The following is a 54,662-nucleotide window of genomic DNA, read 5'->3' on the forward strand; positions in this document are numbered from 1 at the left end:
CCAGGGCGGGTGCGGAGATCTGCCGGGCCAGCTCCTCCACGGTCGCGGCCTTCCGCAGGAACCCGCTCTCCAGCCACCGCTTCGGGAAGGGCTGCCCGGGGAAGAGGCCCGCGAAGATGTACCGGGCCCGTGAGCGGGCGTCGAGGACCAGCCAGGACGGCACCGTGGTCGCCTCCGGCCGGTCGGCGGCGTACATCCGGTCCGTGAAGGCGTGGTACGGCAGGGCCTCGTTGGCGTAGCGCTCCCCCGCCTCGTCGACGATGACCATCCCCGGGATGCCCCGGTCGGCGACCAGGAAGAACGGCTTCTCCCCCGGCGGGCACACCGACGGCGCGCCCCACACCCGGTCCAGCAGGTCGGTGGCCGCACCCAGCTCCTCGCCGAGCCGCAGGGCGTCGCCGGTCTGGCCGGGCGAGGCGTGCGTCCAGGCGGTGGAGGTGGGCTTGGGCAGGTGCTTCTCGCGCAGCTCCTGGTCGTGCGAGAAGCCGCCGGAGGCCAGCACCACCCCGCCCCGGGCCCGTACGGCGACCTCGCGCCCCGACTGCGCGACGCGTACGCCGGCCACCCGGCCGGCCCCGTCCGTGACCAGCCCGGTCAGCGGGGCGGACAGCCACAGCTCCCCGCCCAGCCGGTCCAGCGACAGCCGCAGCCGGGCGACCAGCGCCTCGCCGAGGGAGACCGGCCGCCGCCCGGTGGCCAGCGCGCCCAGCGCCCGCGCCCCCACCTTCAGGGCGGTCAGCCGGCCGGCCCGGGTGCGGGTGACCATGTTCAGGAAGCGGAAGTCGTACGAGGTCATGGTCAGCCCGTACGTGGGCAGCCCGGCCCGGCGCATGTGGCGGGCCGCCTCCCCCAGCCGCCGCAGGTCCACGACGCAGGGCTCGACGGAACGCCCCTGGGCCATGCCCCCCTGCGCCTCGGGGAAGTAGTCGGGGTAGCCGGGGGTGTACATGAAGCGGACGTCGGTGCGCTCGTGGAACTCCCGCAGCATGCGCGGCCCGTGGCTGAGGTAGGCCTCCTTGCGGGCCTCGGGGACCCGGTCGCCGACGGTGGCGTCGAGGTAGGCGCGCGCCTTGTCCCGGGTGTCGGCGATGCCGGCCCGGTCGAGGTGGAGGTTGCCGGGGACCCAGACCGCGCCGCCGGACAGCGCGGTGGAGCCGCCGTACAGTTCGGTCTTCTCCACGACCAGGGCGCTCAGCCCGCGCAGCCGGGCGGTGACGGCCGCGGCAAGCCCGGCGGCGCCGGAGCCGACGACGACCACGTCGTACTCGTACGCGTACTCGTGCTGGTCTGTCATCCGAAGGCTCCGGTGGCGTAGTGGCTGCGGAAGTACAGCAGGGGCGATCCGTCCGCGCGGGCGGCGAGCCCGAGCACGCGGGCGGTGACGAGATGGTGGTCGCCGGCCTCGTGGACGGACTCCGGGACGCAGTCGAGGGTGGCGAGCGCGCCGGGGATGCGGACGGCCCCGTCCGGACCGGCCTCCCAGTCCAGGCCGGCGAACTTGTCGTCGCCGGGGCGGCCGAGGGCCTCGCACACGGCCCGCTGCTCCTCGGCGAGGACGCTGACCCCGAACCGGCCGGCGGCCCGGATCCGGGGCCAGCTGGTGGAGGACCGGCCGACGCACAGCAGGACGAGCGGCGGGTCGAGGGAGAGGGAGGCGAAGGACTGGCAGGCCAGTCCGGCGGGGCGGCCGTCCCCGTCGAGGGCGGCGACGACGGTGATGCCGGAGGCGAAGGCGCCGAGGACCTCGCGGAAGGCGGCGGGCCCGGTCAGCCGTTCCACTGGTGGCCCCAGAAGCTGTCGGCCGTGATCTCCTTGGCGGTCCAGGAGGCGGGGTCGACGAGGAGTCCGTCCCAGCCGTACTCGACCTGGAAGCCGCCGGGGGCCTGAGCGTAGAAGGACACCATGTGGTCGTTGGAGTGCCGGCCGAGGGTGGAGGCGATGGGGATGCCGGCCGCGTTCATCCGGTCGAGGCAGTAGCCGACGTCGTCGAGGCGCTCCAGTTCGACCATGAAGTGGACGATGCCGGGGGGCAGCGCGCCGGGGTAGAGGCCGAGGCTGTGGTGGCGGCGGTTGGGGCTGAGGAAGTGCATCCGGTGGAAGTCGGGGCCGGGGGCGGCGGTGGGGACGGCGGCCGGGGGCAGCTTCATCGAGTCGCGCAGCTGGAAGCCGAGGAGGTTCTCGTAGAAGTCGAGGGTGGCGTCGGTCTCGGGGGCGGGGAGCACGACGTGGCCGAGGCCGAGGTCCTGTCCGGCGGCGGCGGTGACGAAGCGGTTGCCGTAGCGGGCGGGGAGCGGGGTGTGGTCCTGGGCCTGGCCCCAGTAGAGCTCCAGGGGGTTGCCGCTGGGGTCCTCGGTGTGGACCAGTCCTTGGACGCGGCGGTCGGCGAGGGTGTGCGCGTCGGCGGGCTTGGCGGGGAAGCCGGCGGCTTCGAGTGCGGCGGCGGCCTCTGCGAGGGCGCGGGCGCCGGGGAGTTCGAAGCCGGCGGCGAGGAGCCGGTTCTGCGGCCCGGAGACGAACTGGAAGCGGTGGGCGCGGTCGTCGATGCGGACGTTCAGCAGCCCGTCCCCGCCGCCCTGTGCCTCGGCCATGCCGAGGACGTCCAGGACGTAGGTGCGCCAGGCGGCGAGGTCGGCGGTCTGGATGCGGAGGTAGCCGAGTGCGCGGATGTCCATGCGGGGTCCCTGTCCGGTTCAGTGGAGGAAGAAGTCGGTGGCGAGGCGGTTGAACTCGTCGGCGGCCTCGGTCTGCGCCCAGTGGCCGCAGCGGGGGAAGACGTGCAGGCGGGCGTCGGGGATGGTCTTGAGGGCGAGGAGGGCCCCGTCGACGGGGTTGACCCGGTCCTCGCGGCCCCAGGTCAGCAGGACGGGGCAGGTGATGCGGTGGGCCTCGCGCCAGAGCATCGTCTCCTCGGGCCACTTCGCGAACGAGGCGGCCATGCGGGCGTTGCCGAGCCGGGCCTCGGGGTCGGTGGCCTGGGCGTAGCGCTCCTCGACGAGGGCGTCGGTGACGACGGCCGGGTCGTGGGCGAGGGTGGTGAGGAACGTACGCATCTGCGCGCGCGTGGGCTCGGGCGAGGCGGCGAACTCGGTCAGGCGGCGGATGCCTTCGGTGGGGTCGGGCGAGAACAGGTTGAGGGAGATCCCGCCGGGGCCCATGAGCAGCAGCTTCGCCACCCGGTCGGGATGGTCGAGGGCGATCCGGGCGGCGGTGCCGCCGCCGAGGGAGTTGCCGATGAAGTGGGCGCTCGCGATGCCGAGTTCGTCCATGAGGGCCACGACCGCGCGGGCGCTGTGGGCGAAGTAGTGGCGGTCGGGTTCGGGCTTGTCGGAGCGGCCGTAGCAGGGCTGGTCGACGAGCAGGGTGCGGAAGCGCTCGGCGAAGTGGGGCAGGTTGGCGCCGAAGTTGGACCAGCCGGAGGCTCCGGGGCCGCCGCCGTGCAGCATGATCACGGCGGGCGCGTCGGACGGTCCGGCCTCGTGGAGGTGGAGGGTGAGTCCGCCGGCCTTCACGAAGCGGGAGGTGTTCTCGTGGGTGAGGTCTTCCCGGGGACTCACAGCATCGTGTCCTGGATGTCGAGGCCGAGGGCGCCCTGGCCGAAGAGGACCAGGGCCCGTTCGGGGTCGTTGGCGGCGTGGCCGCGGCCGGTGTGGACGTCGCGCCAGGCCCGCTGGAGGGGGTTCGGGCCGGTGCGCATGGCGCTGCCGCCCGCGTTCTCCACGAGCAGGTCGACGGCGGCGACGCAGCGTTCGGTGGCGAGGACCTGGTCGCGGCGGGCCCGGGTGCGCAGCCGCACGGGCAGGGGTTCGCCGCGTTCGGCGAGGGCGTACAGCTCGTCGATGTTGCGCCGCAGCTGGAGCCAGGAGGCGTCGATGTCGCTGGCGGCGCGGGCGATGCGGACCTGTGCGAAGGGGTCCTCGGCGACCTGCTGTCCGTAGGAGACGCGGAAGCGTGCGCGGGTGGCGGCCACGTACTCCTCGTAGGCGCCTTCGGCGATGCCGACGACGGGGGTGGAGATGGTGGTGGTGAAGACGGCCGCGTAGGGGAGGCGGTAGACGGGTTCGGGGTTGGCGGCGTGGCCGGGGACCTGGAGGGCGGTGACCGGGCCGAAGCTGAGGGCGCGGTGCTCGGGGACGAAGACCTGGTCGAGGACGATGTCGTTGGAGCCGGAGCCGCGCAGGCCCACGGTGTCCCAGACCTCGTCGATGCGGTACTGGGAGCGGGGGACGAGGAAGGTCCGCATGTCGACGGGCCGGCCGTCGGCGTCGGTGACCAGTCCGCCGAGCAGGGCCCAGTCGGCGTGGTCGCAGCCGGAGGAGAAGTGCCAGCGGCCGCTGAGGGTGAAGCCGCCGGTGGCGGGGGTGACCTCGCCGGTGGGGGCGTAGGAGGAGCAGATGCGGGTGTCGCGGTCCTCGCCCCACACCTCCTGCTGGGCGCGGGGGTCGTAGAGGGCCACGTGCCAGGGGTGGACCCCGACGACGGAGGCGACCCATCCGGTGGAGCCGCAGGCCTTGGCCACCTCCTTGACGGCGGAGTAGAAGACGCCGGGGTGGGCGGCGCGGCCGCCGTGGGCGCGGGGCTGGAGGAGCCGGAAGAAGCCGGTGTCCGTCAGCTCCTTGATGCTCGCGTCGGGGACCTTGCGCTGGGCCTCCGCCTCGGCGGCGCGTTCGCGCAGGGCCGGGGCGAGGGCGCGGACTGCGTCGAGGACGTCTTCGTCGCTCATGGTGTCCCTTCTCTGGGTCGTCGGACGGGCCGACGGCTTCGGGGTGCGGTGAACGTACGCCTGCGGCCGCGGGGGGTGGAACGCGGTGTTCCCGCTGAGTGGGAAGGCCCGGCGAAGGCCCTTCGCGGCCTCCCCCGACGCCCCCTCGCCGTCCCCTGACCGCCGCCCACCCCTCCGACCAGACGATCAGGAGTATTACTGAATGAAATACATGCCTCCCGGTGCTTCCCTGCGCGCCGGGGCCCGTGGCAGGGTCGCCCCAACGCCTCACGCAGGGGGTTTCCTCGTGCTCGACCAGGTCATGGACACCGAGCTGACGCCGCTGTCGCTGCTGGAGAAGGCCGCGAAGGTGCTGGGCGCCTTCGAGGGCGCGCAGCCGCGGCTCTCGCTCACCGAGGTGGTGCGCCGGTCCGGGATCCCGCGCTCCTCCGCCCACCGGATCCTGGACCAGCTGGTACGGCTGCGCTGGCTGGACCGCGACGGCCGGGACTACCGGATGGGCATGCGGATGCTGGAGCTGGGCGCCCTCGCCTCCCACCACAACCGGCTGCGCCGGGCCGCCCTGCCGCTGCTGCACGAGCTGCACGAGCGGACCGGCCAGCTGGTGCACCTCTCGGTGCTGGACGGGGCCGAGGTGGTCTGCCTGGAGCGGATCGGCGGCTCGGACGCCACCGCCGTGCCCTCCAGGGTCGGCGGCCGGATGCCGGCGCACGCCACGGCCGCCGGGAAGGCGGTGCTCGCGTTCAGCGATCCGGGCACCGTCGAGCACGTCCTCGCCCAGGGGCTGCGCCCGCGCACGGCCCGCACCCTGGTCCGGCCGCAGGCCCTGCGCGCCGAGCTGGCGGCGACCCGCGAACGGGGCGTCGCCTACGACCGGGAGGAGGGCTTCCGGGGCGTCTCGTGCGTGGCCGCGCCGCTGCGGGGCTCCGGGCGGGCGATCGCCGCCGTCTCGGTCTCCTCCTGCCGGGGCGAACGCGAACTCGCCCGGCTCGCACCGGCCGTGCTGGCGTGCGCGCGGGCGGTGTGGCGGGAGCTGTACGGGCCCGGCCGCGCGGGCCGTTCGGCGTCCGCGCCGCCCCCTGACCTGGAGCCGGCGGTGTCGGAGCGGGCGATGGACAACATGATGGGCTGGCTGCGGTTCAGCGAGTGGATGTAGCGGGTAGTCATATGGCAGCGCACGAGAAGGGCTCCGGACCCGACCCCTCGCCAGGGGGCCGGACCCGGAGCCCTTCTGCCGTTCCCGCTACCCGTCGTAGGTGATCCGGACCCGGTCGGTCAGCGGCAGCGCCTGGCAGGCCAGGACGTACCCCCCGGCCAGGTCCTCGCCGTCCAGGACCTCGTTGCGGGCCATCTTCACCCCGCCCTCCAGCACCCGGCAGCAGCAGGCGGCGCACGCCCCCTCCCGGCAGGAGTACGGGGCTTCGAGCCCGGCGGCGAGCAGGGCGTCGAGCAGGACCGTCCCCCGGTCCCAGGCGACGGTACGGGTCAGCCCGTCGAGCCCCACCTCGGCCACCACGGCACCCGGCCCGCCCGCGGAAGGCACGGACGCGGGCTCCGCGAAGACGTCGGCGCCCAGGGAGAAGTAGCGCTCGCGGTGGATCCGGCCCCCGGGCGCCCCCGCCGCGCGCAGGGCGGCGTCGGCGGCGTCCATCAGCGGACCCGGCCCGCACAGCCACGCCTCGCGCCCGGCGTACGGGGCCAGCAGGCCCCCGAGCAGGTCCGCGGTCGGCAGCCCCTGGAGCTCCTCCAGCCAGTGCACGACGGTGAGCCGCCCGGGGTGCGCCGCGGCCAGTTCCCGCAGCGCGTCCCGGAAGACCACCGACCCGGGACCGCGGTTGGCGTACACCAGGGCCACCCGTCCCCCGCCGGCCGCCAGGGCCGACGTGGCCAGGGAGAACACCGGGGTGATCCCGCTCCCGCCGGCCACGAGCAGCAGGTCGGCGTCCAGGCCGCCGGGGCCGGGGGTGAAGGTGCCGGCGGGCGGCAGCACCTCCAGTTCGTCCCCCGGGCGGACGCGGTCGCAGAGCCAGGCCGAGCCGGAGCCGCCGGGGACCCGTTTGACGGTGATGCGCATCGGCTCGCCGGTGTGCGGGGAGCTGGCCAGGGAGTAGCAGCGGGCCGCTCCGCCGGGGATCCGGACGGTGAGGAACTGCCCGGGACGGTAGGGCAGTTCGGGCTCCAGGACGAGGGAGACGGCCTCCGGGGTCTCCTGGACGCGGTCCGTGACGCGGACCCGCAGCGCGCCGCGGGCTCCGCCCCGGGCTGCGGGCGCGCCGGCCGGCGCGGGGCCTTCGGGGTCAGGCACCGGCGGGCACCTCCAGTCGGCCTTCGCGGACGGCGGCTTCGATGCTCGCGCGCAGCGCCGCGCAGGAGCGGACGCGGGCGCTGGGCCGGCCGTCGGCCTCGGCGGCGATGCGCGGGCAGACGGCGGCGGCTTCGGCGGTCCACTGCACCTGGGTGTGGGCGGGGCTGAACTTCTCGCACAGCACCTCGTTGCCGCACTCCCCGCACGCGACGGGGCGCATCAGCCGGCCTCGGCGCGGCGGGCGGCGAGGTTGGCGGCGACCTCGGCCTTCCAGGCGGCGGTGGCGCGGGTGGTGTCGATCTCGAACTCGAAGCGGCGGACCATCTCGTCCCCGACGTCGGCGGCGTCGACGTAGAACTGCTCGTACCAGCGGCGGAGCTGGTAGACGGGGCCGTCCTCCTCGGTGAGGAGGGGGTTGTCGATGCGGGTCTTGTTCTTCCAGATCTCCACGTCCTGCTCGAAGCCGACGGCGAGCCCCTCGGCGGTGAGGCGGGCGGCGTCGGCGGCCTGTTCGCCGCTCATGCCGGGGAGCCGCTTCACGATCGCCCCGTACATGAGCACGAAGCTGTTCTCGTCGACCGGGTAGTGGCAGTTGATCAGGACGGATTCCATCTCCAGCCCGCCGCCGACGTCGCTCCACAGCCGGTCGATCATGTAGGAGGGGCCGTAGTAGGAGGCGTCGGAGCGCAGGCCGCCGCCGGTGGACAGGGTGCCGAGGTCGACGTCGCCGCGCGGGGTGGACTCCATGTACTGGGTGGCGACGTGTCCGTCGAAGACGTTCTTGAAGTAGTGCGGGAAGGCGTAGTGCACGTAGTAGAAGTGCGCCATGTCCACGACGTTGTCGACGATCTCGCGGCAGTTGGCGTTCTCGACGAGCAGGGAGTTCCAGCTCCAGTCGCTCCACTCGTCGCTGCCGAAGCCCTCGATGGCGGGGATGGTGACGTCGGCGGGCGGCGGGTTGCCCTCGGGGTCGTGCCAGACGTAGAGCTGGCCGTTGCGTTCCAGGGTGGTCCAGGCGCGGGTGCGGGCGCGGGGCGGGACGCGGCGGGCGTAGGGGACGTCGGCGCAGCGGCCGTCGCCGGACCAGCGCCAGTCGTGGAAGGGGCAGGCGACGGTGTCGCCCTTGACGGTGCCGTGGGCGAGGTTGCCGCCCATGTGGGGGCAGAAGGCGTTCAGGACGTGCAGTGCGCCGTCGTCCGCGCCCTGGAAGACGACGAGGCGGGTGCCGAAGGCCCGTACCTCGTGCGGGGTGCCGTCGCGGAAGGCGGCGGCGAGGCCGAGGCAGTGCCAGCCGCGGGCGAAGCGGGCGGGGACGGCGGCGGCGCGGATGACGCGGGGGCCCTCGTCGTCCGCGGCGCCGGTCGCGGGGGTGGAGGCGGGGGTGGGGGTGGGCGAGGTCATGGGCTGGCGCCCTCCACTTCTTCGGGGTGAGCGGTCGGGACGGAGCTGGGGCCGCCGGGCGGCTCAGCGCTCGGCGGCGAGTTCGAGGGCGATGTCGATCAGCTGGTCCTCCTGGCCGCCGACCAGGCGGCGTTCGCCCGCGCGCAGCAGGATCTCGGCGCCGGGGACCCCGTAGCGCTCCGCCTGGACCCAGGCGTGCTTGAGGAAGCTGGAGTAGACCCCGGCGTGGCCCATGAGCAGGGACATTCGGTCGAGGCGGCACTCCTCGTCCATGACGGGGCGGACCACGTCCTCGGCCGCGTCGATGATCTTCAGGACGTCGATGCCGGTGCGGATGCCCATCTTCTGGCAGACGGCGGCGAAGGCCTCGACGGGCGTGTTGCCGGCGCCCGCGCCGAGGCGGCGGGTGGATCCGTCGATCTGGAGGGCGCCGGCGCGCACGGCGGCGACGGAGTTGCCGACGCCGAGGCCGAGGTTCTCGTGGCCGTGGAAGCCGACCTGCGCGTCGTCGCCGAGTTCGGCGACGAGGGCGGCGACGCGGTCGGTGACCTCGTCCATGACGAGCGCTCCGGCGGAGTCGACGACGTACACGCACTGGCAGCCGGCGTCGGCCATGACGCGGGCCTGGCGGGCGAGGGCCTCGGGGGTGGTGGAGTGGGCCATCATCAGGAAGCCGACGGTCTCCAGGCCCATGTCGCGGGCGAGGCCGAAGTGCTGGACGGAGATGTCGGCCTCGGTGCAGTGGGTGGCGATCCGGCAGATGCTTCCGCCGTTCGCGTGGGCGGCGCGGATGTCGTCCTTGACGCCCAGTCCGGGGAGCATCAGGAAGGCGATCTTCGCGTGGCGGGCGGTCTCGGCGGCGGCCCTGATCAGCTCCTGCTCGGGCGTCTTCGAGAAGCCGTAGGTGAAGGAGGAGCCGCCGAGGCCGTCGCCGTGGGCGACCTCGATGACGGGGACGCCGGCGTCGTCGAGGGCGGCCACGACCGCGCGTACGTCCTGGGTGGTGAACCGGTGGCGCTTGGCGTGGGAGCCGTCGCGCAGGGAGGAGTCGGTGACGCGGACGTCGAGCGCGGCGGAGTACGTCTTCACAGCGGGAGGCCCTTCGCGATCTCCTCGCCGGCCTTCGTGGCGGCGGCGGTCATGATGTCGAGGTTTCCGGCGTAGGGGGGCAGGTAGTCTCCGGCGCCCTCCACCTCCAGGAAGACCGCGACCCGGGCGTTGCCCCCGCTGAGCGGGGAGGGGTCGTCGAACTGCGGCTCGGCGCGCAGCCGGTAGCCGGGGACGTAGGAGGCCACGTCCTCGGCGACCGCCTTCACGGAGGCCGTGATCGCCTCGCGGTCGGCGTCGGCCGGGATGGCGCAGAAGACGGTGTCGCGCATGACGACGGGGGGCTCGGCGGGGTTGAGGATGATGATCGCCTTGCCGCGGGCGGCGCCGCCGATCTCCTCGATGCCGCGGGCGGTGGTGCGGGTGAACTCGTCGATGTTGGCGCGGGTGCCGGGGCCGGCCGAGACGGAGGCGACCGAGGCGACGATCTCGGCGTAGGCGACGGGCACCACGCGCGAGACGGCGTACACCATGGGGATGGTGGCCTGGCCGCCGCAGGTGATCATGTTGACGTTGTCGGCGTCGAGGTGGGCCGTGAGGTTGGCGGCCGGGACGACGGCGGGGCCGACGGCGGCGGGGGTCAGGTCGACGGCCTTGATGCCGAGTTCGGCGTAGCGGGGGGCGTTGGCCCGGTGCACGTACGCGGAGGTGGCCTCGAAGACCAGGTCGGGCAGCTCGTCCTGGGCGAGGAGCCGGTCGACGCCCTCGTGGGAGGCTTCGATCCCGGCCCGGCGGGCGCGGGCGAGGCCCTCGCTGGCGGGGTCGACGCCGATCATCCAGCGGGGTTCGACGTACGGGGAGCGGAGCAGTTTGTAGAGCAGGTCGGTCCCGATGTTGCCGGAGCCGACGATGGCGGCGGTCGCTTTCTTCATGCGCACCTCAGCGGTCAGCGGAAGGAGAGGGAGACCGGGCCGAGCCCGGTGAAGGTGGCGGTGTAGGTCCGTCCGGCGTGGACGTCGACGGCGCGGGTGCAGGATCCGGGGAGGATCAGGTGGCCCTTGCGCAGGGGGACGCCGAAGCGGGCGACGGTGCGGGCCAGCCAGGCCACCGCGGTGGCGGGGTCGCCGAGCACGGCGTCGGAGCGGCCGGCGGCGAGGGTTTCGCCGCCGCTTTCGAGGCGGGCCTCGATGGCCTTCAGGTCCAGTTCGCGCGGGTCGCGGCCCTCGCCGATGGCGTAGCCGGCGGAGGAGGCGTTGTCGGCGATGGTGTCCGCGATGGTGATCCGCCAGTCCGCGATGCGGCTGTCGATGAGCTCCAGGGCGGGCACGACGCGTTCGGTGGCGGCCAGGACGTCGGCCTCGGTGCAGCCCTCGCCGGGCAGGTCGGCGCCGAGGACGAAGCCGACCTCGACCTCGATGCGGGGCGCGCAGTACGCGGCGGCCCGGACGGGGGTGCCGGGGTGCAGCTCCATGGTGTCGAGGAGGTGGCCGTAGTCCGGTTCGGCGACGCCCATCATGGCCTGCATGACGGGCGACGACAGGCCGACCTTGTGGCCGGTGACGGTGGCGCCGTCGGCGCAGCGGCGGCGGACGTTGAGGAGCTGGATCTCGTACGCGTCCTGCGTGCCGATCCCCTCGAACAGCTCGGCCAGCGGCCGTACGGGGGTCCGTGCCAGCTCCGCCGCGCGCAGCAGCCCGGCGGCCTCGTGCCTGAGCCGGTCGTTCGGCATGGGGGTCCTCCCGGCTGCGGTGGTGTGTGGTGCCGCAGACGGTAGGCGCGGGGCGGTGGCGGGCGGGAGGCGGTGTTCCCGCTGAGCGGGAAGCCGAGCGGGAAAGGGCGGCGGGGGGGGGGCCCCCCCGCGCCCCCCCCCCCCCCGGGCGGGGGGCCGGGGGGAGGGGGGCCCCCCCCCCCGCCCCGCCCCCGGGGGGGGGTGTGGGTGGGTGGGCAGGGGGGGGGGGGGGGGGGGGGGGGGGGTCCCCGGGGCGGGGCAGGCGGCGGGGGACGGGGGGGGGGGCGGGCCCCCCGGGGCCCCCCCCCCGCCGCTCTGCCGTTCGCTAGGACTTCCTGGGACCGCCCGGGCAGACCTGCCAGGCGAGGTGGTAGAGGGTGCTGACGCTGGCGTCGGTGGAGTCCATGGCCATGAAGCTGGTGGCCTGGGGGCTGGAGGTGCCGGCGTTCACGCGAAGTTCGGTGTTGATGTTGAAGTTGCGCTTCTCGCCGCACGGGGCCCAGACGAGGTCGGCGTACTCCGTCTTGTCGCTCGTCTGCCAGTTGTCGTTGAGGGGGCCGCTGAACTGGTGGGTCCGCTGGGCCGTCTGCGGCATGCCCTGGAAGTAGTAGTTCGCCCTTTCCTGGCCGGAGGCTCCGGGCTGGAGGAACGCGAACCCGCGGTAGTCGGCCTGCACGATGGCGTAGGTGAAGCCGGAGGGCACGTGGACGCGGAGGTTGAGCTGGCAGTTCTTGCGGAAGGCGGTGGGCGGGGCTCCGGGTCCGACTTGGGCCATGTACTCGCTGTAGGTGACGGTGAAGGCGGTGTTGTCGGGGGCGACGGCCACCTGGGCGGTGCCCTCGCGGCAGCCGGAGCCGTTGACGGTGGCGAGTTCGATGACGATCTTGTCGGGCGGGACGGTGATCGGACCGCCCGCCACGGCGGGGGTGGACGCGGTGACCAGGGCGGCGGCCGCGGCGCCGATGAGCAGGGTGCGGGTCCGGTGGCGGGACAGGGCGTGGGACATCGTTGTCACTCCTGACCTTCGGGTCGTGTTCACGCGCTCGCGCGCCGGCGTCAGGCGGTGGGACATTCCTTCCACTCGAAGTGGTAGACGGTGCTGACGCTGCCGTCGGTGGAGTCCATGCTCATGAAGCTCAGCGCCTGCGGGCTCGACGTGCCGCCGTAGACGCGCAGTTCGGTGTTGACGTTGAGGTTGCGCTCCTCGCCGCAGGGGGCCCAGACCAGGTCGGCGTACTCGGTCTGGTCGCTGGCCTGCCAGTTGTCGCTGAAGGGGCCGTTGAACTGGTGGGTGGTGCGGGCCGTCTGGGCGTTGCCCTGGAAGTAGTAGTTCGCGCGCTCCTGGGCGTAGGCCCCGCGCTGGAGGTGGGCGAAGCCGCGGTAGTCGGCGCGGGCGATGGCGTACGTGAACCCCTGGGGGACGTGGATCCGCAGGGCCAGCTGGCAGTTCTTGCGGAAGTCGGTGCCGCTGGAGCCGGCGCCGGTCTGCGCGAGGTAGTTGCTGTAGGTGACGGTGAAGGCGGTGTTGTCGGAGGCGGCGGCGACGGTGGCGGTCCCCTGGGGGCAGCCGGAGCCGTTGACGCCGACGACGTCGACGGTGATGCGGCCGGGCGGCGGGATGTACGGGGGGTCGGCGGGGGCGTGCGCCTGTGCGGGTACGGCGGCCACGGCCGACAGCACGGCGATGGCGGCGCCGACGGCGATTCTGCGGAGCGGCATGCGGGTCCCCTTCGGTCGGGAATTCGGCGTGGACATGCCATCACGCTGCCGCTGGGGCGGGGAGGGCGTGATACGGCCAACGCCGTTCCGGGGTGCCCCCGGAGCCGCTCCCTGGCCGGAACCGGCGGAACCCCCGCGTCCGCCACCCCGCCCATCAGGCGGTGCCCGCCGCCCCTGATCCACCCCACCCCCCACGATGGCCGGTTCCCCCGGGCGGGGGCAGCCGCTGCGCGGGGCGGTCCCCTACCCGCCCTTCGCCCGTTCCCTGGGGGCTCCGCCCCAGACCCCGCGCCTCAAACGCCGGCGAGGCTGATTTCAGCCCCGCCGGCGTTTGAGGCGCGGGCGCGGTAGCGCCGTACGGGTCCGGGCGAAGCCCGGGGAACGGTGGAAGGGCGGGTAGGGGACCCCGCTCCGCGCAGCGGCACACCACCCGCACCCAACCCACCGGCACCCGCCCGCCCGGGGCGCCCCGCCCCCGGCGGGCCGGGACTACCGGGCCCCGTACACCGGCTGCGCCGGCTCCGCCTCCGCGAGGAGCTTCGTCACCGCCACCCCCGCCCCCGACGGAGTCCACCGCGCGCCCCGGTCGGCGGTGGGGCCGGGCCGCCAGCCCTCCATCACCGTGATCCGGCCGCCCTCCACCTCGAAGACCCGTCCCGTGACGCCCGCCGAGTCCTCGGAGCCCAGCCACACCACCAGCGGGGACACGTTCTCCGGGGCCATCGCGTCGAAGTCCCCGGTCTCCGGCTCGGCCATCGACTCGGCGAAGGTCTGCTCGGTCATCCGGGTCCGCGCCGCCGGGGCGATCGCGTTGACCTGGACCCCGTACCGCTCCATCTCGGCCGCCGCCACCAGCGTCAGGCCGAGGATCCCCGCCTTGGCGGCGCTGTAGTTGCCCTGGCCTACGGAGCCCAGCAGCCCCGCCCCCGAGGAGGTGTTGACCACCCGGGCGGCCCGGGCGCGCCCGGCCTTCGCCTCGGCCCGCCACCACCCGGCGGCCGCCCGCAGCGGCAGGAAGTGCCCCTTGAGGTGCACCCGCATCACCGCGTCCCAGTCGGCCTCCCCCAGGTTGACCAGCATCCGGTCCCGCAGGAACCCGGCGTTGTTGACCAGGGTGTCCAGGCCGCCGAAGGTGGAGACCGCGCAGTCCACCAGCGAGGCCGCACCCCCCTCGGAGGCTATGTCCCCGCCGTGCGCCACCGCCTCCCCGCCCCGGGCCCTGATCTCCTCGACGACCAGCTGCGCCGGGCTGTCGGGCCCCGGGCGGCCGTCGAGGCCCACTCCGAGGTCGTTGACGACCACCCGCGCGCCCTCCGCCGCGAAGGCGAGGGCGTGGGCCCGGCCCAGCCCCCGTCCCGCGCCCGTCACGATCACCACGCGTCCGTCCGCAATGCCCATGTCCGCCTCAGCTCTCCTTGTTGACCGTTGCCGCGTCCAGGAACGCGGGGCGCTCCCCGCCCCCGTGCACCAGCAGGCTCGCGCCGCTGACGTAGCCCGCCCGGCCGGAGGCCAGGAAGACCGCCGCCTCCCCCACGTCCGAGGGCTCGGCCAGCCGTCCCAGCGGCACGGTGGCGCCGACCGCCGCGACGCCCGCCTCGTCCCCGTAGTGCAGGTGCGCCAGCTCGGTCCGCACCATGCCCAGCACGAGCGAGTTGACGCGTACTTCGGGCGCCCATTCCACGGCCATCGAGCGGGCCAGGTTCTCCAGGCCCGCCTTGGCCGCGCCGTAGGCCGCCGTGCCCGGCGAGGGGCGGGTGCCGCTGACGCTGCCGACCATCACGACCGAGCCGCGGCTCTCGCGCAGCCACGGGTACGCGGCGAGCGAGGCCGTCATCGGCGCCACCAGGTTGAGTTCGACGACCCTCGCGTGACGTTCGGCGGCGCCCTCCCCGAGCAGCCGGTACGGGGTTCCGCCCGCGTTGTTCACCAGGCAGTCGAGCCGCCCGTGGCGGGCGGCGACGGCGTCGAAGAACTCCCCCACCGCGACCGGGTCGCGCAGGTCCACGGCGGTGAAGGCGGCCTGCCGTCCGCCCGCCGCCACCGGCTCGTCCGGTGGCCGCCGGGCGCAGACGACCACCTCCGCCCCGGCCGCGAGGAAGGAGCGCGCGATCCCGGCGCCCACCCCCCGGGTTCCGCCGGTGACGACGGCGACCCTCCCATTGAGCTCCATCGGCTGCTACCTTCCTCACCTAACAAATGTTTGGTGGAAAGGTAGCTGATCCGCTCATGGGTGTCTCCACCTCCGGCCCGGCCAAGGGCATCGCACTCGTCACAGCCGACTTCCCGCCCGTCAACGCCCTCCCCGTCCAGGGCTGGTACGACCTCGCCGACGCACTGCGCGCCGCCGGCCGGGACCCCGAGGTCCGCTGCGTGGTCCTGGCCGCCGAGGGCCGGGGCTTCAACGCCGGGGTCGACATCAAGGAAATGCAGCGCGACACCGGCCACGGCGCCCTGATCGGCGCCAACCGCGGCTGCTACGAGGCCTTCGCCGCCGTCTACGAGTGCGAGGTGCCGGTGGTCGCCGCCGTGAACGGGTTCTGCCTGGGCGGCGGCATCGGGCTCGTCGGCAACGCCGACGCCATCGTGGCGTCCGACGACGCCGTCTTCGGGCTCCCCGAGCTCGACCGGGGCGCCCTCGGGGCCGCCACCCACCTGGCCCGGCTCGTCCCGCAGCACCTGATGCGCGCCCTGTACTACACCTCGCGCACCGCCACCGCGGCCGAACTCCACGCGCACGGCTCCGTCTGGAAGGTGGTCCCGCCCGAACGGCTGCGGGAGGCCGCCCTGGAGCTGGCGGCCGAGATCGCCAAGAAGGACGGCTACCTGATCCGCCTGGCCAAGGCGGCCATCAACGGCATCGACCCCGTGGACGTGCGCCGCAGCTACCGCTTCGAACAGGGCTTCACCTTCGAGGCCAACCTCAGCGGGGTCGCCGACCGCGTCCGCGACACCTTCGGCAAGGGCTCCGCTCACGGAGAGGGATGGGAGGAATCCGCATGACGGACAAGACGATGACCCCCGAAGAGGTGGTCGGGCAGCTGAGCAGCGGGATGACCGTCGGCATCGGCGGCTGGGGTTCCCGGCGCAAGCCCATGGCCCTGGTGCGGGCACTGCTCCGCTCGGAGATCACCGATCTCACCGTGGTCGCGTACGGCGGCCCCGACGTCGGGCTGCTGGCCGCCGCGGGACGGATCCGCAGGCTCGTGGCCCCCTTCGCCACCCTCGATTCCATCGCTCTGGAGCCGAACTTCCGGGCCGCCCGCGAGAGCGGGGCCATCGCCCTCACCGAGTACGACGAGGCCATGTTCATGTGGGGGCTGCACGCCGCCGCGAACCGGCTCCCCTTCATGCCCGTCCGGGCCGGCATCGGCTCCGACGTGATGCGGGTCAACCCCGGGCTGCGCACCGTCACCTCCCCCTACGCCGACGGCGAGGAGTTCGTCGCCGTCCCCGCCCTGCGCCTGGACGCGGCCCTGGTCCACCTCAACCGCGCCGACCGGCTCGGCAACGGCCAGTACCTGGGCCCGGACCCCTACTTCGACGACCTCTTCTGCGAGGCCGCCGACGCCGCGTACCTCTCCTGCGAGCAGCTCGTGGAGACCGCCGAGCTGGCCAAGTCCGGCCCCCCGCAGTCCCTCCTCGTCAGCCGGCACTCCGTCACCGGCGTGGTGGAGACCCCCAACGGCGCGCACTTCACCTCCTGCGCCCCCGACTACGGCCGCGACGAGGCCTTCCAGAAGCTGTACGCCGCCACCCCCTGGCCCGAGTTCGCCGCCCGCTTCCTGGCCGGCGGGAGCGAGCACGACTACCAGACCGCCGTCCGGACCTGGCACGAGGAGCAGCAGTGACCGCCGAGACCGCCGCCACCCGGCAGGAGTACTGCGTGATCGCCTGCGCCGAGGCCTGGCGCGACAACGGAGAGGTGCTCGCCAGCCCGATGGGGCTGATCCCCTCCTTCGGGGCCCGGCTCGCCAAGCGCACCTTCTCCCCCGACCTGCTGCTCACCGACGGCGAGGCCCTGCTGGTCGGCCTGGACGGCACGCCCGAGGGCTGGCTGCCGTACCGGCGCCATCTGACGATGGTCACCGGCGGGCGGCGGCACGTGATGATGGGCGCCAGCCAGATCGACCGCCACGGCAACCAGAACATCTCCTGCATCGGCGACTGGGAGCGGCCCTCCCGCCAGCTCCTCGGGGTGCGCGGCGCTCCCGTCAACACCCTGAACAACCCGGTGAGCTACTGGGTCCCCCGGCACTCCCCCCGGGTGTTCGTCGAACGCGTCGACATGGTCAGCGGGGTGGGGTACGACCGCGCGGCGGCGGCCGGGGTGACCCGCTTCCACCGGCTGCCGCGGGTGGTCAGCGACCTCGGGGTCTTCGACTTCACCGGCCCGGACCACTCGATGCGCCTCGCCTCCCTGCACCCGGGCGTCACGGTCGAGCAGGTCCGCGCGGCGACCGGGTTCGAGCTGGCGGTCGCGGACGGGGTCCCGTACACGCGGGAGCCGACCGCCGTGGAACTGCGGCTGATCCGCGAGGTGATCGACCCCAGGGGTCTGCGCGACCGGGAAGTCCGGGTCTGAGGTACGGCGGGACGACGGCGGAGGAGCGGAGTCGGCGATGGAGACGGCATTCACCAAGCTGGTCGGGGTCCGGTACCCGATCGTGCAGACGGGCATGGGCTGGGTGGCCGGGCCGCGGCTGGTCTCGGCCGCGGCGAACGCGGGGGCGCTGGGCATCCTGGCCTCGGCGACCATGACCGTGGAGCAACTGCGGGCGGCGGTGCAGGAGGTCAGGTCCCGTACGGACGCGCCGTTCGGGGTGAACCTGCGGGCGGACGCCGGGGACGCGGCCGAGCGGGTGCGGCTGATCATCGACGAGGGCGTGCGGGTGGCCTCGTTCGCGCTCGCCCCGTCCCGGGAGCTGATCGCCCGGCTGAAGGACGCCGGGGTGGTCGTGGTTCCCTCCATCGGGGCGCGCCGGCACGCCGAGAAGGTCGCGGCCTGGGGCGCGGACGCGGTGGTCGTGCAGGGCGGCGAGGGCGGCGGGCACACCGGTGACGTGGCCACGACGGTGCTGCTGCCGCAGGTGGTCGACGCGGTGGACATCCCGGTGATCGCGGCGGGCGGCTTCAGCGACGGCCGCGGTCTGGTCGCCGCCCTGGCGTACGGGGCGGCGGGCATCGCGATGGGCACCCGTTTCCTGCTGACCTCCGATTCCACCGTCCCGGACGCGGTGAAGGCCGAGTACCTGAGGGCCACGGTCAAGGACGTCACCGTCACCACCGCCGTCGACGGGCTGCCGCACCGGATGCTGCGCAGCGAGCTGGTCGCGTCCCTGGAGCGGTCGGGCCGCGCCGGGGCGCTGGCGCGGGCGGTCCGGCACGCGGCCGGCTTCCGGAAGCTGTCGGGGCTGTCCTGGGCGCAGATGGTGCGCGACGGCCTGGCGATGAAACACGGCAAGGACCTGTCCTGGAGCCAGGTCCTGCTGGCGGCGAACACCCCGATGCTCCTGAAGGCGTCCATGGTCGAGGGCCGTACGGACCTCGGCGTCATGGCATCGGGCCAGGTCGCGGGGGTGATCGAGGATCTGCCGTCCTGTGCGGAACTCGTCTCCCGGGTCATGGCCGAAGCACGACAGGCAATGGAAGCACTGCACTCGCTCCACACCCTGCCACCACCAGGGTGATCCCCCTTCTCCGTTACAGGAGTCGCACGATGAGCCGTGCCCGAATCCGCCTGGCGACCGCGGCGGCCGCCGCCGCCCTCGCCATCGGGACCCTGCCCGCCGTCTCCGCGTACGCGGCGCCGGCCGGCACCGCCGCGTCCGCCAGGCAGCCGCACCATGGGCAGTACTCTGCCGAAACGATCCGCCAGATCCCCCTGCAAGGTGCCGTCAACGTCCGCGACATCGGCGGCTACCGCACCTACACCGGCGGTCGGGTCCGCCAGGGGCTGGTGTACCGCTCCGACGCACTGAGCAAGCTGACCCCGGCGGACATCACCACCGTCTCGGGTCTCGGCCTCACGAAGGTCGTCGACTTCCGCGTCCCGATGGAGCTCCAGTACGACGGCGCCGACCGGCTGCCCGCAGGTCTCACCGCCACCGCCCGCCCGGTCGACGACCTGGGCCTGTACGGCACCCTGGTCGGCGCGATCGCCACCGGCGACCCCGTCAGGCAGGAGCAGATGCTCGGCGGCGGGCGCGCCGAGGCGTACATGCGGGACGTCTACCGCAACTTCGTGACCAGCGCCGGGAACCGGGCGCAGCTGGCGACGACCCTGCGGGAGATAGCGGACGGGAAGCAGGGCCCGCTGCTGTACCACTGCACGTCCGGCAAGGACCGTACGGGCTGGCTGAGTTACGTCCTGCTGCGTTCGCTGGCCGTGCCGCAGGACACGGCCGAGCGGGACTACCTGGCCTCGAACACGTTCCGGGCGACGTACGACGCCCAGGTCCGGGCGGGCCTCAAGCAGTCGGGGCGGATGCAGAACCCGGACCTGCTGATCCCGCTCCAGGAGGTCCGCCAGGACTACCTGGACGCGGCGACGGCGCAGCTGGAGGCCGACTACGGCAGCTTCTACGGCTACCTCACGGCCGGGCTGGGCCTGGACCTGCGGACGCTGGTGAAGCTGCAGGACAAGCTGGTCCGCTGACCGGTCCGGGCCGGGCGGGCCCGGGAACGACGGACGCCGGGCGGTGCGCTGTGCGCGCCGCCCGGCGTCCCGTCGTCCGTGCTCGTGCCGCGGGGGTCAGACCGCCCGGCGGCGGCCCTGGCCGCCCGTGCCGACGCGGCTGCGCGCGGAGGCCGCGGCGGCACCGCCGCCGGAGGCCGCGCCGCCGGAGCGCCGGCCCTGGGCGGGGGCCCCGCCGTTGCCCTGGCCGCCGCCCTGGCCGCGCCGGGCCTGGCCCGCGCCCGCGGCGGGGGCCTGACCGGAGGCGGAGCCGCCGGAGCGCCGGCCGCGACCGCCGGCCGCGGGGGCGGAGCCGGTCGCGGAGCCGCCGCGGGAGCCGCCCGAGCGGCGGCGCGAGGAGCCGGAGCCCGAGCCGGTGCGCGGCTTGGGCTGCGGGGCCTGCGGGACCTCCAGCACGACGGGGACGCCGGAGGGCTCGCGGGCGCCGGTGAGCCGGGACAGCTCCTCGTCGGAGGACTTGACCTGCGCGGTGCGCGGGGTGATCCCGGCGTCCGACATCAGGCGGGTCATGTCGCGCTTCTGGTCGGGCAGGACCAGGGTGACCACGCTGCCGGACTCGCCGGCGCGGGCGGTGCGGCCGCCGCGGTGCAGGTAGTCCTTGTGGTCGGTCGGCGGGTCCACGTTGACGACGAGGTCGAGGTCGTCGATGTGGATGCCGCGCGCGGCCACGTTGGTGGCGATCAGCGCGGTGACCTCGCCGGTCTTGAACCAGTCCAGGGTGCGGTTGCGCTGCGGCTGGGAGCGGCCGCCGTGCAGGCCGGAGGCGCGGACGCCGTCGGCGAGGAGCCGCTTGACCATGCGGTCGACGCCCCGCTTGGTGTCCACGAACATGATGACCCGGCCGTCGCGAGCGGCTATGCGGGTCGCCACGGCCTTCTTGTCGGTCTCGTCCATGACGTACAGGACGTGGTGCTCCATGGTGCTGACCGCGCCGGCGGACGGGTCGACCGAGAAGGCGACCGGGTCGGTCAGGAACATCTTGACGAGCTTGTCGATGTTCTTGTCGAGGGTCGCCGAGAACAGCATCGTCTGGCCCTCCGGCGCGACCTGCTTCAGCAGCGCGGTGACCTGCGGCATGAAGCCCATGTCGGTCATCTGGTCGGCCTCGTCGAGGACGGTGATCGAGACCTGCGAGAGGTCCGCGTCACCGCGGTCGATCAGGTCCTTCAGACGGCCGGGGGTGGCGACGAGCACCTCGGCGCCGCGGCGCAGCGCGCCCGCCTGCCGGTTGATCGACATACCGCCGACGACGGTCGCGATGCGCAGGTTGACGGAGGTGGCGTAGGGGCTCAGGGAGTCGGTGACCTGCTGGGCCAGCTCGCGGGTCGGTACGAGGACCATCGCGAGCGGCGCCGTGGGCTGGGCGCGGCGGCCGGCGGTGCGGGCGAGCAGGGCCAGGCCGAAGGCGAGGGTCTTGCCGGAGCCGGTGCGGCCGCGGCCGAGCAGGTCGCGGCCGGCGAGCGAGTTCGGCAGGGTGGCGGCCTGGATGGGGAACGGCTCGGTCACGCCCTGGGCGGCGAGGGTCTTCAGCAGCGCCTCGGGCATGTCCATGTCCTCGAACGCGGGGACCGGCGGGAGCGCCGGGGCCTGCGGTTCGGGCATGGTGAATTCCTGGGGCCGGGGGGCGGGGGCGGACTTCTGCCGTCCCGCGCCAGCCTTCGGACGTCCCTGGGCCGCACCTCGACCCCGGGTGGGGCGGCGGCTGGGGCGTGCGGAGCTGGAGCTGGTCATGCGAGAAAGCCCTCCTGAAACCGGCACCGTCCTAGAACCGGCAGGTGCAAACAAAGGTCGAGACAGCAGACAAGCCGGGGCCCGCACCTCGCGGCGCGGACCCCGGCATGCTGAAGAAATTAGGCGGGGAGGATGTTCTCCGCCTGGGGGCCCTTCTGGCCCTGGGTGACGTCGAAGGTCACGCGCTGACCCTCGGTCAGCTCACGGAAGCCAGAGGTGGCGATGTTCGAGTAGTGGGCGAAGACGTCCGGGCCGCCACCGTCCTGCTCGATGAAGCCGAAGCCCTTTTCCGAGTTGAACCACTTCACGGTACCGTTAGCCATTTGAATCTCCTGAATAGGCGGCAAGGGCCCCATCCGGGAGATTCCGGGAAAAACAATAAAAGCGCCTGCGGAGCATTCCCGTCAGGCGCACATAATGTTCATGGGTACCACAACTGCAACGCCTCTAAGCTAGCACATCCCGGGCCGGCGCCGCTGCGACCTTCGCCACGCGGCCGCAGCACCGCCTTCCGGGCCGCGGCTACAGCCGCTCGATGATCGTCACGTTGGCCTGCCCGCCGCCCTCGCACATCGTCTGGAGGCCGTAGCGACCGCCGGTGCGCTCCAGCTCGTGCAGCAGGGTGGTCATCAGCTTCACGCCCGTCGCGCCCAGCGGGTGGCCCAGGGCGATGGCGCCGCCGTTGACGTTGACCCGGTCCGGGTCGGCGCCGGTCTCCTTCAGCCAGGCCAGGACCACCGGCGCGAAGGCCTCGTTGATCTCGACCAGGTCGATCTCGTCCAGGGTCAGCCCGGTCTTCTTCAGTGCGTACGCGGTCGCCGGGATCGGGGCCGACAGCATCCGGATGGGGTCCTCGCCGCGGACCGAGAGGTGGTGGATGCGGGCCCGGGGGGTCAGGCCGTGTTCGGCGACCGCCCGCTCGGAGGCGATCAGCAGGGCCGCCGCCCCGTCCGACACCTGGGAGGAGACGGCCGCGGTGATGGTGCCGCCCTCGACGACCGGCTTCAGGCCGGCCATCTTCTCCAGGGTGGTGTCCCGGCGCGGACCCTCGTCCACCCGGACCTCCCCGTAGGCGACGGTCTCCCGCTCGAAGCGGCCCTCGTCGATGGCGCGCAGCGCCCGCTGGTGGGAGCGCAGGGCGAACTCCTCCATGTCACGGCGCGAGATCCCCCACTTCCCGGCGATGAGCTGCGCCCCGTGGAACTGGTTGACCGGCGCGTCCCCGTACCGGGCCCGCCAGCCGTGCGATCCCGCGTAGGGGCCCTCGGTGAAGCCGAGCGGTTCGGCGGCCTGCCGGGAGGCGAAGGCGATGGGGATCATCGACATGTTCTGGGTGCCGCCCGCGACCACCAGGTCCTGGGTCCCGGACAGCACGCCCTGCGCCGCGAAGTGCACGGCCTGCTGCGAGGACCCGCACTGCCGGTCGACGGTGACGCCGGGGACCTCCTCGGGCAGGCCGGCGGCCAGCCAGGCCGTCCGGGCGATGTCGCCCGCCTGCGGCCCGACGGTGTCCAGGCAGCCGAACACCACGTCCTCCACCGCGGCCGGGTCCACCCCGGACCGCTCGACCAGCGCCTTCAGGACGTGCGCGCCCAGGTCGGCGGGGTGCACGGCGGACAGGCCGCCGCCGCGCCGCCCCACGGGGGTGCGTACGGCGTCGACTATGTAGGCCTCGGGCATGGCGGGCTCCTCAACGGGGTCAGGGGCGTACGGCGATCCCGTCCAGCACCATCGACAGGTACTGGCGGGCGATCTCCTCGGGGCTGTGCTGGCCGCCCGGCCGGTACCAGGACGCCGCGACCCACACCGTGTCGCGGACGAAGCGGTAGGTGAGGCGGATGTCGAGGTCGGCGCGGAAGACCTGGGCGGCGACGCCCCGCTCCAGCGTCCCCAGCCACGCCTTCTCGAACTTGACCTGCGAGTCGGAGAGGTAGTGGAAGCGGGGCTGCGCGGAGAGGGTGCGGGCCTCCTTCTGGTAGATGGCGACGGCGGCGCGGTGCCGGTCGATCTCCCGGAAGGACTCGGTGACGAGGGCCTCGATGGTCTCCCTGGGGCCGAGGCCGGCGGCGAGGACGGTGTCGTACCCCGCCCACAGCTCGTTCAGGAAGGCCGAGAGGATCTCGTCGAGCATCGATTCCTTGGAATCGAAGTGGTAGTAGAGGCTGCCGGCGAGCATCCCGGCGGCGTCGGCGATCTTGCGGACGGTGGTGGCGTTGTAACCCTGGGCGGCGAAGACCTCGGCGGCGGTGTCGAGGAGTTCCCTGCGGCGCTCCGGCGAGGCGGTCACCTGTGTCTTCTTCGGCTTGTTCGTTGGCACGGGCCCATTCTGGGCCTAGGCGTGCTGGCTGCTGACCGACACCGTCTCGCCCGTCATGTACGACGAGTAGCCGCTGGCCAGGAAGACGATGACGTTGGCGATCTCCCAGGGTTCGGCGTACCGGCCGAAGGCCTCGCGGGCCGTCAGTTCGCGCAGCAGCTCCTCGCTGGTCACCTTCACCAGGTGCGGGTGCATGGCCAGGCTGGGGGCGACCGCGTTGACGCGTACGCCGAGCTCCGCGGCCTCCAGGGCCGCGCAGCGGGTCAGGGCCATCACCCCGGCCTTGGCGGCGGCGTAGTGGGCCTGTCCGGTCTGGGCGCGCCAGCCGATGACGGAGGCGTTGTTGACGAGGACCCCGCCGCGGCCGGAGTCCCGGAAGGAGCGCAGGGCGGCGCGGGTGCAGCGGAAGGTGCCGTTCAGGGTGACGTCGAGGACCCGGCCCCACTGGTCGTCGGTCATGTCGACGAGGTGCGCGGTACCGCCGAGGCCGGCGTTGTTGACGACGACGTCGAGGCCGCCGTGGAGTTCCCCGGCATGTGCGAACAGGGCCCGGACCTGCTCCTCCGCGGTGACGTCGCAGGGCAGGGAGGCGACGCGGGCGGGCCCGAACTCGGCGGCGAGCGCGTCCTCGGTCTCCTTGAGCCGCCGGGCGTGGGCGTCGCTGATCAGGACGGTGGCGCCCTCCTCCAGGAAGCGGCGGGCGGTGGCTCCGCCGATGCCGGCCCCGGCGGCGGCGGTGATGACGGCGGTGCGGTCCTTCAGCAGCCCGTGGGCGGGGACGTACGCGGGGGCGTTCATGCCCGTACCTCCTTGGGAAGGCCGAGGATCCGCTCGGCGACGATGTTGCGCTGGATCTCGTCGGAGCCCGCGTAGAGGGTGTCCGCGCGGGAGAAGAGGAAGAGCCGCTGCCAGTCGTCGAGTTCGTACGGGTCCCCGTGCGCGCCGGCCGCGGTGAGCGAGGCGGCGCCGCACACGTCCATGGCGAGTTCGCCGAGGTCGCGGTGCCAGCGGGCCCAGTACAGCTTGGCCGTGGAGGGCGCGGTGCCGGGGCGCAGGGCGGTGGCGCGCATGGCCTGGAGGCCGGTCCAGGCGCGGGCGAGCCGGTCGGCGATCAGCGGGTCGGCGAGGGCGCCGTTGGCGCGGGCGAGTGCGGCGAGGGCTTCGAGTTCGCGGCGGAAGCCGACCTGCTGGCCGAGGGTGGAGACGCCGCGTTCGTAGCCGAGGGTGGCCATGGCGACGGCCCAGCCGTCGCCGGGGGCGCCGACGACGTGGGCGGCGTCGGTGCGGGCGCCGTCGAAGAACACCTCGTTGAACTCGGAGGTGCCGGTGAGCTGGGTGATGGGGCGGACCTCGACGCCGGGCTGGTCCATGGGGACGAGGAGGTAGGACAGGCCTTCGTGGCGGCGGGAGCCGGGGGCGGTGCGGGCGAGGACGAAGCACCACTGGGCCTCGTGGGCGAGGGAGGTCCAGATCTTCTGGCCGTCGACCACCCACGCGCCGTCGCGGAGGGCGGCGCGGGTGCGGACGCCCGCGAGGTCGGATCCGGCGTCGGGCTCGCTGTAGCCCTGGCACCACAGCTCCTCCACAGCCCGGATGGGCGGCAGGAAGCGGCGTTTGTGCTCCTCGGTGCCGTGGGCGATGAGGGTGGGACCGAGGAGCTGCTCGCCGATGTGGTTGACCCGGGCCGGGGCGTCGGCGAGGGCGTACTCCTCGTGGAAGGCGATCTGCTCGGCGGTGCTCGCGCCGCGGCCGCCGTACTCGACGGGCCAGCCGACGCAGGTCCAGCCGTGTTCCGCCATGTGCCGCTCCCAGGCGAGGCGGCCGGCGAAGGCCTCGTGCTCCCGGCCCGGTCCGCCGCGCCCCCGCAGGGCCGCGTACTCGCCGGTGAGGTGGGTGCGGAGCCAGCCGCGGACCTCGGTGCGGAACTCCTCGACGCTGCTCATGGCCGTACGTTAACCTACCAAACACTTGTTAGGGAAGGATGTGCCGATGCCCGCCTCCGACGCCTCCGCCGAGGACTCCCCCGCCGACTCCCCCGTCCTGTACGAGGTGCGCGGCCCGGTCGCGTACGTGACCATGAACCGCCCCCGCTACCGCAACGCCCAGAACAGCGCGATGACGTACGCCCTGGACGACGCCTTCTACCGGGCCGCCGACGACCCCGCCGTCAAGGTGGTCGTCCTGGCCGGGGCCGGCGAGCACTTCTCCGCCGGCCACGACATCGGCACCCCGGACCGCGACGCCCACCTGCCCTTCGAACGGCGCGCCGGACTGTGGTGGGACCACACCGCCCGGCCCGGCGCCGAGTCCCGCTTCGCCCGGGAGTCGGAGGTGTACCTGGGCATGTGCCGGCGCTGGCGCGAACTGCCCAAGCCGGTGATCGCCTCCGTCCAGGGGGCCTGCGTGGCGGGCGGGCTGATGCTGGCCTGGGTCTGCGACCTGATCGTGGCCGGCGAGGACGCCTTCTTCGCGGACCCCGTGGTGCGGATGGGCATCCCCGGCGTCGAGTACTTCGCCCACCCCTGGGCCATGCCCCCGCGCATCGCCCGGGAGTTCCTCTACACCGGCGACCGGATGCCGGCCCGCCGGGCGTACGAGGTGGGCATGGTCAACCGGGTCGTGCCGCGGGCCGACCTCGCGGACGAGACCGGCCGGCTGGCCCGGCGGATCGCCGAGATGCCCTCCTTCGGCCTGGCGCTGACCAAGCGGGCCCTCAACCAGGCCGAGGACCTCCAGGGCCTGCACACCGGCATGGACTCCGTCTTCGGACTCCACCACCTGGCCCACGCCCACAACGCCGAGACCGCGGCGGATTCCCTCGGCGGCATGAACGTGGCCGCCATGAAGGAGGCGAGCACCTCGTGAACCTCGACCACTCCCCCGGCGTGGAGTCCTTCCGCGCCGAGGCCCGCGCCTGGCTCCGCTCCCGCGTCCCGGCCCGCCCCCTGCCCTCCCTGGAGACCGAGGAGGGCTTCGCCGCACACCGCGCGTGGGAGGCGCAGCTGCACGCGGACCGCTGGTCGGCGGTGTCCTGGCCCGAGGAGTACGGGGGCCGGGGCGCGGACATCGAGCGGTGGCTCGTCTTCGAGGAGGAGTACTGGGCGGCGGGCGCCCCCGGCCGCGTCTCCCAGAACGGCATCAGCCTCCTCGCCCCCACCCTCTTCGACCACGCCACCCCCGAGCAGCGGGCCCGCGTCCTGCCGCCCATGGCGAGCGGCGAGGTGATCTGGGCGCAGGCCTGGTCGGAACCGGAGTCCGGCTCCGACCTGGCCTCGCTCACCTCCCGGGCGGTGCGCACGGACGGCGGCTGGCTGCTGCACGGGCAGAAGACCTGGTCCTCCCGGGCCGCCTTCGCCGACCGCGCCTTCGGCATCTTCCGCACCGACCCCGGAGCCCCGAAGCCCCACCAGGGCCTGACCTACCTGATGTTCGACCTGCGCGCCCCCGGGGTGACGGTACGGCCCATCGGCCGCCTCGACGGCAAGCCCGCCTTCGCGGAGCTCTTCCTGGACGGGGTGTTCGTCCCCGACGAGGACGTCATCGGCGAGCCCGGCCAGGGCTGGCGGATCGCGATGTCGACCACCGGCAACGAGCGGGGCCTGACCCTGCGCTCCCCCGGCCGGTTCCTCGCCGCCGCCGACCGGCTGGCCCGGCTGTGGCGGGAGCAGGGCGACCCGGCCGACACCGCGCTGCGCGACCGGGTCGCGGACGCCCTGGTCGGGGCCCGCGCCTACGAGCTGTTCACGTGGACCGGCGCCTCCCGGTTCGCCGCGGGCGGCCGGATCGGCGCCGAGTCCAGCCTGAACAAGGTGTTCTGGTCCCAGTACGACATCGCCCTGCACGAGACGGCCCTGGACCTGCTGGGCCCGGACGCGGAGCTCGCCGACGGCCAGTGGGCCGAGCCGTGGCTCTTCTCCCTCGCCGGGCCGATCTACGCGGGCACGAACGAGATCCAGCGCGACATCATCGCCGAGCGGCTGCTCGGCCTCCCGAAGGGCCGCCGCTGATGCGCTTCCTGCCGACCGAGGAACAGTCCGACTACGCCCGTACGCTGCGCTCCCTGCTCGGCGCGGCCGCGGTGCCGGCGACCGTACGGGCCTGGGCGGCCGGGGACCACGGGCCCGGCCTGGCCCTGTGGTCCCGGCTCGCCGGCACCGGCCTGTTCGCCCTGGCCGTGCCGGAGGCCCACGACGGCGCGGGCCCGCTGCCGGTGGAGCTGGCACTCGGCTACACCGAACTGGGGCGGGCCGGGGTGCCCGGCCCGGTGGTGGAGACGGCGGCGGCCGCGGTGCTCCTGGCCGAGCTGGGCGACGAGACGCTCGCGAAGCGCTTCCTGCCGGGGCTCGCCTCGGGCAGCGCCCCGGTGACGGTCACGCTGCCGGGCGGTTCCCCGTACGCCCTGGACGCGGACGCGGCCGCGCACCGCTTCACGGTGACGGACACCGGCGAGCTGCGGCTGGCCGACGGCCCCGGCGACCCGCTGGCGTCCACCGACCCGGCGAGGCGGCTGTACCGGCCGGCGGAGGCCGGGGAGCTGCTGGCGGCGGGCCCGGCGGTGACGGCGGCGGCGGGCACGGCCCTGCGCTGGGCGCGGCTGCTGACGGCGGCGCAGTGCCTCGGCGTGGGCGAGGCCCTGCTGGCGCGGACGGTGGAGTACGCGAAGCAGCGCACCCAGTTCGGCACGCCGATCGGCGGCTTCCAGGCGGTCAAGCACCGGCTGGCGGACACCCTGCTGGCGCTGGAGTTCGCCCGGCCGCTGCTGTGGGCGGCGGCCCTGTCCCTGTCCCGCCGGGACGTGGCGGCGGCGAAACTGACCGCCGGCGAGGCGGCGTACGCGGCCGCGCTCACCGCCCTCCAGCTGCACGGAGCGGTCGGCTACACGGAGGAACTGGACCTGTCCCTCTGGCTGCGCAAGGCCCGCCCGCTGCGCGACGCGTGGGGCGGACCCTCGCAGTGCCGGGCGGAGGTGGTGGGCTAGGCCGTCTCTTCCGGATCTGGCCTGACCCGCGCCGCCCGGCACCGCACCTCGCCGCGTTGGCGGAGCACCCGAGTACGTCCAGTACAAGGGCGCCCCGCCAACGCACCGATGCACGGCACCGGACGACGCGGGCTTAACCGGCAAGATCCGAAAGAGACGACCTAGAAGACGGCCACCCGGAGGGTGACGACGTAGTCCTCCTCGACGGTCCCGTCCGGGAACAGGTCCAGCAGGCGGGCCCGCTCGGCGTCGATGAACTCCCGGGTGCGGGTCTCCCCGAGGACGAGGAACGCGGAGTGGGTGGCGTGGTTGGCGAGGTGCGCCTCCAGCGGGAGCCGGCGCGACCAGCGGACCTCGCGGGTGACGTGATCGAGCCCCTCGACGGACTCCCGGGTGGGCAGCCCGACCACCCCGAAGAACTCCCGCAGCCGGCGGTCCTGCTCGGCGATCCACGGCACCCGGACGTCCATGTCGTTCCACCACAGGGCGAGCGCCCCGCCGGGACGCAGCACGCGGCGGGCCTCCGGCACGGAGCGGGCGGGGTCGGTCCAGTGCCAGGCCTGGGCGTACGTGAGGAGGTCGAGGCTCCCGGAAGCGAGCGGCAGCGCGTTGCCGTCGCCGCGCACGACGGGGATCGCGGGGTGCGCGCGCCGGAACTCGGCGGCCATCCCGTCGCCGGGCTCCACCGCGACGACGCGGGCCCCGCGGGCGTGCAGCAGCGCGCTGGCGATCCCGGTCCCGGCCCCGGCGTCGGCCACCCGCGCCCCGCGCAGGGGCCGCCCGGCGAGCGCTTCGACCGCGTCGAACAGGGCGTCGGGGTAGCCGGGGCGGTGGGCGTTGTACGCGGCCGCGGCGGCGTCGAAGGAACGGGCACGAGTGGTCGTCATCCCGCCATTTTTCCGAACCCCGGACCGGAAGACGAAGGGGTTCCCACCGGACCCCCTTCCCCGGCTCCCGCTGCGCGGGGCTGGTCCCCTACCCGCCCTTCCACCGTTCCCAGGGGCTCCGCCCCCAGACCCCGGTCCTCAAACGCCGGACGGGCTGTCCATAGCCCCGCCGGCGTTTGAGGCGCTGGGGGCACCTCCCAGCGGTAGCTGGGGGAGGGTCCGGGGGCGGAGCCCCCAGGAAGGGGTCCGGGCGCAGCCCGGGGAACGGGCGAAGGGTGGGGCGGGGAGTAGCCCGCGCAGCGGCCCCGGGTCCCCCCGGCCAGGGGACCGGTCAGCGGAACTCCCGCACCACCTCGATGCGCCCCACGATGTGCGCGTTGAACTCGGGCAGCTCCTCGGCCGGGACCCACAGCTCCAGGATCGTCTCGCCACCCGCCTGCTGGACCGGGTAGCGCTCCAGGAAGGCCGAGTCGACCTCGAAGCGGGTCACGAAGCCGGCGCCGTCGTGCTTGACGTTCCAGTCGCGGGCGATGCGCACCGCGTAGTCCTCGTTGAGCACCGGGTAGAAGATCGGCTGCTCGGGCAGGCGCGGCGGCCAGGCCCGCCAGTCGAGGGCGCGCACCAGTTCGAGCTCGACGGGGCCGGTGGGACGCCAGAGGGTGGTAGTCGTGGACATGGCCGTGAACCTAGACGAGCGGCCGTCCGGACGGAAACGAGTTCGGGCGGCTCCCGGTGAACCGGAAACCGCCCGAAGGAGGTGCGCCGCCAGGGACTCGAACCCCGGACCCGCTGATTAAGAGTCAGCTGCTCTAACCAACTGAGCTAGCGGCGCCTCGGAAGGAAAAATACCCGGTCAGCGGGGCTCCTCCAAATCGGCCCGCCTCAGTCGCGGCGCCGGCGCAGCGACAGCCCCGTCAGCATGGCCGTCTGGAGCAGGAGCAGCCCCGCCGTGCCCGCGCCCTGCCAGAGCGGCTCGGGCGGGCGGGGGCCGAGCGCCCAGGCCGGACCGTCGGGGTCGACGGTCACCGCCAGCCGCGCGCCGGGCTGGAGGTCCAGCGCCACGGGCCCGGCCAGATCCCGGCCCGCCCCGGTGCGCAGCCGCAGCGACGGGGTCTGCGTGGAGCCGTCCTGCGTCATCGTCCGCGACACGACCAGGGCGGTCTCCGTCCGGCCCCGCTCGTGGAGGGCGTGCCGGTCCCAGGTGACCCCGGCGAGCACCGCGATCCCGACGGCGGCGAACGCGACGACGGTACGGGCCGCGAACTCCGCCTCGGTGCCGTGCGTGACGACCGCCCCGATGACGAAGACCCCCAGCAGCACCGGCACCCAGGCCCCTTCTGGCCCGCGCAGCAACAGGAGCGCCCCGAACTCGGCTGCCAGGAGCAGGCAGTTGCGCAGCACCGCCCCGGACACCCGCCGCACCAGATCAGCCATGGACACATCATGCCGGGGATGTCCCGGCGCGGATATCCCGGTGCGGACCCCGCCGGGCGCCGCCTAGGATCCTCCTCAAGCGGGGTCGTAGCACAGAGGTAGTGCGCCTACACGTCATGGAGGAGGACGCCGGTTCGAATCCGGCCGCCCCGCCCTTCACTTCTCCCCTCCCGTCGCCGGGCCGTAGGATCGGCCGCAAGGGCGGGGTCGTGGTACAGAGGTCGTTGCACCCCTTGCTCAGGGGAAGACGCCGGTTCGAATCCGGCCGCCCCGCCCCCTCCGCGTCAGCCGGCCGGCTCCGTCGCCGCCAGCCAGGCCGCCGCTCCCGCCAGCGCCGACCGTGCGGCCGGCAGGGGCAGGCCCAGGAAGCCGTGGAAGACCCCCGGACTGAGCCGTACCTCGCAGTCCACCCCCGCCCGTGCCAGGCGGCGGGCGTACGCCAGCCCCTCGTCCCGCAGCAGGTCGCAGTCCGCGAGGAGGATCAGCGTGCGCGGCAGGCCGGCCAGCTCGGGCGCCCGCAGCGGGGAGACGTGCGGGTGGGCGGGGTCGCCGCCGTACTGGTCCCAGTACCAGGCCATGTGCGCGGCGGTGTGGAAGTACCCCCGGCCGTACGCCGCCACCGACTCGGAGCCCATCGAGGCGTCCAGCGGCGGGTACGCCAGCAGCTGCCCGGCGACCAGGCCGGGGGCCCGCAGGGCGGTGACCGCCGCCAGGTTGCCCCCGCTGGAGTCCCCGGCGACCACCACGCGGCGCGGGTCGCAGCCCAGCCGGACCGCCTCGGCCCGCGCCCACAGCAGCACGGCCAGCGCGTCGTCGGCCGCCGCCGGCCAGGGGTGTTCCGGGGCGAGCCGGTAGTCAGCGGAGACGACCACCGCCCCGGAGGCCGAGGCCAGGGTGCGGCAGAGGGCGTCGTGGGTGTCCGGGCCGCACATCACCCAGCCGCCGCCGTGGAGGTACACGGCCAGCGGCCGCCCCGCCGCCCCGGGCGCGGGGTCGTACACCCGCACCGGCACCCCGCCCGCGGCGGTGTCGTACACCGAGGCCACCTCGGGCCCCGCCGGCCGGGCCGGGGCCCCCGCGGCCACGGCGGCCCGCAGGGCGGCCGCGTCCCCGGGGCCGGGGAAGCCGGCGGCCATCGCGTCGCACAGCCGCCGGGCGGCCTCCGACAGTCCGTCCCGTTCGTCCCGTGTCATCGCGCCGTCATCCCCCCGTCGACCGTGAACTCCGCGCCGGTGATGTACGAGGAGGCGTCCGAGCAGAGGAAGAGGACCAGTTCCCCGACCTCCTCGGGCCGGCCCATCCGCCCCAGCGGCAGGTGCGACCAGTCCCGGCCCGCGACGGCGTCGGCCACCATCGGGGTGTCGACGGCCCCGGGGTGCACCGAGTTGACCCGGATCCCGTCCGCGGCCAGGTCCAGTGCCGCGCACCGGGTCAGCCCGCGCAGCCCGGACTTGGCGGATCCGTAGGCCGCGTGGCCGGGGATGCCGACCAGTCCGGCGGTGGAGGAGACGTTGACGACGGAGCCGCCCCCGCCCGCGCGCAGGACCGGGGCCAGGGCCCGGATCCCGAGGAAGGGGCCGATCAGGTTGACCCGCAGCAGTTCCCCGAAGCCCTCCTCGCTCTGTTCCTCGATGTGCGCGGTGCGCCACAGGGCGGCGTTGTTGACCAGTGCGGAGACCGTTCCGAAGGCGGCCACCGCCTCCCGCACCACCCCGGCCCAGCTGTCGGCGTCGGCCACGTCGTGGCGTACGTACAGGCCCTGGTCGCCGAGTCCGGCGGCGACCGCCCGGCCCTCCTCCTCGCGGAGGTCGGTGACGACGACGCGCGCCCCGGCCTCGGCGCACAGCCGGGCCTCGGCGGCGCCCTGGCCGCGGGCCGCGCCGGTGATGACGACGACCTTCCCCTCCAGCGACACCATCTCAGGCCTCCAGTGCGCGGAAGTGCGGGATGACCTTCTCGCCCCACTGCCGGATGGTCTCCAGGCAGGCCTCCTGCGGGACGGTGCCCATCTGGATCAGGCACATCACCTCGTCGACGCCGATCTCGCGCAGCTGCTCGACGTACGCGATGGCCGTCTCGGCGCTGCCGTAGGCGTGGTCCGCATTGTAGGTGCCGGTGTCGACGGGGCGGGCGGGGATCTGCGCCTCGTGCAGCTTGGCGACGAGGTCGGCGCGGCCCCGTTCGAGGGCGGCGGTGTGGTCCTCGGCGGATGCGTCCTCGGCGTAGCCGGTCGGTTCGGGGCCGTTGCCGTACCAGTGGGCGATGGACTCGGCGAAGAAGCGCTGGCCCCGGGTGCCGAGCCGCAGGGCGCGTTCGGGGTCGTCGAGGACGATGGTGGGGCAGAGGGCGGAGAGGTGGTCGTTGACGGCGGTGGAGACGAGGCGTTCACCGGTGCGGGTGGCGATGGCCTCGTCGTAGACCTTGCGCATGGCGCGGACGTCGTCGGCGCCGGCGAAGCCCATCACGAGGGCTCCGATGCCGAGTTCGGCGGCGAGCTTGAGGGTGTCGTGCTTGGAGCAGGCCATGAACAGCGGCGGGTGCGGGTCCTGCACGGGTCGGGGCAGGATCGCGCCGGGGCCGATGTCGAGGGAGCCGTGCCATTCGAAGACGGGCTCCTTCCAGGCGGAGGAGAAGATCCGCAGGGCCTCCTCCATCTGCGGGTAGGTGTCCTCGGGGCGTACCCCGTACATGGACATCTCCTGGCGGGTGGCGCCGCGTCCGGCGCCGATGTCGACGCGGCCGCCGCTGAGCACGTCGAGCATGGCGGCGCGTTCGGCGACGCGGACGGGGTGCTGGTAGCCGAAGGGCATGGTGACCACGCCGTGGCCGATGCGGATGGTGCTGGTGCGGGCGGCGACCCAGGTCAGGAAGATCTCGGAGGCGCTCATGTGGGCGTACTGGGTCAGGGAGTGGTGTTCCACGGCCCAGATCCGGTCGAAGCCCATCTCCTCGGCGAGGACGGCCTGTTCGACGCAGTCGTGGATGACCTGGCGTTCGCGTTCGGGGGTGGGGTCGACGAGCTGGGCCTCGAAGATCATCGAGAACTTCACGGAGGGTCCCTCCAACCGGAGTTATTTCTAATAGGAATACTTCTAGCAGGCATACCCCGCAGGGGGAAGGGCGCTGCGGGACCGGTCGTAGACTGCGCTGCGTGGCAGACGAGACGGCAGAGACGGCAGACGAGACGTCGGCGGGGACGAGCCCGCGCACCCTCCCCGCGACCAGCTGGGCGGTCCTCGGGCTGCTCTCCTTCGGCGAGGAACTCTCCGGCTACGACCTGAAGAAGTGGTCGGACTGGTCGCTGCGCTTCTTCTACTGGAGCCCGTCCTTCAGCCAGATCTACAGCGAGCTGAAGCGGCTGGAGAAGGCCGGCTACGCCTCCTCGCGGATGGTGGCCCAGGACACCGGCACCCGCGACAAGCGCGTGTACCGGATCACCACCGCGGGCATGGCCGCCGTACGGGCCTGGGCGCGCGAGGCGCCGGTCGACCCGCCGGTGCTCAAGCACGGACCGATGCTGCGGCTGTGGCTGGGCCACCTGCTGGAGCCGGAGCAGATGCGCGAAGTGCTGCACCGGCACCAGGAGTTCGCGGAGGACATGCGCCGGCGCGCGGAGGCCGACGTCGAGGGCGCCAAGGACGAGGCGGCCTGGGCGTACCCCACCCTGACCCTCAGGTGGGCCGAGCGGTACTACGCCTCCGAGCGCGACCTCGCGGCCGCCATGCTGGAGGACATCGACGCCCTGGAGGCGGCGCGCGCCGCAGCCGGGTCCGCCGAGGACGCCGCCGGGAAGTCCTCCGAGGGGTCCGACAGCCGCCCGTAGGAGCGCCGGAAGTACAGCAGCGGCGCCCCGTCGCGGTGCGCCGCGAGGGCGGTGACGCGGCCGAGGACGACGGCGTGGTCGCCGCCGTCCAGCACGTCCTCCAGTACGCACTCCACGGTGGCGAGGGCCCCTTCGAGCAGCGGCGCGCCGCCCGCGCCCGGGGTCCAGGCCACTCCGGCGAACTTGTCCCCGCCGGTGACGGCGAAGCGGCGGCACAGCTCTTCCTGGTCCGCCGCCAGGACGTTGACGGCGAAGGCCCCGGCGGCTCTGATCCGCGGCCAGGTCTTCGAGGTGCGGGCGGGGCAGAAGCAGACCAGCGGCGGGTCGAGCGAGACGGACGAGAAGGACTGCACGGCCATTCCGGCGGGACGGCCGTCGCTCCCGCGCGCCGTGACGACGGCGACGCCGGTGCAGAAGCCGGCCAGGACCGCCTTCATGTCCGCGGGGGTGGGGGTGGTGAGGGTCGACACGGGGACCTCCCGGGGCAGGGCTGTCGCTCCTGCCTGCACAGTTCGGAGTTATTCCTACTAGGTATATGCCTAACCGAAACACCTGTGATTGGATACCGCCCACGCTCGCTCGTCAAGTGCTCACGTCACGACAAGCAGGGAGGGTCCGTTGCCACCACCACCGCCCACCACCCTCGCCGGGCTCCCCGGGTACGCCGCCGCCGCGTACGGGGACCTGGAAGCCCTCACCGACGGCGAGGTCCGCTGGACCTTCGCCCGGCTCGCCGAGGAGGTGTCCGCCGCCGGCCGCGCCGCCGTCGCCCACGGCATCCGCCCCGGCGACCGGGTCGCCGTCTGGGCCCCCAACAGCCGCCAGTGGATCGCCGCCGCCCTCGGCGCCGTCGGCGTCGGCGCCGTCCTCGTCCCGGTCAACACCCGCTACAAGCCCGCCGAGGCCGCCGATGTCATCCGGCGCAGCGGCGCCCGCGTCCTGTTCACCGAACGCGGCTTCCTCGGCACCGACTACGCCCGCGACCTGCACGCCTCCGGCGAGGACCTCGGCGCCCTCGCCTCCACCGTCGTCCTGCGCGGCGGCGACGGCCCCGGGTCCTGGGAGGCGTACCTCGCCGCCGGGCGGGCCGTCCCCGAGGCCGAACGGGCCGCCCGCGCCGCCCGGGTGCGCCCCGAGGACGTCTGCGACGTCCTCTACACCTCCGGCACCACCGGCCGCTCCAAGGGGGTCACCGCCACCCACGGCCAGACCCTGCGGCTCTACACCTCCTGGTCCGAGCTGGTCACCCTGCGCCCCGGCGACCGGTACCTGCTGGTCAACCCCTTCTTCCACACCTTCGGCTACAAGGCCGGCGTGCTCGCCTGCCTGCTGCGCGGGGTCACGATGCTCCCCGAGGCCCGCTACGACACCGACCGCATCCTCGCCCGCATGGCCGCCGAGCGGGTCACCTGCCTGATGGGCCCGCCGACCGTCTTCCACGGCCTGGTCCACCACCCCCGGCGCACCGCCCACGACCTCTCCGCGCTGCGGCTGGCCGGCACCGGCGCGGCGCACGTCCCCACCTCCCTGGTCGAGGAGATCCGGACCGAACTGGGCGCCCCCGACGTGTTCACCGCGTACGGACTGACCGAGTCCGGCGGGGTCGTCTCCGTCTGCCCCACCGACGCCGACGCCGACACCATCGCCCGCACCGTCGGCCCGCCCGTCCCCGGCACCGAGGTGCGCGTCGCCGGCCCGCTCGGGCAGCCGCTGCCCGCCGGGGAACCCGGCGAGATCCAGGTCCGCGGCTACCACGTCACCCCCGGCTACCTCGACGACCCGGCCGCCACCGCCGAAGCCGTACTGCCCGGCGGCTGGCTGCGCACCGGCGACATCGGGGTGCTCGACGGGCGCGGCTACCTCTCCGTCACCGACCGGCTGAAGGACATGTACGTGGTCGGCGGCTTCAACGCCTACCCCGCCGAAGTGGAGAACGTCCTGCTCACCCACCCCTGCGTCGTCGACGCCGCCGTGGTCGGCGCCCCCGACGAACGGCTCGGCGAGGTCGGCGCGGCCTACCTCGTCACCACCGCCCCCGTCACCGCCGAGGAGCTGACCGCCTGGGCCCGGGAGCGGCTGGCCAACTTCAAGGTGCCCCGGCGGTTCACCGTCCTCGACGCGCTCCCGCGCAACGCGAGCGGCAAGCTGCTGAAGGACGGGCTGCGCCGCGCGGCCCGGGAGGAGTCGGCATGACCGCACCGCGGACCGCACCGCCGGCCCCCCTCGCCCCCACCCCCGAACAGGAGGAACTCCGCGACGCCGTACGGGCGGTCCTCACCCGGCACCCCGGTCACGAGGCCTGGGCCCCGCTCACGGCGCAGGTGGGCGCGGCCGCGCTCGCGGTGCCGGAGGAGTACGGCGGGCTGGGCTGCGGGCCCGCCGAGACGGGGATCGTCATGGCGGAGCTGGGCCGCGCGCTGAGCCCCGTACCGTACCTGGGCTCGGCGGTGCTGACGGTGCACGCGCTGCTCGCGTCCGGGCACCGGGCGGCGTGCGCCGAGCACCTGCCGGGACTGGCCGACGGGAGCGTGGTCGGCGCCCTGGCCTGGGCGGAGGCCGGGCCCGGCGGGCGCGGCAGCTGGGAGCCGGGCGACCTGGAGACCCGGGCCGAGGCCTCCGCGGACACCGGCTGGCTGCTCACGGGCACCAAGCGGTACGTCCTGGCCGGCCCGGCGGAGCCCGCCCTGCTGCTGGCCTTCGCCCGGACCGGGGACGGCCGGCCCGGCCTCTTCGAACTCACCGCCCCGCCCGCGGCCTTCACCGTACGGGCCACCATGGACCCCTCCCGCCCCCTCGCCGAGCTGACCCTGGACCGCACCCCGGCCCGGCTGCTGTCCGCCGACGGGGCCGGGGTCCTCGCCCGCGTCCGGGACCTGGCCTGCACCGCCCTGGCCGCCGAGCAGGCGGGAGCGGCGGGGCGGGCCCTGGAGGCGACGGTCCGCTACGCGAAGGACCGCACCCAGTTCGGCCGGCCCATCGGCTCCTTCCAGGCCGTCAAGCACCGGCTCGCCGACGTGCACACGGCCGTCGAGGCGGCCCGGGGGCTCGCCCTCGCGGCGGCCGCCGCCGGTGCCCCGCCGGACCTGGCGGCGGCCGCGGCCGCCGCGGGCGCGGAGGCGTACGCGTACGCCGCGGGCGAGATGATCCAGCTCCACGGCGGCATCGGCGTCACCTGGGAGCACGAGGCCCACACCTTCTTCAAACGGGCCCACGGATCGGCCCTGCTCCTCGGCGGGCCCGCGGCCCACCGCCGGCGCCTGGCCGCGCACCTGGGCTGGCTGCCCGCTTCCTGACGCACCGACGTACCCTCGGCTGCATGACGGGCAGCGCGATCAACCTCCGCAAGGTCGAGGAAGCGGCCCCGGCGCTCGTGAACCTGTACAAGAGCGCCGGGACCTCCCTCCGCAAGCACGGCCTGGAGGGCGGGCGCGCCGCCGTGTACCTGGTCCTGGACTACTCGGGGTCCATGCGGCCCTACTACGACGACGGCAGCGTCCAGGCCTTCGCCGACCGGATCCTCGGCCTGTCGGCGCACCTGGACACGGACGGCCGGGTCCCGGTGGTGTTCTTCTCCACCGAGGTCGACGCCGTCGAAGAGGTCACCCTGGCGGGTCACGAGGGGCGGGTCACCGCGATCGCGGCCCGTCTCGGCCACATGGGCAAGACCTCCTACCACCTGGCGATGGACGCGGTCATCGACCACTACCTCGACTCCGGCTCCGCCGATCCGGCCCTGGTCGTCTTCCAGACGGACGGCGGCCCGGTCAACAAGCTCGCCGCCGAGAAGTACCTGTGCAAGGCGGCCCGCCTCCCCCTCTTCTGGCAGTTCGTCGGCTTCGGCAACACGCGCAGCACCCAGTTCGACTTCCTGCGCCGCCTGGACGAACTGCCCGTGCCCGGCAAGCGGGTCGTGGACAACGCGGGCTACTTCCACGCCGGCCCCGAACCGCGCACGGTCCCCGACTCCGAGCTGTACGACCGGCTCGTCGCCGAGTTCCCCGGCTGGCTGGCGGCGGCGCGCGCGGCGGGCATCGTGCGCGCCTGACGGCCCGTCGGCGGTGCTTACATAGCGCCATGACGACGAACAACTGGGCAGCGTTCGAGAAGGCGGAACCGGAGTTCGCGGCGGCCGTACGGGCCCGCTTCGCCCGCTACCCGCACCACGTCCTGGCCACCCTGCGCAAGGACGGCTCGCCCCGGGTCGCCGGGCTCAACGTCGACTTCCGCGGCGGGGAACTGTGGCTCGGCATGATGGCGGGCTCGATGAAGGCCCGCGACCTCCAGCGCGACCCCCGCTTCGCCCTGCACACCAACCCGGGCGAGGGCATGGCGATGCCCGACGGGGACGTGCGGATCTCCGGGCGCGCGGTGGAGGTCGTGGACCCGCCCGAGCTGCACCGGTACGCCGAGGAGACCGACTCCCCGCACCCCTTCCACCTCTTCCACGCCGACCTGACCGAGGTCGTCCGCACCACGGTCGACGGCGACGAACTGGTCATCCGCACCTGGACCCCGGCCCACGGCACCCACACCCTGCGCCGCGGCAACGACGACGAACCGCCGCGCGAGGAACCGGCTAGCTGACGCGGCGGACCACGCCGGGGTCCACGTCCACCCAGCTGCGGTCGATGTTCACCGTCACCCCGCCGTACGAGGCGTCGTGGTCGCCGCGGAACTGGTGGACCCGGCGGGGGCCCGTCCACAGCGCCTTGCGCCGGGACAGGCCCATGTCGGCGTCGGTGACGGAGGCCCCGCCGTTCCACTGCGCCGTCCACAGCACGTCCGGCATGGCGTGCGGGGCCTGGTGGTGGTGGGCGCTGAGCGCCTTCACACCGGAACTGGCGGCCACGTAGGCCGCCGAGCGGTAGCCCAGCTCGTGCAGCCGTACCGTCCAGGCCGTGAGGTAGGCGACGACGGGGGCGTCCCAGGTGGCGCGGTCGTTGTAGTTCTCCACGTCGTTGTAGAGGAGGGTGCCCCCGCCGAGGCCCAGCGCCCGGGCCGCCCCGACAGCGCCCTCGGCGGCCTCCTTGCCCTGCTCGTTCGCCCGGGAGGGGTCGGTGGACAGGCCCGTGGTGGCGTGGTGCCAGGGCTGCGGTCCGACCCAGATCGGCATCAGGTGCCAGCCCGCGGCGGCCTGCCTGCGGATCCAGCCGGCCGTCAGCTGCGGCTGGGCGCAGGCACGGGCCCGGCCGCCGATGTAGACGCCGACCGCGCCGAACGGGGAGGCGGTGCGCCAGGCGTCCATGGTGCGCTGGGGAGGGGCGGTGCAGGTGTCGAACCCCTCGCCGGTCAGGGCCCGCTGGGCGAGGACGGCCGGCACGGGAGCGGCGGGAACGGACACCGGCTCCGCGGCAACGGCCCGCCGGCCGCCGACCGCCCCCGCCAGCAGCCCCCGTACGGCCCCGGGCCCGGCCCCGTACGACAGCGTGGCCATCACCCGCGGCCCGTGCAGGGCGTACCGCACCTCGCCGCTGCCGCCCTCGGCGGGCGGCACCGCGGACCCGCCGTCCACCGCGACGGTGGGGACGTCGGCGCGCGGCGGGGCCCCGTCGAGGGGCTCCAGGTGCAGGGTGTCGGCGCGGGTGGCGACGGCCCGGCGGCCGGAGCAGTCGGCCTGGGTGCCGGCGTGCCCGAGGTACAGGGTGGGCCGGTCCAGGCGCAGGCACGCCCCGGGCTCCCGCTCCAGGTCGACGACCCGCCACCCGTCGGGCAGGACCAGCCGCAGCCCCCGGTACTCGACGGCCGCCGTGTCACCGGCGGCGGCAGCGGCGGGCGCGAGCGGCAGCAACAGGGCGGCGCCCAGCAGGCAGCGCATCAGCATTCGAGAGGCCATGCCGCCCACCGATACCAGCAGGGACGTCGCCAACGGCGGCGGCCGGTCGTGTCGTTGAGCCGTCCGGCGTAGGAGGCGTCCTGCGCCCGGGGGGCGCTCCCGGGCCTCTTCCGGGCCGGGCACGACCGGGCGGTCCGGCGCACACCCCCACGGTGCACCGTCCCGCCCGGCCGTCCCCGCCCCACCCCGTCCCCGTCCCGCCCCGGACCGGAGCGGCCCGGTCAGCAGTCCCTCGCCCCGGCCGGGGGCTTGAACACCGCGCCGAGGACACCGTCGCGCCGCACGTCGACCAGCGACCAGTCCAGCACGGAGTCCTTCGGCGGCAACGGCAGGTCGTGCGGGAGGTCGCCCACGGCGAGGTCCCGGCCCACGTAGACGACGGACAGGACTCCGGCGCACCGCGCGGTCGCCGGCGGCTCGCTCCCGTCGGCCTTGCCCTCCGCCGGCCCGACGGCGAGGGTGCGCGTACGGATCGGCCCGTAGGTGAAGGAGTAGCCCGCCGAATCGGCCGAGCGGGCCATGTCCACCCGGAAGTGGCCGAGTTTCACCGTCACCGCCTCGCAGGGCGGCTGGGTGTCCTTCAGCCGGAAGTACACGCCGTCGTCCACGATGAACAGGGACGGCACGTCCTTGCTGTCACTGGCCTTGAGCCCCTTGAGATAGGTGCCCAGGGCCGTCGTGTCCAGACCCGCCGTGGCCGTGCACGCGGCCGTCCGGGCGGGTTCGCTCGGCGTGGCCGGCGAGGCCGGCGGCGGAACGGGGCTCGACGAGGAGGGCGAGGACGACGGGGCCGACGACGCGGGCCGGGGCCCTCCGGCCCCGATGTCCGCGCCCCCACCGCCGCAGCCCGCGAGGGCGAGCAGCGGCAGGGCCAGCAGCGGAGCGGTGAACGCGCGTAAGGAACGCATCGGGCCTCCAGGAGGACGCGTCGGGATCCCTTCCGATGCTGGCAGCGCGGCGGCGGCAGCGGCATCCGTAGAACCGCGTACGTATCCGCCGCGCCCGGACCGGGTATCCGTGATGCGGGGAGGAACCATGGTGGAAAGGACTCCACTGGTCGGGCGGGGGGCCGAGCTCGACCGGCTGGACGGGGTGGTCGCCGCGGTGCTCGCGCGGGCGGGCGGCGGGCCCGGCGGCGGGGACGGGCCGCCCGGCGTGGTGGACCTGACGGGTCCTGCGGGCATGGGCAAGAGCCGGCTGCTCACCGAGGTCTGCCGCCGGGCCCGCGCCCGGGGGCTGACGGTCCTGCGCGGACGTGCCACCGAGTTCGAACGGCACATCCCCTTCCGGCTGTTCACCGACGCGTTCGCCGACCTGGACCCGCGGCTGCTGCGGGCGCCGCTGCCCGACCCGGCGACGGCGCCCGTGCTGCACGGACCGGCGGCGGGCACGGACCCCGGCGGGCGCACGAACCCGTACGAGGGGCCGGACGCCCCGGCGGACCGGTTCGCCGTGCACCGGGCGACGGCCGGGCTGCTCACTGACCTGGCGGGGCGGGGCCGGGGACTGCTGATCGCCCTCGACGACCTGCACTGGGCCGACCCCGCCTCCCTGGAACTCCTCGACCACCTCGTGCGCCACCCCCCACCCGGCGCGGTCGGCCTCGTCGTGGCCCGCCGCGACCGCCAGACCGCGCCGTCGCCCGCCGCCGCGCTCGCCCGCGGGGTGGACACCGGAGCCGTGCTGCGCGTGGAACTCGGTCCCCTCGACCGGCGCACCTGTGTGGAGCACCTGGCACCCGGACTGCCGCCCGGCCGCGCGGAACGGCTGTACGCCTCCAGCGGCGGCAATCCCCTCTACTTCCTCGCCCTCCTCCAGGGCCAGGGCGCCGACCCGGCCGTCCCCGCGGGCGGCCTGAGCGCACTGCTGCTGGACGAGCTGACCCCGCTCACCGGCACGCAGCGCCGTACCGCCGAGGCCGCCGCGGTCCTCGGCGACCAGGCCACGGCCCCGCTGCTGGCCCTCACCGCCGGGCTGCCGGACGCCGGCCGGCTCGACGCGGACCTGGGCGCCCTGTCGGACCGCGACCTGCTGCGGCCCGGCCCGGCCGGGGGCTGGTCGCTGCGCCACCCCGTGCTGCGGACCGTCGTCTACCAGCACACCGACCACCGGCGGCGTACGGCCATGCACCGGCGGGCGGCCGCCGCCCAGGCCGGGACGGGCGTGTCCGCCGCCGTACGCGCCCACCACGTGGAGCGGGCGCTCACCGGCTGGGACCCCCGGGCCGCGGCGGTCCTGCTCGAAGCGGCCGACGAGGCCCGGACCACCGCACCGGCGAGCTGCGCGCACTGGCTGGGCGTGGTCCTCGGCGTGCTGCCGCACTCCCCGGAGTACGCGGCCCGGCGCGGGGAGCTGCTGCTGCGGCGGGCACGGGCGCTGAGCCTGTGCGGCAGGCTGAACGCCAGCCGGGACCTGCTCCACGGGCTGATCACGCGCCTCGACGGCGCCCGCGAGGACGACGGGCTGCGCGCGAGCGCCGTCACCCTGTGCGCGTCGGTGGAGCGCCACCTGGGCCGGTACGGCACGGCGGTCGCGCTGCTGCGGGGCGAGCTGGCCCGGCGGCCCGCGCCGGGGCCCGAGGACGCACTGGCGCTCGGACTGGAGCTGGGGTCGTCCGCGCCGCACGCCCTGTCGTACCCCGAGGTGCGGGAGGACGTGCTGCGGGCCTACGGGGCGGCGCTGCGGCTGGGCAACGCCCCGGCGGCGGCCGGGGCGCTGACGACGGCCGCCCTCGGGGAGGCGTACGGCGGGGATCCGGCGAAGGGCCGCCGGCTGGCCGACCGGGCGGCCGCCCGGCTCGACGCCCTGACCGATGCCGAACTGGCCGACCTGTGCGAGCCGCTGGCGCGGATCGCGTGGACCGAGTTCTATCTGGACCGCTATCCGGAGGCGGAGCGGCACGCCGACCGGGGGCTGGCCCTCGTCCGCCGCGTGGGCCCGCTGCACCTGCTGCCGCACCTGCTGGTGTGCAAGTCCGTCGTCCACATGAACTCCTGCCGGCTGGAGTCGGCGCTGGAGCTGTGCGAGGAGGCCGAGGGGATCGCCCGGGGCGTCGGCAGTGACGAGCTCCTCGGGCTCGTCCTGGGCAACAAGGCGCAGATCCTGATCGCGGCCATGCCGCCGGGGGACCCCCTGCCGCTGTCCGTGGCCGAGGAGGCGGTGGAGCTGGCGGGCTCGCGCAGCAACTGGTGGACCTCGCTGGCCTGGTGCGTGCTGAGCTACGCGGCCCTGTACGCCGGGGACCCGCGCAGGGCCCGTTCCGCGATGCTGCGGGCGGGACGCGGTCCGGAGCTGCCGGGCCTCCAGCCGTCGCTGCGGCCGCTGTTCCTGGAGGCCCTGGTCAATGCGGCCGTGGGGACGGGCGATCCGGCGGAGGCGGAGTCCTGGGCGGCGATGGCAGCGGCCGACGCGGAGCGGCTCGGGCTGCCGAACCAGCTGGCGTCGGCGCTGCGCAGCGAGGGCGCGGTGCTGGCGGCGCGGGGCGAGCCGGGACCGGCGGCGGAGCGGTACGCGCGGGCCGCGCGGGAGGCCGCGCGCGGCGGTGCCACGCTGTGGGAGGCGCAGGCCCTCGTGGTCGGCTCGGCCCTGACCGGCCGGGCGGGTGACCCGGGCACGGCGGCGGACCGCTGGCAGCGCGGGCGGCGCCTGGCCGAGGCGGGCGGCTCCCGCCTCCTCACGGGCCTGGCCGACCTCTTCCCGCCGGACCCCGCCCGTCCTCCCCTCCCCCACCTCACCCCCCGCGAACGCGAGATCGCGGAGCTGGTGGCGGAGGGCCTGACCACCCCGGCCATCGCGGCCCGCCTGTACCTGAGCCCCCGGACGGTGGACACCCACCTGTCCCACATCTACCGCAAGACGGGCATCACCACCCGCGCCGCCCTCGCCGCCCTGACAGCCCGGGGCACCCCCTGACCGGACCGCGGTCGGCGGGGTGGTCAGCGCGTACTACGCGACGGGCATCGCCCTCGGCTCGGACGACCCCGCCCGGACCGGCCCCCGAACGCCACCGCGCCCGCCACCCCTGGTCGGGGACGTGGCGGGCGCGGGTCGGTGTTCCGTACGCCCTTGTACGGACCGCATGAGGGGTCCCGCCGTTCGCGCGGCGGGGGCGCTGTCCGGCCCCCGCCCTCGCGGGCGGGGGCTGACGGGGGTCACACCATCAGGGAGCGGTCCGTCGGCTTGACCGGGTACGGGAGGGTGCTGGTGCCGGTCAGGTAGCGGTCCACGCCGCGGGCGGCCGAGCGGCCCTCCGCGATGGCCCAGACGATGAGCGACTGGCCGCGGCCCGCGTCGCCGGCGACGAAGACGCCGTCGGCGTTCGTGGCGTACGAGGCGTCGCGGGCGATGTTGCCCCGCTCGTCCAGGTCCACGCCGAACTGCTCGACCAGACCGTTGGCCTGGTCGGTGCCGGTGAAGCCCATCGCCAGGGTGACCAGCTGGGCCGGGAGGACCCGCTCGGTGCCGGGCTTCTGGACCAGCTTGCCCTCGACGAACTCGACCTCGGTCAGGTGCAGGGACTGCACGTTGCCGTCCTCGTCGCCCTCGAAGTGGGTGGTGGAGACGGAGTAGATCCGCTCGCCGCCCTCCTCGTGGGCCGAGGTGACCTTGTAGAGCATCGGGAAGGTCGGCCACGGCATGGCCGCCGGGCGGTCCTCCGACGGGCGCGGCATGATCTCCAGCTGGGTGACCGAGAGGGCGCCCTGGCGGTGGGCGGTGCCGACGCAGTCCGCGCCGGTGTCGCCGCCGCCGATGACGACGACGTGCTTGCCCTCGGCGGTGATCGGCGGGGCCAGGAAGTCGCCCTCCTGGACCTTGTTCGCGAGGGGCAGGTACTCCATCGCGAAGTGGATGCCCTTGAGGTCGCGGCCGGGGACCGGCAGGTCGCGGGAGACCGTGGCGCCCGCGGCGACGACGACCGCGTCGAAGCGCTTGCGCAGGTCGGTCGCCGTGATGTCGCGGCCGACCTCGATGCCAGTGCGGAACTTGGTGCCCTCCGCGCGCATCTGCTCGATGCGGCGGTTGATGTGCACCTTCTCCATCTTGAACTCGGGGATGCCGTAGCGCAGCAGGCCGCCGATGCGGTCGGCGCGCTCGTACACCACCACGGTGTGGCCGGCCCGCGTCAGCTGCTGGGCGGCGGCCAGGCCGGCCGGGCCGGAGCCGATGACGGCCACGGTCTTGCCGGACAGGCGGTCCGGGGCCTGCGGGGTGACGTCCCCGTTGTCCCAGGCCTGGTCGATGATCGAGACTTCGACGTTCTTGATCGTGACGGCCGGCTGGTTGATGCCGAGGACGCACGCCGACTCGCACGGGGCGGGGCACAGCCGCCCGGTGAACTCCGGGAAGTTGTTCGTGGCGTGGAGGCGCTCCGCCGCCGCCGACCAGTCCTCGCGGTACGCGAAGTCGTTCCACTCGGGGATCAGGTTCCCGAGCGGGCAGCCGTTGTGGCAGAACGGGATGCCGCAGTCCATGCAGCGGCCGGCCTGCTTGCTGATGATCGGGAGCAGCGAGCCCGGGACGTAGACCTCGTTCCAGTCCTTGACGCGCTCGGCGACGGGACGGGTACACGCGGTCTCGCGCGGGGTGGTGAGGAAGCCCTTCGGGTCAGCCATGGGTCGCCGCCTCCATCATCTTCTCGGTGGTCTCGGACTCGGAGAGTCCGGCCAGCTCAGCGGCGTCCTTGGCGGCGAGCACTGCCTTGTACGTGGTCGGGATGATCTTGCTGAAGCGGGCCGCGGCGGCGTCCCAGTCAGCCAGGAGCTTCGCGGCCACGGTCGAGCCGGTCTCCTCCTCGTGGCGGCGCACCACATCGTGCAGCCACTGCTTGTCGGCGTCGGAGGGGGCCTCGACGGCCTCCGCGTTGCCGACGTTGACCTGGCGCGGGTCGAGGTCGATGACGTACGCGACGCCGCCCGACATGCCGGCCGCGAAGTTGCGGCCCGTCTCGCCGAGGACGACCGCCGTGCCGCCGGTCATGTACTCGCAGCCGTGGTCGCCCACGCCCTCCGAGACGACCAGGGCGCCGGAGTTGCGGACGCAGAAGCGCTCGCCGGTGCGGCCGCGCAGGAACATCTCGCCGCCGGTGGCTCCGTAGCCGATGGTGTTGCCGGCGATGGTGGAGTACTCGGCGAGGTGGTCGGCGGCGCGGTCCGGGCGGACCACGACGCGGCCGCCGGAGAGGCCCTTGCCGACGTAGTCGTTGGCGTCGCCCTCCAGGCGCAGGGTGACACCGCTCGGCAGGAAGGCGCCGAAGGACTGGCCGGCCGAACCGGTGAAGGTCAGGTCGATCGTGTTGTCGGGCAGGCCCGCGCCGCCGAACTTCTTGGTGACGTGGTGGCCGAGCATGGTGCCGACGGTCCGGTTGATGTTGCGGATCGCGACCCGGGCGCGGACCGGCTGGGCCGTCTCGGCGGAGTCGGCGTTCAGCGCGTCTGCGGCGAGCTCGATGAGCTCGTTGTCGAGGGCCTTCTCCAGACCGTGGTCCTGCTCGATCAGGGCGTGGCGGACCGCGCCCTCGGGCAGCTCGGGCACGTAGAAGAGGGGCTCCAGGTCGAGGCCCTGGGCCTTCCAGTGCGTGACGGCCTTGCTGGTGTCGAGGAGCTCGGCGTGGCCGACGGCCTCCTCGATCGTGCGGAAGCCCAGCTCGGCGAGGAGCTCGCGCACCTCCTCCGCGATGAACTCGAAGAAGTTGACGACGAACTCGGGCTTGCCGGAGAAGCGGTCGCGCAGGACCGGGTTCTGCGTGGCGATGCCGACGGGGCAGGTGTCCAGGTGGCAGACGCGCATCATGACGCAGCCGGAGACGACGAGCGGCGCGGTCGCGAAACCGAACTCCTCGGCGCCGAGCAGCGCGGCGATGACCACGTCGCGGCCGGTCTTGAGCTGGCCGTCGGTCTGGACGACGATGCGGTCGCGCAGGCCGTTGAGCAGCAGGGTCTGCTGGGTCTCGGCGAGGCCGAGCTCCCAGGGGCCGCCCGCGTGCTTGAGCGAGGTGAGCGGGGAGGCGCCCGTTCCGCCGTCGTGGCCGGAGATCAGGACGACGTCCGCGTGGGCCTTGGACACACCGGCCGCGACCGTGCCGACGCCGACCTCGGAGACGAGCTTCACGTGGATGCGCGCGACCGGGTTGGCGTTCTTGAGGTCGTGGATCAGCTGGGCCAGGTCCTCGATGGAGTAGATGTCGTGGTGCGGCGGCGGGGAGATCAGACCGACACCCGGGGTCGAGTGACGGGTCTTGGCGACCCACGGGTAGACCTTGTGGCCGGGCAGCTGGCCGCCCTCGCCGGGCTTGGCGCCCTGCGCCATCTTGATCTGGATGTCGTCCGCGTTGACCAGGTACTCGCTGGTGACACCGAAGCGGCCGGAGGCGACCTGCTTGATGGAGGAGCGGCGCGCCGGGTCGTACAGGCGGTCCGGGTCCTCGCCGCCCTCACCGGTGTTGGACTTGGCGCCCAGCTGGTTCATGGCGATGGCGAGGGTCTCGTGCGCCTCCTTGGAGATGGAGCCGTACGACATGGCGCCGGTGGAGAAGCGCTTGACGATCTCGGAGACCGGCTCGACCTCGTCGATGGAGATCGACGGGCGGTCGCTCTTGAAGCCGAACAGGCCGCGGAGCGTCATCAGGCGCTCGGACTGCTCGTTCACGCGGTCCGTGTACTTGCGGAAGATGTCGTACCGGCGGTTGCGGGTCGCGTGCTGGAGGCGGAAGACCGTCTCCGGGTCGAACAGGTGCGGCTCGCCCTCGCGGCGCCACTGGTACTCGCCGCCGATCTCCAGCGCGCGGTGCGTGGCCGCGATGCCGGAGGCCGGGTACGCCTTGGCGTGGCGGGCGGCCACCTCCTTGGCGACGACGTCCAGGCCGGCGCCGCCGATCTTGGTGGCGGTGCCCGCGAAGTAGGTGCCGACGAACTCCTCGTTCAGGCCGACGGCCTCGAAGACCTGGGCGCCGCGGTAGGAGGCGACGGTGGAGATGCCCATCTTCGACATGACCTTCAGGACGCCCTTGCCGAGGGCGTAGATCAGGTTCTTGATGGCCTGCTCCGGCTCCAGGCCGGACAGGAAGGTGCCGGCGCGCAGCAGGTCCTCGACGGACTCCATGGCCAGGTACGGGTTGACGGCCGCGGCGCCGTAGCCGATGAGCAGGGCGACGTGGTGGACCTCGCGGACGTCGCCGGCCTCGACCAGCAGGCCCACCTGGGTGCGCTGCTTGGTGGCGATGAGGTGGTGGTGCACGGCGGCGGTGAGCAGCAGCGACGGGATCGGCGCGTGCTCGGCGTCCGAGTGGCGGTCCGAGAGGACGATCAGGCGGGCGCCGGCCGCGATGGCGGCGTCGGCCTCGGCGCGGATCTCCTCGATCCGGGCGGCGAGGGCCTCGCCGCCGCCGGAGACCCGGTAGAGGCCCGACAGGGTGGCGGCCTTCATGCCCGGCATGTCGCCGTCGGCGTTGATGTGGATGAGCTTGGCGAGCTCGTCGTTGTCGATCACCGGGAAGGGCAGGGTGATGCTGCGACAGGACGCGGCGGTCGGCTCCAGCAGGTTGGACTGCGGGCCGATCGAGGACAGCAGCGAGGTGACGAGCTCCTCGCGGATGGCGTCCAGCGGCGGGTTGGTGACCTGCGCGAAGAGCTGCGTGAAGTAGTCGAAGAGCAGCCGGGGGCGCTCGGACAGGGCCGCGATGGGCGAGTCCGTGCCCATGGAGCCGAGGGCTTCGCCGGCCGTGCGGGCCATGGGCGCGATGATGACGCGCAGCTCTTCCTCGGTGTAGCCGAAGGTCTGCTGGCGGCGGGTGACCGAGGCGTGGGTGTGGACGATGTGCTCGCGCTCGGGCAGGTCCGTCAGCTCGATCTCGCCGGTCTCCAGCCACTCCGCGTAGGGGGCGGCGGCGGCCAGCTCGTCCTTGATCTCGTCGTCCTCGACGATGCGCTTCTGCGCGGTGTCGACGAGGAACATCTTGCCGGGCTGGAGGCGGCCCTTGCGGACGACCTTGGACGGGTCGATGTCGAGGACGCCGACCTCGGAGCCGAGGACGACGAGGCCGTCGTCGGTGACCCAGTAGCGGCCGGGGCGCAGGCCGTTGCGGTCGAGGACCGCGCCGACCTGGGTGCCGTCGGTGAAGGTGACGCAGGCCGGGCCGTCCCAGGGCTCCATCATGGTGGAGTGGTACTGGTAGAACGCGCGGCGGGCCGGGTCCATGGAGGCGTGGTTCTCCCAGGCCTCCGGGATCATCATCAGCACGCTGTGCGGCAGCGACCGGCCGCCGAGGTGGAGCAGCTCCAGGACCTCGTCGAAGGAGGCCGAGTCGGAGGCGTCCGGGGTGCAGATCGGGAAGATGCGGTCCAGGGCGCCCTCGCCGAACGCGGCGGTCGCCAGCTGGGACTCGCGGGCCTTCATCCAGTTCCGGTTGCCCTTGACCGTGTTGATCTCGCCGTTGTGCGCGACGAAGCGGTACGGGTGGGCGAGCGGCCAGGACGGGAAGGTGTTCGTCGAGAACCGGGAGTGGACCAGGGCGAGCGCCGAGGCGAAGCGGCGGTCGGAGAGGTCCGGGAAGAAGGGCTCCAGCTGGCCGGTGGTCAGCATGCCCTTGTAGACGATGGTCCGGGCGGAGAGCGACGGGAAGTACACGCCGGCCTCGCGCTCGGCGCGCTTGCGCAGGACGAAGGCCTTGCGGTCCAGCTCGATGCCGGTGCTGCCGTTGCTCACGAACAGCTGCGAGAAGGCGGGCATCGTGGTGCGCGCGCCGTTGCCGAGCAGGTCCGGGGTGACCGGGACCTCGCGCCAGCCGAGGACCGTGAGGTTCTCCTCGGCGGCGATGGCCTCGATCCGCTCCACGGCGACGGCCTGTGCGGTGCCGTCGGCGGGGAGGAAGGCGATGCCGACGGCGTACGCGCCGGCCTCGGGGAGCTCGAAGCCCGCGACCTCGCGCAGGAAGGCGTCCGGCACCTGGGACAGGATGCCCGCGCCGTCGCCGGAGTCCGGCTCGGAGCCGGTGGCGCCGCGGTGCTCGAGGTTCCGCAGTACGGTCAGGGCCTGCTCAACGAGGGTGTGGGTGGCCTCGCCGGTGAGGTTCGCCACGAATCCGACGCCGCAGGCGTCCTTCTCGTTGCGCGGGTCGTACATGCCCTGCTGGGCGGGGCGACCGTCCATGGGCGACCAGGCGGTGTTGCTCGGGCCGGTCGCGGAGTGCGTGGATGCGGAACGCATCGGCTCTCCCGTCGTCGTCGTGGCAATGTGCAGCCGAGGGACGACGTTGGCCCTCTGCGAAAGTTCGTGCAGGTTACATGATGACGGTAATTCCGAGAACCGGATATCACATTCCAGCATGCGGACACTGCGCGAGACAGAAAGAAGGGACCTTCAAGGGAATCTCGAGTCGCAGACGCCTCTGAGGAGGCCTGCTGGGCACAACACGGGGTGAAGGTCCCGGCGCGAGACGGGCATCGTTGCCCGGCGCCCTGGTCTGATGCCCAGCGGTCACGGAATCGAAACCACCGGGTAACGGACTACTTATGTTGCGTGCTGCATAGTGTCTCACTCCCGCGGCCGTTAGCCTATGGCGCCGCCGATCCAGGTTCCCAGGATGTACGTCACACCCGCGGCGGCGCCACCCAGGACGAGCTGACGCATACCGCTGTACCACCACGACCGGGCCGTGACCCGCGAGACCACCGCGCCGCAGACGAAGAGCCCGGCGAGCGCCAGCAGCACGGCCGGCCACAGGGCGGTCGCCCCCAGCAGGTAGGGCAGTACGGGGAGCAGCGCGCCCAGCGCGAAGGAGCCGAAGGAGGACACGGCGGCGACCAGCGGCGACGGCAGGTCGTCGGGGTCGATCCCGAGCTCCTCGCGGGCGTGGATCTCCAGCGCCTGGTCCGGGTCGCGGGAGAGCTGCATCGCGACCTCGCGGGCGAGGGCCGGCTCGACGCCGCGCGAGACGTAGAGCTCGGCCAGCTCCTCCATCTCGTCGACGGGGTGCTTGCGCAGCTGCTGGCGCTCCACGTCCAGCTCGGCGAGGACCAGTTCGCGCTGCGAGGCGACGGAGGTGTACTCGCCGGCCGCCATCGAGAACGCGCCGGCCGCGAGACCGGCGAGGCCGGTGACGACGATCGTCGCGGGGGCCACCGCACCGCCGGCCACACCGGTCATCAGGGCCAGGTTCGAGACGAGCCCGTCCATGGCGCCGAAGACCGCCGGGCGCAGCCAACCGCCGTTGACGTCGCGGTGGGTGTGGTTGTCGCGGTGGGCCGTGTGCAGCGGCGCTTCGATGTCGATGATGGACATGCGCGTATATCCCCTTTTGTACGAGTGGGTACGAGTGGGTACGCGAAAGCAACGCGCAGCTGTGCCCCCGGCGCGGGGGCACCCCCCTGAACACCTCGAAACTACGCACGATTTCCGGCTCCCGCCAGCAAGGAAGGCCGTACTTACCTGGGGTTTCGCGGGTCGGCGACCGGGTGACGGGGGCGCGCGGGGGGCGTTTCGCGACGACCGACAAACCTCATGCCGTGGCACAAATCCCCCAAGGGCTCATGATGGGTCCCCCACCAAGTGGAGAGGCGCGCCATGGAGCTGATTGCATGCAATCCGCAGGTCCTCCTGGAACGGGCCAGGGGCGCACTTCTCGGCCTCGCGGTGGGTGACGCGCTGGGCGCCCCCGCGGAGAACATGAAGCCATCGGAGATCCGGGCGAAGTGGGGCCGGATCGAGGGCTTCGTCTCGGACGACCCGGCGGGCACGGACGACACGGAGTACGCGATCTTCTCCGGCCTGCTGCTGGCCCGGCACGGCTCCGCCCTCACCGTCGCGCACGTCGAACGGGCCTGGCACCACTGGATCGCCGACCTGGACGAGGGCCCCTTCCGCGGCGCGGGCTTCTCCGAGCGCGGCACCCTGGAGAACCTCCGCCGGGGCCTGGCGGCGCCGATCTCGGCCCAGCACCGGCACGCCTGGTCGGACGGCCTGGCCATGCGGGCGGCCCCCTTCGGGGTGTTCGCGGCGGGCCGCCCGGCGGAGGCGGCCCGCCTCGTCGCCATCGACGGCACGGTCAGCCACGACGGGGAGGGCATCTACGGCGGCCAGGCCGTCGCCGCCGGGGTCGCCGCCGCGATGGCCGGCGGCTCCCCCGCCTCGGTGGTCTCGGCGGCCCTGTCCGTCATCCCCTCCGACTCCTGGACGGCCCGCTCCCTGCGCCGCGCGGTGACCGCCGCCCCGCGCGGGGAGCGGGCGGTGCGCTCGGCGGTGGTCATCGGCGGCTACCCGTGGACGGACCTGGCCCCGGAGGCGGTGGGCCTGGCCTTCGGCGCCTTCGCCGCCTGCGCGGGCGACTTCACGGACTCGGTCCTCACCGCGGTGAACATGGGCCGGGACGCCGACACCACCGCGGCGGTGGCGGGCGCCCTGTCCGGCGCCCTGTCCGGCGCCGCCGCCATCCCCGCCGCCTGGGCCTCGGCCATCGGGCCGGTCCGGGGCAGCTGTCTCCCCTCGATGCGCGGCTACCACGTCCTGGACATCGCGGACCTCCTCACCCCGGAAACCGAGCCCGCCCGATGACCCAGCCCACCACCCTCACCGACCCGGCCCCGGAAGCCCAGTCCCCCGCGCCCCCCACGGGCGGGGCCACCACGCCCGACCCGAACCGCCCGCCGCAGACGGGCACCGCCCCGCCCCCGGCCCCGGCCGACGGGCCGGCGACGGACCCGGCCCCGGGAGCCGAGGTCCCGCTCCCGGCCTCCGGAACCGCCACAGCACCACCCCCGGGCGTGGAGGCCGCAGCCCCGCCCGGCGGAGAGCCTGCCCCGGCCGCCGGAACCACGCCCGGGGAACTGCTGCGGAGCACGCCCCCGGAAGCGAACACCCCCGCGGACCGCCCCGCACCCCCCGCCCCGGGCCCGGCCCCGGCCCCGGCCGTCGCGGCCGGGCTGGTGGCGGCCCCGACCCCGGCCACCGCCCCGGCGGGCCGGGGCGGTGCGCCCGCGCCGGCCGGGCCCGCCGTGGGCAGTGTGCCGGGGGCCGGGGGCCCGCCCCCGGTTTCGGGAAGGGGTGGGGTGGGGGGAGTCTCCGCCCCGGGCCGGACCCCGCAGACCGGGTCGCGTACCCCCGCACCCGCACCGGAGGCCGCCGACCCGGCACCGCGTACCCCCACCCCACCGCCGGAGGCGACCCGCAGGATCGAGGGAGTGCTGCTCGGCCTCGCCGCGGGCGACGCCGCCGGGTGGCCCGCCGCCCGGCACCGGGCCAGCCGGATGCCCGAGTGGACCCGGCGCCTGACCCGCGAGCTCGACACCTTCGCCGAGCAGAACGCCACCACCACCCTCCCCGTCCCCATCGCCCTCAACCAGCCCCCCGAGCCGCTCCGCCTCGGCCCCTCCGACGACGCCGAATGGGCCGCTTTCGCCGCCGAGTCCGTCCTCACCGCCGCCGGGGTGCTGCTCAGCGACCTCTCCCGGTCCCGCCGCATGCGGGCCGCCATCGACCTCGCCTGGAACGCCCTGGCCAGCGAGGTCGCAGCCGCCGCGGAACGGGCCCCCGAGGTCGAGTCCGCCGTGCTGCCCATGCGCGCCCGGATCTCCGTACGCGCCGGGCTCGGCAACCTGGCCGCCGGGCTGCGCCCGCCCGCCACCGGCCACGACAACCCGCACTACTTCGACGACGCCGCCTGCGTCCGCGCCTGCGTCCTCGCCGTAGTGCACCCCGGCGACCCGGAGGCGGCCGCGGACCTCGCCGAGTTCGACGCCCGCTACACCCAGGACGGCGACGGGGTCCACGGCGCCCGCGCCATGGCAGCCGCCGTCGCCGCAGCCCTCGCCGGGGCGGACACCGACACCGCCGTCGACGCCGCGCTCGCCCAGCTGCCCGCCCCCACCGAGATCGGCCGCAACGCCCGGCACGCCGTCAAGCTCGCCCGCGCCGAGACCGGCGGCGCCTTCGCCCTCGTCCCCCTCCTGGAACACCAGATCGTCGACCACGTCTACAGCTACGGCATCGCCGCCGCCGAGACCGTCCCCGTCGCCCTCGCCCTCGCCACCGCCGCCCGCGGCCGGGCCTGCGAAGC

At 74.2% G+C, this 54,662-nt stretch carries 49 protein-coding genes, 3 tRNA genes and 1 pseudogene (2 of these 53 cut by a window edge); 19 read left to right on the forward strand and 34 right to left on the reverse strand.

Annotated elements, in window-relative coordinates:
* The 5 genes in view from ACIPW5_RS30285 to hsaA are tightly spaced (at most 18 nt apart) and all read right to left on the reverse strand, a layout consistent with a single transcriptional unit that may run on beyond the window.
* On the reverse strand, positions 1–1,294 hold the 5' portion of the coding sequence (locus ACIPW5_RS30285) for an FAD-dependent oxidoreductase (RefSeq protein WP_401251617.1). The gene continues 380 nt to the left of window position 1, outside the view; 1,294 of the gene's 1,674 nt are visible here — the first part of the coding sequence; it begins with the start codon at positions 1,292–1,294; its stop codon lies off the left edge, out of view.
* A complete protein-coding gene (locus tag ACIPW5_RS30290) occupies positions 1,291–1,779 on the reverse strand; it encodes a flavin reductase family protein (RefSeq protein WP_401251619.1) in 489 nt (162 codons plus the stop codon). The genes ACIPW5_RS30285 and ACIPW5_RS30290 overlap by 4 nt, the downstream gene beginning before the upstream one ends.
* Positions 1,767–2,672 (reverse strand): VOC family protein, encoded by a 906-nt coding sequence (locus ACIPW5_RS30295; RefSeq protein WP_401251621.1) that lies wholly within the window; start codon positions 2,670–2,672, stop codon positions 1,767–1,769. The genes ACIPW5_RS30290 and ACIPW5_RS30295 overlap by 13 nt, the downstream gene beginning before the upstream one ends.
* Before the next feature lie 18 nt (positions 2,673–2,690).
* Positions 2,691–3,554: a 4,5:9,10-diseco-3-hydroxy-5,9,17-trioxoandrosta-1(10),2-diene-4-oate hydrolase gene (gene hsaD, locus ACIPW5_RS30300; protein WP_401251624.1), complete on the reverse strand. Its 864-nt coding sequence runs from the start codon at positions 3,552–3,554 to the stop codon at positions 2,691–2,693.
* Positions 3,551–4,720, reverse strand: coding sequence for a 3-hydroxy-9,10-secoandrosta-1,3,5(10)-triene-9,17-dione monooxygenase oxygenase subunit (gene hsaA, locus ACIPW5_RS30305; protein WP_401251627.1), 1,170 nt, complete (start codon positions 4,718–4,720; stop codon positions 3,551–3,553). Before hsaA ends, hsaD begins: the two co-directional genes overlap by 4 nt.
* A gap of 286 nt (positions 4,721–5,006) precedes the next feature.
* Here hsaA and ACIPW5_RS30310 point away from each other — a divergent pair, with 286 nt between their 5' ends.
* On the forward strand, positions 5,007–5,876 hold the full coding sequence (locus ACIPW5_RS30310; RefSeq protein ID WP_401251630.1) for an IclR family transcriptional regulator: 870 nt from the start codon (positions 5,007–5,009) through the stop codon (positions 5,874–5,876).
* Between the two features lie 87 nt (positions 5,877–5,963).
* Here the strand turns inward: ACIPW5_RS30310 and ACIPW5_RS30315 are convergent, their stop codons facing one another.
* From ACIPW5_RS30315 to ACIPW5_RS30360, 10 genes are all read right to left on the reverse strand, one after another.
* A complete protein-coding gene (locus tag ACIPW5_RS30315) occupies positions 5,964–7,025 on the reverse strand; it encodes a 2Fe-2S iron-sulfur cluster-binding protein (protein WP_401251633.1) in 1,062 nt (353 codons plus the stop codon).
* The gene (locus ACIPW5_RS30320) at positions 7,018–7,245 is read right to left on the reverse strand and encodes a hypothetical protein (RefSeq protein WP_401251635.1); all 228 of its coding nucleotides are present in this window, start codon (positions 7,243–7,245) and stop codon (positions 7,018–7,020) included. Before ACIPW5_RS30320 ends, ACIPW5_RS30315 begins: the two co-directional genes overlap by 8 nt.
* Positions 7,245–8,426, reverse strand: a complete 1,182-nt coding sequence (locus ACIPW5_RS30325) for a Rieske 2Fe-2S domain-containing protein (protein WP_401251638.1) — start codon at positions 8,424–8,426, stop codon at positions 7,245–7,247. The genes ACIPW5_RS30320 and ACIPW5_RS30325 overlap by 1 nt, the downstream gene beginning before the upstream one ends.
* Before the next feature lie 63 nt (positions 8,427–8,489).
* Positions 8,490–9,515, reverse strand: a complete 1,026-nt coding sequence (dmpG, locus tag ACIPW5_RS30330) for a 4-hydroxy-2-oxovalerate aldolase (protein ID WP_401251641.1) — start codon at positions 9,513–9,515, stop codon at positions 8,490–8,492.
* Positions 9,512–10,405, reverse strand: a complete 894-nt coding sequence (locus ACIPW5_RS30335) for an acetaldehyde dehydrogenase (acetylating) (RefSeq protein ID WP_401251644.1) — start codon at positions 10,403–10,405, stop codon at positions 9,512–9,514. The genes dmpG and ACIPW5_RS30335 overlap by 4 nt, the downstream gene beginning before the upstream one ends.
* A 14-nt stretch (positions 10,406–10,419) precedes the next feature.
* The gene (locus tag ACIPW5_RS30340) at positions 10,420–11,202 is read right to left on the reverse strand and encodes a 2-keto-4-pentenoate hydratase (RefSeq protein ID WP_401251648.1); all 783 of its coding nucleotides are present in this window, start codon (positions 11,200–11,202) and stop codon (positions 10,420–10,422) included.
* A 325-nt stretch (positions 11,203–11,527) separates the two neighbouring features.
* Positions 11,528–12,208 carry a DUF4360 domain-containing protein gene (locus tag ACIPW5_RS30345; protein ID WP_401251651.1) on the reverse strand — a complete coding sequence of 227 codons (681 nt, stop codon included), beginning with the start codon at positions 12,206–12,208 and terminating at the stop codon, positions 11,528–11,530.
* A 50-nt stretch (positions 12,209–12,258) separates the two neighbouring features.
* Positions 12,259–12,921 carry a DUF4360 domain-containing protein gene (locus ACIPW5_RS30350; RefSeq protein ID WP_401251654.1) on the reverse strand — a complete coding sequence of 221 codons (663 nt, stop codon included), beginning with the start codon at positions 12,919–12,921 and terminating at the stop codon, positions 12,259–12,261.
* Between the two features lie 489 nt (positions 12,922–13,410).
* Entirely contained in the window at positions 13,411–14,319 is a 909-nt protein-coding gene (locus ACIPW5_RS30355; RefSeq protein WP_401251657.1) for an SDR family oxidoreductase, read from the reverse strand.
* Between the two features lie 7 nt (positions 14,320–14,326).
* Positions 14,327–15,091 carry an SDR family oxidoreductase gene (locus tag ACIPW5_RS30360; RefSeq protein WP_401251660.1) on the reverse strand — a complete coding sequence of 255 codons (765 nt, stop codon included), beginning with the start codon at positions 15,089–15,091 and terminating at the stop codon, positions 14,327–14,329.
* A gap of 56 nt (positions 15,092–15,147) precedes the next feature.
* On the opposite strand from ACIPW5_RS30360, the gene ACIPW5_RS30365 reads away from it, so the two are divergent.
* The 5 genes from ACIPW5_RS30365 to ACIPW5_RS30385 are packed head-to-tail and all read left to right on the forward strand — an operon-like array spanning position 15,148 to position 19,576.
* Positions 15,148–15,921: an enoyl-CoA hydratase family protein gene (locus ACIPW5_RS30365; RefSeq protein WP_401251662.1), complete on the forward strand. Its 774-nt coding sequence runs from the start codon at positions 15,148–15,150 to the stop codon at positions 15,919–15,921.
* A complete protein-coding gene (locus ACIPW5_RS30370) occupies positions 15,918–16,769 on the forward strand; it encodes a CoA transferase subunit A (protein ID WP_401251665.1) in 852 nt (283 codons plus the stop codon). Before ACIPW5_RS30365 ends, ACIPW5_RS30370 begins: the two co-directional genes overlap by 4 nt.
* Entirely contained in the window at positions 16,766–17,503 is a 738-nt protein-coding gene (locus tag ACIPW5_RS30375) for a CoA-transferase subunit beta (protein WP_401251668.1), read from the forward strand. Before ACIPW5_RS30370 ends, ACIPW5_RS30375 begins: the two co-directional genes overlap by 4 nt.
* Positions 17,504–17,540: 37 nt before the next feature.
* Positions 17,541–18,608: an NAD(P)H-dependent flavin oxidoreductase gene (locus ACIPW5_RS30380; RefSeq protein WP_401251670.1), complete on the forward strand. Its 1,068-nt coding sequence runs from the start codon at positions 17,541–17,543 to the stop codon at positions 18,606–18,608.
* Positions 18,609–18,637: 29 nt separating this feature from the next.
* A complete protein-coding gene (locus tag ACIPW5_RS30385; RefSeq protein ID WP_401251673.1) occupies positions 18,638–19,576 on the forward strand; it encodes a tyrosine-protein phosphatase in 939 nt (312 codons plus the stop codon).
* Positions 19,577–19,672: 96 nt separating this feature from the next.
* Here ACIPW5_RS30385 and ACIPW5_RS30390 read toward each other — a convergent pair whose 3' ends face one another.
* From ACIPW5_RS30390 to ACIPW5_RS30415, 6 genes are all read right to left on the reverse strand, one after another.
* Positions 19,673–21,346: a DEAD/DEAH box helicase gene (locus ACIPW5_RS30390; RefSeq protein WP_401251675.1), complete on the reverse strand. Its 1,674-nt coding sequence runs from the start codon at positions 21,344–21,346 to the stop codon at positions 19,673–19,675.
* A 119-nt stretch (positions 21,347–21,465) separates the two neighbouring features.
* Complete coding sequence (locus ACIPW5_RS30395; protein WP_125816912.1) at positions 21,466–21,669, reverse strand: cold-shock protein; 204 nt, start codon at positions 21,667–21,669, stop codon at positions 21,466–21,468.
* Between the two features lie 199 nt (positions 21,670–21,868).
* The gene (locus tag ACIPW5_RS30400) at positions 21,869–23,026 is read right to left on the reverse strand and encodes an acetyl-CoA C-acetyltransferase (RefSeq protein ID WP_401251678.1); all 1,158 of its coding nucleotides are present in this window, start codon (positions 23,024–23,026) and stop codon (positions 21,869–21,871) included.
* A gap of 19 nt (positions 23,027–23,045) precedes the next feature.
* Positions 23,046–23,663 (reverse strand): TetR/AcrR family transcriptional regulator, encoded by a 618-nt coding sequence (locus ACIPW5_RS30405; protein WP_007263539.1) that lies wholly within the window; start codon positions 23,661–23,663, stop codon positions 23,046–23,048.
* A 15-nt stretch (positions 23,664–23,678) separates the two neighbouring features.
* Positions 23,679–24,461: an SDR family oxidoreductase gene (locus ACIPW5_RS30410; protein WP_401251679.1), complete on the reverse strand. Its 783-nt coding sequence runs from the start codon at positions 24,459–24,461 to the stop codon at positions 23,679–23,681.
* The gene (locus tag ACIPW5_RS30415) at positions 24,458–25,606 is read right to left on the reverse strand and encodes an acyl-CoA dehydrogenase family protein (protein ID WP_401251681.1); all 1,149 of its coding nucleotides are present in this window, start codon (positions 25,604–25,606) and stop codon (positions 24,458–24,460) included. Before ACIPW5_RS30415 ends, ACIPW5_RS30410 begins: the two co-directional genes overlap by 4 nt.
* Positions 25,607–25,652: 46 nt before the next feature.
* Between ACIPW5_RS30415 and ACIPW5_RS30420 the strand changes: the two genes are divergently transcribed.
* From ACIPW5_RS30420 to ACIPW5_RS30430, 3 genes are read left to right on the forward strand one after another with little or no spacing between them, the layout of a single operon-like run.
* On the forward strand, positions 25,653–26,528 hold the full coding sequence (locus ACIPW5_RS30420; protein WP_401251684.1) for an enoyl-CoA hydratase: 876 nt from the start codon (positions 25,653–25,655) through the stop codon (positions 26,526–26,528).
* A complete protein-coding gene (locus ACIPW5_RS30425; protein ID WP_401251686.1) occupies positions 26,525–27,670 on the forward strand; it encodes an acyl-CoA dehydrogenase family protein in 1,146 nt (381 codons plus the stop codon). The genes ACIPW5_RS30420 and ACIPW5_RS30425 overlap by 4 nt, the downstream gene beginning before the upstream one ends.
* Positions 27,670–28,641, forward strand: a complete 972-nt coding sequence (locus tag ACIPW5_RS30430) for an acyl-CoA dehydrogenase family protein (RefSeq protein WP_401251688.1) — start codon at positions 27,670–27,672, stop codon at positions 28,639–28,641. Before ACIPW5_RS30425 ends, ACIPW5_RS30430 begins: the two co-directional genes overlap by 1 nt.
* 161 nt (positions 28,642–28,802) lie before the next feature.
* Here ACIPW5_RS30430 and ACIPW5_RS30435 read toward each other — a convergent pair whose 3' ends face one another.
* From ACIPW5_RS30435 to ACIPW5_RS30450, 4 genes are all read right to left on the reverse strand, one after another.
* Positions 28,803–29,528 (reverse strand): class I SAM-dependent methyltransferase, encoded by a 726-nt coding sequence (locus ACIPW5_RS30435; RefSeq protein ID WP_401251690.1) that lies wholly within the window; start codon positions 29,526–29,528, stop codon positions 28,803–28,805.
* A gap of 331 nt (positions 29,529–29,859) precedes the next feature.
* A complete protein-coding gene (locus ACIPW5_RS30440; RefSeq protein ID WP_401251693.1) occupies positions 29,860–30,204 on the reverse strand; it encodes a hypothetical protein in 345 nt (114 codons plus the stop codon).
* A gap of 82 nt (positions 30,205–30,286) precedes the next feature.
* Positions 30,287–30,360 (reverse strand) — tRNA-Lys (locus ACIPW5_RS30445).
* Between the two features lie 50 nt (positions 30,361–30,410).
* A complete protein-coding gene (locus tag ACIPW5_RS30450) occupies positions 30,411–30,962 on the reverse strand; it encodes a hypothetical protein (RefSeq protein WP_401251694.1) in 552 nt (183 codons plus the stop codon).
* Between the two features lie 79 nt (positions 30,963–31,041).
* On the opposite strand from ACIPW5_RS30450, the gene ACIPW5_RS30455 reads away from it, so the two are divergent.
* Positions 31,042–31,116: transfer RNA gene (locus ACIPW5_RS30455), tRNA-Asp, on the forward strand.
* A 47-nt stretch (positions 31,117–31,163) separates the two neighbouring features.
* Positions 31,164–31,237, forward strand: a tRNA-Ser gene (locus ACIPW5_RS30460).
* A gap of 9 nt (positions 31,238–31,246) precedes the next feature.
* On the opposite strand, the gene ACIPW5_RS30465 is transcribed toward ACIPW5_RS30460, so the two are convergent.
* Genes ACIPW5_RS30465 through ACIPW5_RS30475 form a run of 3 tightly spaced genes read right to left on the reverse strand, consistent with a single transcriptional unit; the run spans position 31,247 to position 34,012 of the window.
* Positions 31,247–32,155 carry an alpha/beta hydrolase gene (locus ACIPW5_RS30465; RefSeq protein ID WP_401251697.1) on the reverse strand — a complete coding sequence of 303 codons (909 nt, stop codon included), beginning with the start codon at positions 32,153–32,155 and terminating at the stop codon, positions 31,247–31,249.
* Entirely contained in the window at positions 32,152–32,880 is a 729-nt protein-coding gene (locus ACIPW5_RS30470) for an SDR family NAD(P)-dependent oxidoreductase (RefSeq protein ID WP_401251700.1), read from the reverse strand. Before ACIPW5_RS30470 ends, ACIPW5_RS30465 begins: the two co-directional genes overlap by 4 nt.
* Position 32,881: 1 nt before the next feature.
* Positions 32,882–34,012: an LLM class flavin-dependent oxidoreductase gene (locus ACIPW5_RS30475; protein ID WP_401251701.1), complete on the reverse strand. Its 1,131-nt coding sequence runs from the start codon at positions 34,010–34,012 to the stop codon at positions 32,882–32,884.
* 101 nt (positions 34,013–34,113) lie between these two features.
* Here ACIPW5_RS30475 and ACIPW5_RS30480 point away from each other — a divergent pair, with 101 nt between their 5' ends.
* A complete protein-coding gene (locus ACIPW5_RS30480; RefSeq protein ID WP_401251704.1) occupies positions 34,114–34,785 on the forward strand; it encodes a PadR family transcriptional regulator in 672 nt (223 codons plus the stop codon).
* A 47-nt stretch (positions 34,786–34,832) separates the two neighbouring features.
* On the opposite strand, the pseudogene ACIPW5_RS30485 reads toward ACIPW5_RS30480, so the two are convergent.
* A pseudogene (locus ACIPW5_RS30485) lies at positions 34,833–35,222 on the reverse strand (flavin reductase family protein); the annotation flags it as partial.
* Positions 35,223–35,403: 181 nt separating this feature from the next.
* Between ACIPW5_RS30485 and ACIPW5_RS30490 the strand changes: the two are divergent.
* The 4 genes from ACIPW5_RS30490 to ACIPW5_RS30505 are packed head-to-tail and all read left to right on the forward strand — an operon-like array spanning position 35,404 to position 39,369.
* Complete coding sequence (locus ACIPW5_RS30490) at positions 35,404–36,978, forward strand: FadD3 family acyl-CoA ligase (protein WP_401251707.1); 1,575 nt, start codon at positions 35,404–35,406, stop codon at positions 36,976–36,978.
* Positions 36,975–38,078, forward strand: a complete 1,104-nt coding sequence (locus ACIPW5_RS30495) for an acyl-CoA dehydrogenase family protein (protein WP_401251710.1) — start codon at positions 36,975–36,977, stop codon at positions 38,076–38,078. The genes ACIPW5_RS30490 and ACIPW5_RS30495 overlap by 4 nt, the downstream gene beginning before the upstream one ends.
* 23 nt (positions 38,079–38,101) lie before the next feature.
* A complete protein-coding gene (locus ACIPW5_RS30500; protein WP_401251713.1) occupies positions 38,102–38,830 on the forward strand; it encodes a VWA domain-containing protein in 729 nt (242 codons plus the stop codon).
* A 29-nt stretch (positions 38,831–38,859) separates the two neighbouring features.
* Positions 38,860–39,369, forward strand: a complete 510-nt coding sequence (locus ACIPW5_RS30505; protein WP_401251716.1) for a pyridoxamine 5'-phosphate oxidase family protein — start codon at positions 38,860–38,862, stop codon at positions 39,367–39,369.
* On the opposite strand, the gene ACIPW5_RS30510 is transcribed toward ACIPW5_RS30505, so the two are convergent.
* Together ACIPW5_RS30510 and ACIPW5_RS30515 are read right to left on the reverse strand one after the other, a co-directional pair.
* On the reverse strand, positions 39,362–40,618 hold the full coding sequence (locus tag ACIPW5_RS30510; protein WP_401251719.1) for a DUF1906 domain-containing protein: 1,257 nt from the start codon (positions 40,616–40,618) through the stop codon (positions 39,362–39,364). The genes ACIPW5_RS30505 and ACIPW5_RS30510 overlap by 8 nt on opposite strands.
* Positions 40,619–40,839: 221 nt before the next feature.
* A complete protein-coding gene (locus tag ACIPW5_RS30515; RefSeq protein WP_401251722.1) occupies positions 40,840–41,526 on the reverse strand; it encodes a hypothetical protein in 687 nt (228 codons plus the stop codon).
* A 127-nt stretch (positions 41,527–41,653) separates the two neighbouring features.
* On the opposite strand from ACIPW5_RS30515, the gene ACIPW5_RS30520 reads away from it, so the two are divergent.
* A complete protein-coding gene (locus tag ACIPW5_RS30520; RefSeq protein WP_401251725.1) occupies positions 41,654–44,530 on the forward strand; it encodes an ATP-binding protein in 2,877 nt (958 codons plus the stop codon).
* Positions 44,531–44,769: 239 nt separating this feature from the next.
* Here the strand turns inward: ACIPW5_RS30520 and ACIPW5_RS30525 are convergent, their stop codons facing one another.
* The 3 genes from ACIPW5_RS30525 to ACIPW5_RS30535 form a co-directional block, all read right to left on the reverse strand.
* Positions 44,770–46,230: a glutamate synthase subunit beta gene (locus ACIPW5_RS30525; protein ID WP_401251728.1), complete on the reverse strand. Its 1,461-nt coding sequence runs from the start codon at positions 46,228–46,230 to the stop codon at positions 44,770–44,772.
* Positions 46,223–50,761, reverse strand: a complete 4,539-nt coding sequence (gene gltB / locus ACIPW5_RS30530; RefSeq protein WP_401251755.1) for a glutamate synthase large subunit — start codon at positions 50,759–50,761, stop codon at positions 46,223–46,225. Before gltB ends, ACIPW5_RS30525 begins: the two co-directional genes overlap by 8 nt.
* A 399-nt stretch (positions 50,762–51,160) precedes the next feature.
* Entirely contained in the window at positions 51,161–51,892 is a 732-nt protein-coding gene (locus tag ACIPW5_RS30535) for a VIT1/CCC1 transporter family protein (protein ID WP_401251731.1), read from the reverse strand.
* Positions 51,893–52,174: 282 nt separating this feature from the next.
* Between ACIPW5_RS30535 and ACIPW5_RS30540 the strand changes: the two genes are divergently transcribed.
* Entirely contained in the window at positions 52,175–53,161 is a 987-nt protein-coding gene (locus ACIPW5_RS30540; protein ID WP_401251733.1) for an ADP-ribosylglycohydrolase family protein, read from the forward strand.
* A 371-nt stretch (positions 53,162–53,532) separates the two neighbouring features.
* Positions 53,533–54,662: the 5' portion of an ADP-ribosylglycohydrolase family protein gene (locus tag ACIPW5_RS30545; RefSeq protein ID WP_401251756.1), read on the forward strand. 220 nt of this gene lie beyond the right edge of the window; the window shows 1,130 of its 1,350 coding nt (coding positions 1–1,130); the start codon lies at positions 53,533–53,535; its stop codon lies beyond the right edge, outside the window.

Origin of the sequence: Streptomyces sp. NPDC090077 (assembly GCF_044747545.1) — a bacterium.
In the GTDB taxonomy this organism is placed as follows: Bacteria; Actinomycetota; Actinomycetes; order Streptomycetales; family Streptomycetaceae; genus Streptomyces.

What these genes read in the sequence shown, in the direction of transcription:
- ACIPW5_RS30295 (WP_401251621.1), bottom strand. Translation starts at nt 2,672, where the DNA reads ATGGACATCCGCGCACTCGGCTACCTCCGCATCCAGACCGCCGACCTC.
- hsaA (WP_401251627.1), bottom strand. Translation starts at nt 4,720, where the DNA reads ATGAGCGACGAAGACGTCCTCGACGCAGTCCGCGCCCTCGCCCCGGCC.
- ACIPW5_RS30320 (WP_401251635.1), bottom strand. Translation starts at nt 7,245, where the DNA reads ATGCGCCCCGTCGCGTGCGGGGAGTGCGGCAACGAGGTGCTGTGCGAG.
- ACIPW5_RS30325 (WP_401251638.1), bottom strand. Translation starts at nt 8,426, where the DNA reads ATGACCTCGCCCACCCCCACCCCCGCCTCCACCCCCGCGACCGGCGCC.
- ACIPW5_RS30335 (WP_401251644.1), bottom strand. Translation starts at nt 10,405, where the DNA reads ATGAAGAAAGCGACCGCCGCCATCGTCGGCTCCGGCAACATCGGGACC.
- ACIPW5_RS30340 (WP_401251648.1), bottom strand. Translation starts at nt 11,202, where the DNA reads ATGCCGAACGACCGGCTCAGGCACGAGGCCGCCGGGCTGCTGCGCGCG.
- ACIPW5_RS30345 (WP_401251651.1), bottom strand. Translation starts at nt 12,208, where the DNA reads ATGTCCCACGCCCTGTCCCGCCACCGGACCCGCACCCTGCTCATCGGC.
- ACIPW5_RS30350 (WP_401251654.1), bottom strand. Translation starts at nt 12,921, where the DNA reads ATGCCGCTCCGCAGAATCGCCGTCGGCGCCGCCATCGCCGTGCTGTCG.
- ACIPW5_RS30355 (WP_401251657.1), bottom strand. Translation starts at nt 14,319, where the DNA reads ATGGGCATTGCGGACGGACGCGTGGTGATCGTGACGGGCGCGGGACGG.
- ACIPW5_RS30360 (WP_401251660.1), bottom strand. Translation starts at nt 15,091, where the DNA reads ATGGAGCTCAATGGGAGGGTCGCCGTCGTCACCGGCGGAACCCGGGGG.
- ACIPW5_RS30365 (WP_401251662.1), top strand. Translation starts at nt 15,148, where the DNA reads ATGGGTGTCTCCACCTCCGGCCCGGCCAAGGGCATCGCACTCGTCACA.
- ACIPW5_RS30370 (WP_401251665.1), top strand. Translation starts at nt 15,918, where the DNA reads ATGACGGACAAGACGATGACCCCCGAAGAGGTGGTCGGGCAGCTGAGC.
- ACIPW5_RS30380 (WP_401251670.1), top strand. Translation starts at nt 17,541, where the DNA reads ATGGAGACGGCATTCACCAAGCTGGTCGGGGTCCGGTACCCGATCGTG.
- ACIPW5_RS30385 (WP_401251673.1), top strand. Translation starts at nt 18,638, where the DNA reads ATGAGCCGTGCCCGAATCCGCCTGGCGACCGCGGCGGCCGCCGCCGCC.
- ACIPW5_RS30390 (WP_401251675.1), bottom strand. Translation starts at nt 21,346, where the DNA reads ATGACCAGCTCCAGCTCCGCACGCCCCAGCCGCCGCCCCACCCGGGGT.
- ACIPW5_RS30395 (WP_125816912.1), bottom strand. Translation starts at nt 21,669, where the DNA reads ATGGCTAACGGTACCGTGAAGTGGTTCAACTCGGAAAAGGGCTTCGGC.
- ACIPW5_RS30400 (WP_401251678.1), bottom strand. Translation starts at nt 23,026, where the DNA reads ATGCCCGAGGCCTACATAGTCGACGCCGTACGCACCCCCGTGGGGCGG.
- ACIPW5_RS30410 (WP_401251679.1), bottom strand. Translation starts at nt 24,461, where the DNA reads ATGAACGCCCCCGCGTACGTCCCCGCCCACGGGCTGCTGAAGGACCGC.
- ACIPW5_RS30415 (WP_401251681.1), bottom strand. Translation starts at nt 25,606, where the DNA reads ATGAGCAGCGTCGAGGAGTTCCGCACCGAGGTCCGCGGCTGGCTCCGC.
- ACIPW5_RS30420 (WP_401251684.1), top strand. Translation starts at nt 25,653, where the DNA reads ATGCCCGCCTCCGACGCCTCCGCCGAGGACTCCCCCGCCGACTCCCCC.
- ACIPW5_RS30430 (WP_401251688.1), top strand. Translation starts at nt 27,670, where the DNA reads ATGCGCTTCCTGCCGACCGAGGAACAGTCCGACTACGCCCGTACGCTG.
- ACIPW5_RS30435 (WP_401251690.1), bottom strand. Translation starts at nt 29,528, where the DNA reads ATGACGACCACTCGTGCCCGTTCCTTCGACGCCGCCGCGGCCGCGTAC.
- ACIPW5_RS30440 (WP_401251693.1), bottom strand. Translation starts at nt 30,204, where the DNA reads ATGTCCACGACTACCACCCTCTGGCGTCCCACCGGCCCCGTCGAGCTC.
- ACIPW5_RS30450 (WP_401251694.1), bottom strand. Translation starts at nt 30,962, where the DNA reads ATGGCTGATCTGGTGCGGCGGGTGTCCGGGGCGGTGCTGCGCAACTGC.
- ACIPW5_RS30465 (WP_401251697.1), bottom strand. Translation starts at nt 32,155, where the DNA reads ATGACACGGGACGAACGGGACGGACTGTCGGAGGCCGCCCGGCGGCTG.
- ACIPW5_RS30470 (WP_401251700.1), bottom strand. Translation starts at nt 32,880, where the DNA reads ATGGTGTCGCTGGAGGGGAAGGTCGTCGTCATCACCGGCGCGGCCCGC.
- ACIPW5_RS30495 (WP_401251710.1), top strand. Translation starts at nt 36,975, where the DNA reads ATGACCGCACCGCGGACCGCACCGCCGGCCCCCCTCGCCCCCACCCCC.
- ACIPW5_RS30500 (WP_401251713.1), top strand. Translation starts at nt 38,102, where the DNA reads ATGACGGGCAGCGCGATCAACCTCCGCAAGGTCGAGGAAGCGGCCCCG.
- ACIPW5_RS30505 (WP_401251716.1), top strand. Translation starts at nt 38,860, where the DNA reads ATGACGACGAACAACTGGGCAGCGTTCGAGAAGGCGGAACCGGAGTTC.
- ACIPW5_RS30510 (WP_401251719.1), bottom strand. Translation starts at nt 40,618, where the DNA reads ATGGCCTCTCGAATGCTGATGCGCTGCCTGCTGGGCGCCGCCCTGTTG.
- ACIPW5_RS30515 (WP_401251722.1), bottom strand. Translation starts at nt 41,526, where the DNA reads ATGCGTTCCTTACGCGCGTTCACCGCTCCGCTGCTGGCCCTGCCGCTG.
- ACIPW5_RS30520 (WP_401251725.1), top strand. Translation starts at nt 41,654, where the DNA reads ATGGTGGAAAGGACTCCACTGGTCGGGCGGGGGGCCGAGCTCGACCGG.
- ACIPW5_RS30525 (WP_401251728.1), bottom strand. Translation starts at nt 46,230, where the DNA reads ATGGCTGACCCGAAGGGCTTCCTCACCACCCCGCGCGAGACCGCGTGT.
- gltB (WP_401251755.1), bottom strand. Translation starts at nt 50,761, where the DNA reads ATGGACGGTCGCCCCGCCCAGCAGGGCATGTACGACCCGCGCAACGAG.
- ACIPW5_RS30535 (WP_401251731.1), bottom strand. Translation starts at nt 51,892, where the DNA reads ATGTCCATCATCGACATCGAAGCGCCGCTGCACACGGCCCACCGCGAC.
- ACIPW5_RS30540 (WP_401251733.1), top strand. Translation starts at nt 52,175, where the DNA reads ATGGAGCTGATTGCATGCAATCCGCAGGTCCTCCTGGAACGGGCCAGG.